Source organism: Planococcus shenhongbingii, from assembly GCF_030413635.1.
Lineage (GTDB): Bacteria > Bacillota > Bacilli > Bacillales_A > Planococcaceae > Planococcus > Planococcus shenhongbingii.
This window is the reverse complement of sequence record NZ_CP129235.1, coordinates 3,512,459-3,570,129: the sequence shown is the minus strand read 5'-3', so window position 1 is coordinate 3,570,129 and position 57,671 is coordinate 3,512,459. Positions and strand designations below refer to the sequence as shown.

General features: G+C 46.6%; 55 protein-coding genes and 2 riboswitches (2 of these 57 running past the window's edge). Of the genes, 29 read left to right on the top strand and 26 right to left on the bottom strand.

The features are described 5' to 3' along the window. The 5 genes from QWY16_RS17300 to QWY16_RS17280 form a co-directional block, all read left to right on the top strand. On the top strand, nt 1-672 hold the 3' portion of the coding sequence (locus QWY16_RS17300; protein WP_300990473.1) for an SDR family NAD(P)-dependent oxidoreductase. It extends 237 nt beyond the left edge of the window; only the last 672 of its 909 coding nucleotides appear in the window; its start codon lies beyond the left edge, outside the window; its stop codon occupies nt 670-672. A gap of 272 nt (nt 673-944) precedes the next feature. Beyond that, on the top strand, nt 945-1,745 hold the full coding sequence (locus tag QWY16_RS17295) for an alpha/beta fold hydrolase (protein WP_300990472.1): 801 nt from the start codon (nt 945-947) through the stop codon (nt 1,743-1,745). 15 nt (nt 1,746-1,760) lie between these two features. After that, entirely contained in the window at nt 1,761-2,702 is a 942-nt protein-coding gene (locus tag QWY16_RS17290) for a GGDEF domain-containing protein (protein ID WP_300990471.1), read from the top strand. A gap of 176 nt (nt 2,703-2,878) precedes the next feature. Further along, complete coding sequence (locus QWY16_RS17285; RefSeq protein ID WP_300990470.1) at nt 2,879-3,724, top strand: alpha/beta fold hydrolase; 846 nt, start codon at nt 2,879-2,881, stop codon at nt 3,722-3,724. Nucleotides 3,725-3,794: 70 nt separating this feature from the next. Beyond that, nucleotides 3,795-4,637, top strand: a complete 843-nt coding sequence (locus tag QWY16_RS17280; RefSeq protein ID WP_300990469.1) for an STAS domain-containing protein — start codon at nt 3,795-3,797, stop codon at nt 4,635-4,637. Between the two features lie 639 nt (nt 4,638-5,276). On the opposite strand, the gene dapA is transcribed toward QWY16_RS17280, so the two are convergent. Next, entirely contained in the window at nt 5,277-6,158 is an 882-nt protein-coding gene (gene dapA, locus QWY16_RS17275) for a 4-hydroxy-tetrahydrodipicolinate synthase (protein WP_300990468.1), read from the bottom strand. A gap of 132 nt (nt 6,159-6,290) precedes the next feature. Next, nucleotides 6,291-6,469: riboswitch (Lysine riboswitch) on the bottom strand. A 107-nt stretch (nt 6,470-6,576) separates the two neighbouring features. Between dapA and QWY16_RS17270 the strand changes: the two genes are divergently transcribed. The 6 genes from QWY16_RS17270 (at nt 6,577) to QWY16_RS17245 (ending at nt 12,822) form a co-directional block, all read left to right on the top strand. After that, entirely contained in the window at nt 6,577-7,179 is a 603-nt protein-coding gene (locus tag QWY16_RS17270) for a class I SAM-dependent methyltransferase (protein ID WP_300993504.1), read from the top strand. Nucleotides 7,180-7,245: 66 nt separating this feature from the next. Continuing rightward, nucleotides 7,246-8,094 (top strand): KPN_02809 family neutral zinc metallopeptidase, encoded by an 849-nt coding sequence (gene ypfJ, locus QWY16_RS17265; protein ID WP_300990467.1) that lies wholly within the window; start codon nt 7,246-7,248, stop codon nt 8,092-8,094. Nucleotides 8,095-8,228: 134 nt separating this feature from the next. Further along, the gene (locus QWY16_RS17260; protein WP_300990466.1) at nt 8,229-9,395 is read left to right on the top strand and encodes a TraB/GumN family protein; all 1,167 of its coding nucleotides are present in this window, start codon (nt 8,229-8,231) and stop codon (nt 9,393-9,395) included. A gap of 179 nt (nt 9,396-9,574) precedes the next feature. Further along, nucleotides 9,575-9,823 carry a hypothetical protein gene (locus tag QWY16_RS17255; RefSeq protein WP_300990465.1) on the top strand — a complete coding sequence of 83 codons (249 nt, stop codon included), beginning with the start codon at nt 9,575-9,577 and terminating at the stop codon, nt 9,821-9,823. Between the two features lie 176 nt (nt 9,824-9,999). Continuing rightward, a complete protein-coding gene (locus tag QWY16_RS17250; protein WP_300990464.1) occupies nt 10,000-11,415 on the top strand; it encodes an MDR family MFS transporter in 1,416 nt (471 codons plus the stop codon). 192 nt (nt 11,416-11,607) lie between these two features. Then, on the top strand, nt 11,608-12,822 hold the full coding sequence (locus QWY16_RS17245) for a NupC/NupG family nucleoside CNT transporter (RefSeq protein WP_300990463.1): 1,215 nt from the start codon (nt 11,608-11,610) through the stop codon (nt 12,820-12,822). A gap of 292 nt (nt 12,823-13,114) precedes the next feature. On the opposite strand, the gene QWY16_RS17240 is transcribed toward QWY16_RS17245, so the two are convergent. Together QWY16_RS17240 and QWY16_RS17235 are read right to left on the bottom strand one after the other, a co-directional pair. Beyond that, entirely contained in the window at nt 13,115-13,354 is a 240-nt protein-coding gene (locus QWY16_RS17240; RefSeq protein ID WP_300990462.1) for a hypothetical protein, read from the bottom strand. A gap of 38 nt (nt 13,355-13,392) precedes the next feature. Continuing rightward, entirely contained in the window at nt 13,393-14,073 is a 681-nt protein-coding gene (locus QWY16_RS17235; protein ID WP_300990461.1) for a nuclease-related domain-containing protein, read from the bottom strand. A gap of 212 nt (nt 14,074-14,285) precedes the next feature. On the opposite strand from QWY16_RS17235, the gene QWY16_RS17230 reads away from it, so the two are divergent. After that, nucleotides 14,286-15,584 carry an NCS2 family permease gene (locus QWY16_RS17230; protein WP_300990460.1) on the top strand — a complete coding sequence of 433 codons (1,299 nt, stop codon included), beginning with the start codon at nt 14,286-14,288 and terminating at the stop codon, nt 15,582-15,584. A 252-nt stretch (nt 15,585-15,836) separates the two neighbouring features. Beyond that, the gene (locus QWY16_RS17225) at nt 15,837-16,022 is read left to right on the top strand and encodes a hypothetical protein (protein WP_300990459.1); all 186 of its coding nucleotides are present in this window, start codon (nt 15,837-15,839) and stop codon (nt 16,020-16,022) included. A gap of 414 nt (nt 16,023-16,436) precedes the next feature. Here QWY16_RS17225 and QWY16_RS17220 read toward each other — a convergent pair whose 3' ends face one another. The 4 genes from QWY16_RS17220 to QWY16_RS17205 all read right to left on the bottom strand — a co-directional run bounded on the left by QWY16_RS17220 (nt 16,437) and on the right by QWY16_RS17205 (nt 21,719). Continuing rightward, complete coding sequence (locus tag QWY16_RS17220) at nt 16,437-17,345, bottom strand: MerR family transcriptional regulator (protein ID WP_300990458.1); 909 nt, start codon at nt 17,343-17,345, stop codon at nt 16,437-16,439. 461 nt (nt 17,346-17,806) lie between these two features. Then, nucleotides 17,807-19,009 carry an MFS transporter gene (locus QWY16_RS17215; protein WP_300990457.1) on the bottom strand — a complete coding sequence of 401 codons (1,203 nt, stop codon included), beginning with the start codon at nt 19,007-19,009 and terminating at the stop codon, nt 17,807-17,809. Between the two features lie 155 nt (nt 19,010-19,164). Beyond that, the gene (locus tag QWY16_RS17210) at nt 19,165-20,397 is read right to left on the bottom strand and encodes an MFS transporter (protein ID WP_300990456.1); all 1,233 of its coding nucleotides are present in this window, start codon (nt 20,395-20,397) and stop codon (nt 19,165-19,167) included. Between the two features lie 89 nt (nt 20,398-20,486). Continuing rightward, on the bottom strand, nt 20,487-21,719 hold the full coding sequence (locus QWY16_RS17205; protein WP_300990455.1) for an MFS transporter: 1,233 nt from the start codon (nt 21,717-21,719) through the stop codon (nt 20,487-20,489). Nucleotides 21,720-22,124: 405 nt separating this feature from the next. Between QWY16_RS17205 and scpC (QWY16_RS17200) the strand changes: the two genes are divergently transcribed. The 3 genes from scpC (QWY16_RS17200) to scpC (QWY16_RS17190) all read left to right on the top strand — a co-directional run bounded on the left by scpC (QWY16_RS17200) (nt 22,125) and on the right by scpC (QWY16_RS17190) (nt 26,019). Next, the gene (scpC, locus tag QWY16_RS17200) at nt 22,125-23,618 is read left to right on the top strand and encodes a succinyl-CoA:acetate CoA-transferase ScpC (RefSeq protein ID WP_300990454.1); all 1,494 of its coding nucleotides are present in this window, start codon (nt 22,125-22,127) and stop codon (nt 23,616-23,618) included. A gap of 118 nt (nt 23,619-23,736) precedes the next feature. Beyond that, complete coding sequence (locus tag QWY16_RS17195) at nt 23,737-24,381, top strand: LytTR family DNA-binding domain-containing protein (protein ID WP_300990453.1); 645 nt, start codon at nt 23,737-23,739, stop codon at nt 24,379-24,381. Between the two features lie 123 nt (nt 24,382-24,504). Next, nucleotides 24,505-26,019, top strand: a complete 1,515-nt coding sequence (gene scpC, locus QWY16_RS17190) for a succinyl-CoA:acetate CoA-transferase ScpC (RefSeq protein WP_300990452.1) — start codon at nt 24,505-24,507, stop codon at nt 26,017-26,019. Between the two features lie 389 nt (nt 26,020-26,408). On the opposite strand, the gene QWY16_RS17185 is transcribed toward scpC (QWY16_RS17190), so the two are convergent. Then, nucleotides 26,409-26,879, bottom strand: coding sequence for a VOC family protein (locus tag QWY16_RS17185; protein WP_300990451.1), 471 nt, complete (start codon nt 26,877-26,879; stop codon nt 26,409-26,411). A 157-nt stretch (nt 26,880-27,036) separates the two neighbouring features. Here QWY16_RS17185 and rlmN point away from each other — a divergent pair, with 157 nt between their 5' ends. Beyond that, on the top strand, nt 27,037-28,107 hold the full coding sequence (rlmN, locus tag QWY16_RS17180; RefSeq protein ID WP_300990450.1) for a dual-specificity RNA methyltransferase RlmN: 1,071 nt from the start codon (nt 27,037-27,039) through the stop codon (nt 28,105-28,107). 297 nt (nt 28,108-28,404) lie between these two features. On the opposite strand, the gene QWY16_RS17175 is transcribed toward rlmN, so the two are convergent. From QWY16_RS17175 to QWY16_RS17165, 3 genes are read right to left on the bottom strand one after another with little or no spacing between them, the layout of a single operon-like run. Next, nucleotides 28,405-29,331: a carbohydrate ABC transporter permease gene (locus QWY16_RS17175; protein WP_300990449.1), complete on the bottom strand. Its 927-nt coding sequence runs from the start codon at nt 29,329-29,331 to the stop codon at nt 28,405-28,407. Then, nucleotides 29,332-30,243, bottom strand: coding sequence for a carbohydrate ABC transporter permease (locus QWY16_RS17170; RefSeq protein ID WP_300990448.1), 912 nt, complete (start codon nt 30,241-30,243; stop codon nt 29,332-29,334). Between the two features lie 16 nt (nt 30,244-30,259). Further along, complete coding sequence (locus QWY16_RS17165) at nt 30,260-31,582, bottom strand: ABC transporter substrate-binding protein (RefSeq protein ID WP_300990447.1); 1,323 nt, start codon at nt 31,580-31,582, stop codon at nt 30,260-30,262. 335 nt (nt 31,583-31,917) lie between these two features. On the opposite strand from QWY16_RS17165, the gene QWY16_RS17160 reads away from it, so the two are divergent. From QWY16_RS17160 to QWY16_RS17130, 7 genes are all read left to right on the top strand, one after another. Then, a complete protein-coding gene (locus tag QWY16_RS17160; RefSeq protein WP_300990446.1) occupies nt 31,918-33,048 on the top strand; it encodes an ABC transporter ATP-binding protein in 1,131 nt (376 codons plus the stop codon). 35 nt (nt 33,049-33,083) lie between these two features. Further along, a riboswitch (TPP riboswitch) is annotated at nt 33,084-33,187 on the top strand. A gap of 153 nt (nt 33,188-33,340) precedes the next feature. Next, complete coding sequence (tenA, locus tag QWY16_RS17155) at nt 33,341-34,024, top strand: thiaminase II (RefSeq protein ID WP_300990445.1); 684 nt, start codon at nt 33,341-33,343, stop codon at nt 34,022-34,024. Nucleotide 34,025: 1 nt separating this feature from the next. Beyond that, complete coding sequence (thiM, locus tag QWY16_RS17150) at nt 34,026-34,814, top strand: hydroxyethylthiazole kinase (RefSeq protein WP_300990444.1); 789 nt, start codon at nt 34,026-34,028, stop codon at nt 34,812-34,814. Beyond that, complete coding sequence (gene thiD / locus QWY16_RS17145) at nt 34,811-35,650, top strand: bifunctional hydroxymethylpyrimidine kinase/phosphomethylpyrimidine kinase (RefSeq protein ID WP_300990443.1); 840 nt, start codon at nt 34,811-34,813, stop codon at nt 35,648-35,650. Before thiM ends, thiD begins: the two co-directional genes overlap by 4 nt. Beyond that, a complete protein-coding gene (gene thiE / locus QWY16_RS17140; protein WP_300990442.1) occupies nt 35,631-36,287 on the top strand; it encodes a thiamine phosphate synthase in 657 nt (218 codons plus the stop codon). The genes thiD and thiE overlap by 20 nt, the downstream gene beginning before the upstream one ends. Next, nucleotides 36,284-36,772, top strand: a complete 489-nt coding sequence (gene thiW / locus QWY16_RS17135) for an energy coupling factor transporter S component ThiW (RefSeq protein WP_300990441.1) — start codon at nt 36,284-36,286, stop codon at nt 36,770-36,772. The genes thiE and thiW overlap by 4 nt, the downstream gene beginning before the upstream one ends. Nucleotides 36,773-36,863: 91 nt before the next feature. After that, entirely contained in the window at nt 36,864-37,649 is a 786-nt protein-coding gene (locus QWY16_RS17130; protein ID WP_300990440.1) for a YkuS family protein, read from the top strand. A 140-nt stretch (nt 37,650-37,789) separates the two neighbouring features. Here the strand turns inward: QWY16_RS17130 and QWY16_RS17125 are convergent, their stop codons facing one another. Both QWY16_RS17125 and QWY16_RS17120 read right to left on the bottom strand, forming a co-directional pair. Continuing rightward, nucleotides 37,790-38,761, bottom strand: coding sequence for a nuclease-related domain-containing protein (locus QWY16_RS17125; protein WP_300990439.1), 972 nt, complete (start codon nt 38,759-38,761; stop codon nt 37,790-37,792). 261 nt (nt 38,762-39,022) lie between these two features. Continuing rightward, nucleotides 39,023-40,300: an MFS transporter gene (locus QWY16_RS17120; RefSeq protein ID WP_300990438.1), complete on the bottom strand. Its 1,278-nt coding sequence runs from the start codon at nt 40,298-40,300 to the stop codon at nt 39,023-39,025. A gap of 249 nt (nt 40,301-40,549) precedes the next feature. Here QWY16_RS17120 and QWY16_RS17115 point away from each other — a divergent pair, with 249 nt between their 5' ends. Continuing rightward, nucleotides 40,550-41,305 carry an exodeoxyribonuclease III gene (locus QWY16_RS17115; RefSeq protein WP_300990437.1) on the top strand — a complete coding sequence of 252 codons (756 nt, stop codon included), beginning with the start codon at nt 40,550-40,552 and terminating at the stop codon, nt 41,303-41,305. Nucleotides 41,306-41,362: 57 nt separating this feature from the next. On the opposite strand, the gene QWY16_RS17110 is transcribed toward QWY16_RS17115, so the two are convergent. Continuing rightward, nucleotides 41,363-42,073, bottom strand: coding sequence for an alanyl-tRNA editing protein (locus QWY16_RS17110; RefSeq protein ID WP_300990436.1), 711 nt, complete (start codon nt 42,071-42,073; stop codon nt 41,363-41,365). 157 nt (nt 42,074-42,230) lie between these two features. Here QWY16_RS17110 and ilvA point away from each other — a divergent pair, with 157 nt between their 5' ends. After that, complete coding sequence (ilvA, locus tag QWY16_RS17105; protein ID WP_300990435.1) at nt 42,231-43,205, top strand: threonine ammonia-lyase; 975 nt, start codon at nt 42,231-42,233, stop codon at nt 43,203-43,205. An 87-nt stretch (nt 43,206-43,292) separates the two neighbouring features. On the opposite strand, the gene QWY16_RS17100 is transcribed toward ilvA, so the two are convergent. Then, nucleotides 43,293-44,480 carry a CDP-glycerol glycerophosphotransferase family protein gene (locus QWY16_RS17100; protein ID WP_300990434.1) on the bottom strand — a complete coding sequence of 396 codons (1,188 nt, stop codon included), beginning with the start codon at nt 44,478-44,480 and terminating at the stop codon, nt 43,293-43,295. 175 nt (nt 44,481-44,655) lie between these two features. On the opposite strand from QWY16_RS17100, the gene QWY16_RS17095 reads away from it, so the two are divergent. After that, entirely contained in the window at nt 44,656-46,272 is a 1,617-nt protein-coding gene (locus QWY16_RS17095) for a catalase (RefSeq protein WP_300990433.1), read from the top strand. A gap of 614 nt (nt 46,273-46,886) precedes the next feature. Here QWY16_RS17095 and QWY16_RS17090 read toward each other — a convergent pair. The 10 genes from QWY16_RS17090 to QWY16_RS17045 all read right to left on the bottom strand — a co-directional run bounded on the left by QWY16_RS17090 (nt 46,887) and on the right by QWY16_RS17045 (nt 54,907). Next, nucleotides 46,887-47,588 carry a P-II family nitrogen regulator gene (locus QWY16_RS17090; protein ID WP_300990432.1) on the bottom strand — a complete coding sequence of 234 codons (702 nt, stop codon included), beginning with the start codon at nt 47,586-47,588 and terminating at the stop codon, nt 46,887-46,889. Then, on the bottom strand, nt 47,572-48,315 hold the full coding sequence (locus tag QWY16_RS17085) for a DUF1538 domain-containing protein (protein WP_300990431.1): 744 nt from the start codon (nt 48,313-48,315) through the stop codon (nt 47,572-47,574). Before QWY16_RS17085 ends, QWY16_RS17090 begins: the two co-directional genes overlap by 17 nt. After that, a complete protein-coding gene (locus QWY16_RS17080; protein ID WP_300990430.1) occupies nt 48,312-49,007 on the bottom strand; it encodes a DUF1538 domain-containing protein in 696 nt (231 codons plus the stop codon). Before QWY16_RS17080 ends, QWY16_RS17085 begins: the two co-directional genes overlap by 4 nt. Nucleotides 49,008-49,118: 111 nt before the next feature. Then, nucleotides 49,119-49,481 carry a Na+/H+ antiporter subunit G gene (locus tag QWY16_RS17075; protein WP_300990429.1) on the bottom strand — a complete coding sequence of 121 codons (363 nt, stop codon included), beginning with the start codon at nt 49,479-49,481 and terminating at the stop codon, nt 49,119-49,121. Further along, nucleotides 49,459-49,743, bottom strand: a complete 285-nt coding sequence (locus QWY16_RS17070; protein WP_300990428.1) for a Na(+)/H(+) antiporter subunit F1 — start codon at nt 49,741-49,743, stop codon at nt 49,459-49,461. Before QWY16_RS17070 ends, QWY16_RS17075 begins: the two co-directional genes overlap by 23 nt. Next, nucleotides 49,740-50,225 (bottom strand): Na+/H+ antiporter subunit E, encoded by a 486-nt coding sequence (locus QWY16_RS17065; protein WP_300990427.1) that lies wholly within the window; start codon nt 50,223-50,225, stop codon nt 49,740-49,742. Before QWY16_RS17065 ends, QWY16_RS17070 begins: the two co-directional genes overlap by 4 nt. 49 nt (nt 50,226-50,274) lie before the next feature. Beyond that, nucleotides 50,275-51,762 carry a Na+/H+ antiporter subunit D gene (locus QWY16_RS17060; RefSeq protein ID WP_300990426.1) on the bottom strand — a complete coding sequence of 496 codons (1,488 nt, stop codon included), beginning with the start codon at nt 51,760-51,762 and terminating at the stop codon, nt 50,275-50,277. Next, nucleotides 51,755-52,093: a Na(+)/H(+) antiporter subunit C gene (locus tag QWY16_RS17055; protein WP_300990425.1), complete on the bottom strand. Its 339-nt coding sequence runs from the start codon at nt 52,091-52,093 to the stop codon at nt 51,755-51,757. The genes QWY16_RS17060 and QWY16_RS17055 overlap by 8 nt, the downstream gene beginning before the upstream one ends. 2 nt (nt 52,094-52,095) lie before the next feature. After that, nucleotides 52,096-52,518, bottom strand: coding sequence for a Na(+)/H(+) antiporter subunit B (locus QWY16_RS17050; protein WP_300990424.1), 423 nt, complete (start codon nt 52,516-52,518; stop codon nt 52,096-52,098). Then, on the bottom strand, nt 52,508-54,907 hold the full coding sequence (locus tag QWY16_RS17045; RefSeq protein WP_300990423.1) for a Na+/H+ antiporter subunit A: 2,400 nt from the start codon (nt 54,905-54,907) through the stop codon (nt 52,508-52,510). The genes QWY16_RS17050 and QWY16_RS17045 overlap by 11 nt, the downstream gene beginning before the upstream one ends. A gap of 313 nt (nt 54,908-55,220) precedes the next feature. Here QWY16_RS17045 and QWY16_RS17040 point away from each other — a divergent pair, with 313 nt between their 5' ends. Both QWY16_RS17040 and QWY16_RS17035 read left to right on the top strand, forming a co-directional pair. Continuing rightward, nucleotides 55,221-55,910 (top strand): universal stress protein, encoded by a 690-nt coding sequence (locus QWY16_RS17040; protein WP_300990422.1) that lies wholly within the window; start codon nt 55,221-55,223, stop codon nt 55,908-55,910. Nucleotides 55,911-55,976: 66 nt separating this feature from the next. Beyond that, complete coding sequence (locus tag QWY16_RS17035) at nt 55,977-56,621, top strand: pentapeptide repeat-containing protein (RefSeq protein ID WP_300990421.1); 645 nt, start codon at nt 55,977-55,979, stop codon at nt 56,619-56,621. Nucleotides 56,622-56,878: 257 nt separating this feature from the next. Here QWY16_RS17035 and QWY16_RS17030 read toward each other — a convergent pair whose 3' ends face one another. Further along, nucleotides 56,879-57,671: the 3' portion of a peptide MFS transporter gene (locus QWY16_RS17030; RefSeq protein WP_300990420.1), read on the bottom strand. The gene runs 704 nt beyond the window's last position; the window shows 793 of its 1,497 coding nt (coding positions 705-1,497); the start codon falls outside the window, past its right edge; the stop codon is at nt 56,879-56,881.

Here is a 57,671-nt window from a genome sequence, read left to right as displayed (position 1 = left end):
GCATTCGGCAAGATTGATGTATGGATCAACAATGCCGGCATCGGCGCCATCGGACCGTTTACCGACATCCCGACGGAAGATTTAAAGCGCGTTATTGAAGTTAATGTCAAAGGCACCATTAACGGCAGCCATTTTGCGCTGCGCCATTTCAAGGAGACCGGGCAGGGCATCCTTATCAACCTCGGTTCGGTTACCAGCGAAATAGCCTTTCCTTATTACACCGGCTACAGCGCCGCGAAACATGCCGTAGCCGGATTGAGTGCTGCATTGAACGAAGAAATGAAACTGGAAGGCTTTGAAAACATCCATGTCTGCAACGTTATGCCATGGGCAACTGATACGCCGTGGTTTATCCATACCGGGAATTATACCGGGCACGCCGCTGAAATGAAGCCGATGGACGATCCTCAGCTGGTCATCGATGCCATCGTCGGCTTGCTCGACAATCCAAAAGAGTCGATGGCGGTCGGTGCCAAATCGAAAGCTTCAGTCTTGTCAAGCCATTTAATGCCAGGAACCACCGAGTCCCTGAATGCCAAATTTGTGCAGAAAGTCATTGAAGATGCACCGCCCATGGAGCCGAATTCCGGTTCTTTATATGAACCGATGAAAGCCGGTACGGAAGTGGAAGGCGGGATACGCGAACGGATGAAGCGGGAAAAACGTTCTTGAAATCAGGCGATGAGTAACACGGCTGGATTTTTGTATCGTAAATTAAACGTGGCAAGAGAATAAAACGTAAACGAGAATGGCTGGAAGTAGATTCGGCCATTTTTGCTTGGATTTTTGTAGAGTTTTTCGTTACTTTCTATCCAATTCATACTTTTTTATCCAGTAAAATAGATATAAATGTTAGCAGTTTCCTTATTTGATTGATATCATTGAGATTAATGCAATGATGGATATGGAATAGATTTTCGGGTTTGCTGGAGGAGTGGATACAGATGTCTGAAGAAATTATCAAACGCAATAATGTCCGGGTGTTCGGACAAGGAAAACAAATGCTGGTGTTCGGCCACGGCTTTGGCTGCGACCAGTATGTCTGGAGTGAAATTGCGCCAGCTTTTGAAGATAAATACCGTGTTGTGCTCTTTGATTACGTGGGATCGGGAAAAAGCGACAAGTCCGCTTATTCGACTGAGCGCTATGGTACGCTGCACGGCTATAAACAGGATTTACTCGATTTATGCGATGCTCTTAACTTGGAAAATATCGTTTTTGTCGGGCATTCGGTCAGCAGCATGATCGGCGCGCTGGCATCCATCGAGCGCCCGGACATGATTGATAAGTTGGTCATGATCGGACCTTCTCCTTATTATCTGAACGAATCGGATTACTACGGCGGTTTTGAGAAGTCCGATATTGATGAACTGCTGGATATGATGGAAGTCAATTATAAAGAATGGGCAAAATACTTGGCGCCTGTAGTGATGCAAAATGAAGACCGCCCGCATTTAGCGGAGGAATTCGAGCAGATCCTGTGTTCCAATGACCCGGTGATTGCACGGAATTTCGCGGAAGTGACGTTTACATCGGATGTCCGTTCTGAACTGTCCAAAGTTACGGTTCCGACGCTGATTCTCCAGCCGCAGTTTGATGCCATTGCACCGCCGGAAGTCGGCCGGTTCGTCCATGAACAAATTAAAGACAGCCAGCTGGTTGTAATGGAAGCGGCAGGGCATAATCCGCACATCAGCCATTCGGAAGAAACGGTGGAACTGATACAGGCATATTTGAACAGCTAGAGAGGGGATTTGGGAATGGAAGAGCAATTGAATTTGGCGCCATTCTGCTATTTGGTAATTGAAGAAAGCTACCGCATTGTCGAGATGAACGTGGCCATGCGGGAATTGATCGGTACAGAACGCCCCATGCCGACACATGTCCACGAATTGCTGACAATCGCTTCCCGTGTCTATTTCCAAACATACTTTATGCCTTCCATTACACTTCACGGGAAAGTCAACGAGATGTTCTTGACGATAAAAGGTGCCGAGGGACCGGTTCCGGTACTGATGAATACGGCTAAAAGGAATGGGCATTTCGAATGCGCGATGATTCCGATGACCGAGCGGGGCGAATACGAAAAAGAACTGCTGCTGGCGAAACGCAATGCGGAAAAGATTCATCAGGAAACGGCTGAAGCCTACGCGAAACTCCAAAGCTTAATGGAAAAGGTAGAGCAAAAACAGCGCGAACTAGAGGAATTGAACACCAGCCTGCAGCAGATGACTACAACCGATCCGCTGACCGGCTTGAAAAACCGCCGGTACCTGGAAGAGATCCTGTCCGAAATGACGGGACAGGCGGAGGCTGGAAGGCCGCTGTCTCTTCTTGTGATTGATATAGATTTTTTCAAACGGATCAACGATACATATGGCCACCAGATGGGGGATGCGGTGCTGCAGGAACTTTCCTGGAAGCTGTTGAGCGAAACTGACGGACAAGGGATTGTCTCCCGTATGGGTGGTGAGGAATTTGTCATCTTATTGCCGGACGCCAGTAAAGACGAGGCTCATAGTTTTGCAGAACAGCTCCGCCGCCAAATTGAGCATGCCGAATGGCTCCATGTCCCGGTGACAGTGAGCATTGGCGTCGCGGTTTTTGAGAATGAAGACAATGCGGATTCTTTGTTCGCGCGTGCAGACGAAGCATTATATATTTCCAAAAATTCAGGCCGTAACCGGGTTACAGTAACGTAAGTGTGTTGCTTTCGGGCAACTTCCTCATAAAGCCTTTTCTGTTCTTTCAGCAGAAAAGGCTTTTCTAATGCCTTCTTCTTTTTAATTCCGCTGAAGTTCGGTAGAATGAAAAGATGACGTAAATAATAATTTTTTAAAGAAAATGATTTTTTTATGTCCAGGAGGTGGAGTAGGAATTGGATTTGAACATCAACAAACGAAACAATGTACGATGCTCTGGACAAGGTGATAAAGTATTGGTGTTTGCCCACGGCTTTGGCTGTGACCAATATGTCTGGGATGATATTGCTCCAGCCTTTGAAACGAAATACCGGGTCGTGCTGTTTGATTACGTAGGATCTGGAAGAAGCGATAAGAAAGCCTATTCGAAAGAACGATATAGTACATTGCATGGCTACAAACAGGATTTGATTGAGCTTTGCGATGCCTTGAATCTTAAAAATGTTGTCTTTATCGGGCATTCGGTCAGCAGCATGATCGGCGCTTTAGCGGCAATCGACCGGCCGGAACTGATAAAAGATTTAATCATGATTGGGCCTTCTGCCCATTATTTGAATGAACCCGGCTATCAAGGCGGTTTTGAACGGGCGGATATTGAAGGAATGCTTAAGATGATGGAAACGGATTACAAAGAATGGGCAAATTATTTAGCGCCGGTAGTCCTGCAGAACGGGGACCGGCCGGAGCTGGCCCAAGAGTTCGAACAGATTTTATGCTCGAATGACCCGGACATTATGCGGCAGTTTGCTGAAGCGACATTTTTGTCTGATGTGCGCAGCGATCTCCAAAAAGTATCAGTGCCTACGTTGATTCTTCAGATGAAGAATGATGCGATCGCTCCTGAGACAGCGGGGGAATTTGTGCATAGCCAGATACCGGAAAGCGAGTATGTGGTCATGAATGCCACGGGTCATAATCCGCATGTCAGCCATGCAGAAGAAACGATTGAGAAAATTCTTGCCTACTTAAGGAAGCCTATGGGAAACAGCAATACCTCTGCAATCGAAAAATTATCGATATAACAGTACCCGAATGCATCTCCGGCGGTTATAATAAATTCAACTAATATGAATGATAGCTATGGAGGTACTGATGGAGAAAGAGATTAGATTTCTCGGTTCGCGCGTGGTTGAAGATAAAAACCTGATTGCCGAGTTAATACAAGAAGAAGCACTCAAAGATGCCAGCAAAGAAGAGCTGGAACAATATAAAGATATACTCGAAGCAGTCCTTCATTTTCGAATGGACTTTATCGGGCTATTGGGGGAATCCCTTCAAAATTCCCTGGACCCTGAAACGGTTTTCAAGGGAATATCGCAATGGGGAGACGTGACCGGGAATTACTTTTTGAAAGAGGGCATGTCGCTTGCAGACGCATTGGGGGAAACGTCCCTTTACCGGAAACATATCGGCAAAGTGATTAAAACCGAAGCTGTGTGTAAGGAAATGCCGCTTGAGATCCTTTTTGAAGCAATGGAATTTTTCCATGCATTGTTGGACCACGCTGCATATTCGTACAGCTCGACTTACATCAATTCTTATCAGAAGAACCTGGCTGCTGCCAGAAAAGAGTTTCTCGAGTTGTCATCGCCGGTTGTTCCCGTGAATGACCAAATTGCAATCCTTCCGATTGTAGGCGCCATTGAAGTGGACCGGGCACAGCATATTTTGGAACAATCGCTGCTTGCGGCTGGACGCTTAAAAGTTTCCACGCTTATTATTGATTTATCGGGCGTAGTAAAAGTCGACACGATGGTAGCAGAACAAATCATTAAATTAACGCAGTCATTGAAGCTTGTCGGCGTACAGGCAGTGTTGACCGGCATCCGGCCGGAAATCGCCCAGACCATGATTCAGTTGGGCATTGATGTCAGCCAGCTGGCACTTGGCGGAAGCTTGAAGCAGGCTTTCAAGAGATTGGCCGAAGCGAAATAAAGTATATAAAAACCCGCTGAAGCCCTGGCTTCAGCGGGTTTTTAGGCTGTCGAGAAACTCTTATTCTCTTTTCTCATTTCGCTCCAGGGCGGACGCTTTTCGCGGGGGGCGGCCTAAGTCTCCTCGCTCGCTGGCGCTCCCTGCGGGGTCTCAGGACTCGCCCTATTCCCGCAGAAGTTGCCGCCTTCCGCTGCATTCAGCTTCCTTTAGTTTTCTTTAATAGTTCTCTAAAACAGCGGCTGTTCGAGAAAGCTCTCTAATGTTTGTGCTTGCTCTCCAGATATGGAGCCAAACAGCGGAGGAAAACATACTGCTCCTGCGCAAGCTTGGTGCTCGCCCGCGGCTAAAACATATGCTCCTGCAGCGCTGTGCGCTTCGTCGCAAAGACTTGGCCTCACAAACCTCGGCCAATGTCTTCGCAGCTGGTTGGCGGAATATCGGTTAAGGGATGATCACCAATACAAGTTTTATCGTCCAACGGAAACTTTTTCCACCTTTTTATTCATTTAGCTTCAAAGCGGCTGCAGTGGTTGGGTTGCTTCAAGCAATATAAAAAAGACCATAGACAGCTCGAATCTTTCGAGTTTGTCTACAGTCTTACTGCTGAAGCCTTGGCTCCAGCAGTTATTCATTGGTGGATTAAGAATTCACAGTACGGGCTGATAAAACCTCTTGCAAGGTTAGGGTTTCTTGCTCGTTCAAAGGAATCATTGGCAAACGGACACCGCCGACTTGGACGCCTGAAAGGTTTAAAGCAGTTTTCACCGGAACCGGATTCGGAGCGGCAAACAAGGCATTCATGACGGGCAGCAATTTGCGGTGTGCCGCTGCAGCCGCTTGGGTATTGCCATTCCGGAAGTTCGAGATCATATTTTTCATGTCATTGCCGATGATATGGGCAGCGACCGATACGATGCCGTTTCCGCCGATTGCAAGAATCGGCAAAGTTAAACTGTCATCACCGCTGTAAAGCGTGAAAGAATCCGGTGTGCGTTCGATAATTTCCGCAGCAGCATCCAAATTGCCGCTCGCTTCTTTGATAGAGACGATATTATCGATTGCTGAAAGACGGACGACTGTATCGACGGATAAATTGACGACGCTGCGCCCTGGAATATTGTAAAGCATGACTGGCAGGCGGGTAGACGCTGCAATCGCTTCAAAATGCTGGAACATGCCTTCTTGCGAAGGTTTGTTGTAATACGGAGTAACGAGCATGATGCCATCGACTCCGATATCTTCCGCTTGCTGAGTTAAGGAAATCGATGCACGCGTATTGTTCGATCCTGTGCCTGCGATGACCGGGATGCGCCCTTTCGTGGTTTCCACTACGAATTTAAACAATTTCACTTTTTCTTCTGATGACAGAGTCGGCGATTCTCCGGTCGTGCCGGCAACGACCAACCCGTCTGAACCGGTTGCGATTAAATGCTCTACTAAGTTTTTAGTTGCAGGAAAGTCGATTTCCCCGTTTGCGTCAAATGGAGTAACCATTGCTGTGATGATTTGGCCGAAATTCATAATACCACCCTTTTCTTGGTTTTTTGTCAAAAATCAGAGGTGATGGACCAGTCGCAGAATTACGAGAAACAAAAAAGCAGCAACGAGGGTCTCGTTGCTGCCGTAGAAACAATGTTTATCCACCGTTTCTTTGCGTCAGATAGCCCTCCATATAGTCGCCTATATGACAGTCCTGCATTTATTAGATGCAGACCCAGCGGAGTCGACTATGAGTGTCTCACCGCTTCGGCAAATCCCCCTTTCCATAAACGTCATCGGAGCTCATACTCCTCGATTTATATACTGATGGTTTTTGCACCTCTATCCTCACTCCATAAAACCTGGAGCAAGAAAATATTGAATTAGCTTCACCATACCAAACTCTTTGCGCGATTGCAAGAGCCGGAATTATTATTTTATTGGAATGGAGTGGATGGCAGTGAACGAACGCCAATACGACGAAATGTTGAATATCCGAACTTCCGAAAACCAGCAAGGCTTCCATGAGTCGCTTCACCACAACCGCTATGAGCCGACGCCTTATGCCTTACTGGAAATCCTTTTTAGCCAGTACAGGCTGTCCCATGAAGACCGGCTCGTTGACTACGGCTGCGGCAAGGGCCGTCTGAATTTTTACGTACACTCTTTATTCGGAGCGGAAACGGTGGGAGTCGAAATGGACGAAACCTTTTACAAGGAAGCACTCGGCAACCGGACGGCTTACGAGAAAAAGCAGAAAAATACTAAAGGGAAAATCGACTTTTGCTGCTGCCTGGCACAACACTATAAAGTTGAAGCAAGAGACAACCGGTTTTATTTTTTTAATCCCTTTTCGGTTCAGATCTTTATGGCAGCCGTCAACAATATTTTGAAATCCGTGGAGCAGGTGCAGCGTCCGGTTGATGTCATTTTGTTTTTCCCTTCGGACGATTATATCGATTATTTGGAGCACCAGACCCTTTTTGAACTGCTGGAAGAGATTTTGCTGCCGGGAGCAAACCGAGATATTCGCGAACGTTTTTTAATCTATCGCCTCGAATAAGTGGGATTAGAGAGCCTGGGAATTGGGGTATAGGCTTAAAAAGCACAATTCGCGAGGAGAGATTTTATGAAATGGAAAGGCAGGCAAGGCAGCAGAAACGTCGAGGACCGGCGGGGTTCATCAGGCGGCAAGATGATAGCGGGAGGCGGAATCGGAGGACTGCTTATCGTCCTGCTGGTGGCATTTCTTGGCGGGGACCCGGGTGTCCTTCTGAACGAACTTGGCACCGGCGCAGGCACACAGTCGAGCGAACCTTATGTCGAAACCGAGCAGGAGCAGGAACTGGCAAATTTCGTGTCGGTTGTGCTGGCGGATACCGAAGCCGTGTGGTCTGAAGTTTTTGCTGAGCAGGGCTTGGAGTATGTCGAGCCGACACTCGTGCTTTTTAATGGCAGCGTTGACTCTGCTTGCGGTACAGCAGGCGCAGCCGTCGGGCCGTTCTATTGTCCGGGTGACCAGAAGCTTTATATTGACTTAAGTTTTTATAATGAGCTGCAGCAGCAATTCCAGGCGCCGGGCGACTTTGCGATGGCTTACGTCATTGCGCATGAAGTCGGACACCATGTGCAGAATCTGCTCGGCATTATGGAGCAGGTCCAGCCGCTCCGCAATCAATTAAGTGAAGAGGATTACAACAAACTGCAGGTAAGGCTCGAATTGCAGGCCGACTATTATGCGGGCGTCTGGGCGCACCATGCCCAAGGGATGGATCTTCTGGAAGAAGGGGATCTGGAAGAAGCATTGACGGCGGCAAGTGCAGTGGGAGACGATACCATCCAGGAACGGGCGCGCGGCTATGTGGTGCCGGAAAGCTTTACGCACGGCACCTCCGAACAGCGCAAGAGCTGGTTCTATAAAGGCTTCGAGGCGGGGACAATCCAAGGCGGCGATACGTTCAATGCGAAAAACCTGTGAAGCTGACAGCAGAAAAAAACAGTCAAATGAAGAGTGTTGCATTGATATTTTTGGCATTGTGATCCATTATTGAAATAGACAGTCTTTTCGTGTGAAAACGGAAAGAAATTAAGTTCTATGAAGGAAGAAAATTTATGCATGAAGATAATATTACACGCATACAACTCGATGGGCGCGAACTGATCCTGATCGGTACGGCACACGTTTCCCGCCAAAGCGCCGAGCAGGTCAAACAAGTCATAGAAGCGGAACGGCCGGACTCGGTATGCATTGAGCTTGATGCCCAGCGCTATCAGTCCGTTACCGAAAACAGCAAGTGGAAAGAAACCGATATTTTTAAAGTGATCAAAGAAAAGAAATCAAGTCTGCTGCTGATGAACCTGGCGATTTCCTCTTTCCAGAACCGCATAGCGGATCAATTCGGCATCAAGCCGGGCCAGGAAATGATTCAAGGAATTGAATCCGCCAAGGAAACAGGGGCTGAACTGGTGCTCGCGGACCGCAATATCCAAGTGACGTTTTCACGGATTTGGAGCAATATCGGTTTTATGGGGAAAGCCCAGCTATTGACTTCTGTCATCTTCAGCATTTTCAGCAAAGAAACGATTTCTGAGGAAGATCTTGAAAAGATGAAATCGCAGGATACATTGAATGCGGTGCTCAACGATTTCACCCAATCATTCCCGAAATTGAAAAAGCCGCTGATCGATGAACGCGACCAGTACTTGGCGCAGAAAATCAAAGATGCACCCGGCAATAAAGTGGTCGCCGTTCTCGGCGCTGCCCATGTGCCGGGCATTACAAAAGAAATTCATAACGAGCATGACTTAAAAGCGCTGTCTGAAGTGCCGCCGAAGTCGAAATGGCCAAAAATTCTTGGCTGGGCACTGCCGATTTTATTGATTGCTTTATTGGCGATTACCTTCTATAACAATCCGCAGGCCGGCATTGATGGCACCATCAGCTGGATTTTGTGGACGGCTTCGCTGGGAGCAATTGGGGCGGCGCTGGCATTCGGCCATCCGCTGGCAATTCTTACAGCATTCGTCGGAGGGCCGGTTGGCGCCTTGCATCCGCTTCTTGCGGCGGGTTGGTTCTCGGGTCTCATGCAGGCTTATATCCGCCGTCCAAATGTCGGCGACTTTGAGACCTTGTCGAAAGATGTGTTTACCATTAAAGGCTTTTGGGACAATAAAGTTACCCGTGTCCTGCTGGTGGTCGTCTTGACGAATCTTGGAACAGCAGCCGGCAATATTATTGGCAGCGCCGATGTCATTCGCCTGTTTTTAAAAAATTTATAGGAAATCCGCTAAGCCGAACGTCTTCCCAGCCGTTCGGCTTTTTTCTTTTTAAAAGGCGTTGAATTAGGAATGAAATGGGTATAGAAAAGTAAATAACTAGAGAAACTTCACTCAGCGGGAAAGTTTTTCAGCCTCTTGAGTGCAGGAGCAGGAAAAATAAGGTTGGGGAGGAACAATGGATGAGTCTCTTTTTAATGGGGATTCTGCTCTGGTCGCTGGTCATTGCCTCTGTCATTTTGTTTGTCTACGGATTATGGAAAAGTTCATGGAAAGCGCTGATGTGGAGCGGAACCGCCATTCTGCTGCCGACAATCCTGATTTTTATGGGAGATGACGGCGTTTGGTTCCGGTTCAGTATTTTAGTGCCGATTGCTATCTTTGCGGCAGCGTATTACATGAAACACAAAACGACGCATCAGCCTTTATAGCCAATGGACCGGAGAAATCCGGTCCGTCTTTTTGGTTAAAGCTTTCTTCTCATAAATTCTCGAACCCTTAAATAAAAAAGTTTTCGCAGCTGAAAAGCTGTACGTTTTTTTGCAGTGTCAAAGGGTATTCAGCAGTACGGATGGATTTTCACTTCAACTTGCGGAGGTGAGGGGCAATGAGAAATGCCCAGCAATCGGTGCTGGATAAAGATTTCCGCAAAGGACCGTTTCTGGCCGTTTTGATGGCCGGTGTTTTTGTAGCGATATTGAATCAAACTTTGCTTGCCACCGCTTTGCCTCACATCATGCGGGATTTGGATATCAATGCAAACGTCGCACAATGGCTGACAACGGTTTTCATGCTCGTGAACGGGGTCATGATACCCATTACGGCATTTTTAATCGGCAAGTTTTCAACGCGCCGCCTGTTTTTGACGGCCATCGGCTTGTTTGCTGCGGGCACCATCATTTGCGCATTTGCTCCAGGTTTTCCGCTTTTGATGGTTGGGCGCATTATCCAGGCTTCTGGAGCAGGGATAATGATGCCATTGACTCAGACCATCCTTTTTATTATTTATCCGGTTGAAAAGCGAGGGCAGGCAATGGGCTTGTTCGGTCTGGTTATTTCCTTTGCGCCGGCGCTCGGCCCGACTTTATCAGGGTGGATCGTGGAGCAATACCCATGGCGTGCACTTTTCTATATCGTCATCCCGATTGCGGTCATTGACTTTGTTCTTGGATATTTTCTCTTGCGCAATGTCACCAAGCAGACTTTCCCGGCCCTCGACATTCCATCCATTATCTTATCGACATTCGGTTTTGGCGGGATTCTGTATGGCTTTTCAAGTGCCGGCAATAACGGGTGGGGCAGCTGGCCGGTCATCTTGTCTATTGCAGTCGGAGTCATTTCGCTGTTCTTCTTTATCCGCCGCCAATTCCAATTGAAGAAGCCGCTGCTTGAATTCCGGGTATTCTCTTATGGCATTTTTACACTTTCAACCATATTGAGCATTATCGTTTTTGTCTCAATGATTGGCAGTGCAACGATTTTGCCGATTTATATGCAGAACATGCATGGCTTTACGGCTTTTGAATCGGGTTTGATGCTGCTGCCGGGAGCAATCGTCATGGGAGCCATGAATCCGGTTACGGGAAAAATATTCGATGCAGTTGGCGGCAAATGGCTGGCGGTCGTTGGATTATTGATTGTCACGGTCTCGACTTTCCAGTTTGCCGTGTTGACGACGACTACTGCTTTTACTTATTTAACCGTGATGCACGCGATTCGGATGTTCGGTGTGTCGATGGTCATGATGCCTGTTATAACTGCCGGACTCAATCAGTTGCCTGAGCGTCTCATTCCTCACGGCACCGCTATGAGCAACACGATGCGCCAAGTATCCGGATCGATCGGCACCGCGCTGCTTGTCACCATCATGACGGGAACAGCACTTGATCCTCAGCAATATGGCGCCGAAGGGCTGGTGCGGGGCGTCAATATTTCTTTTGCGGTAGTGGGAGTTTTAAGCGCTGTTGGTGTAATAATGGCTTTTTTTCTTAAAAAAGCAGAACCGTCTAAGAAAAAAGCTTAAGGGGATTTTCAGCTTGAACTTGTTAGAATTTTCATTGCATTATAACAATATTTCGGATAATAATTTGTCACAGGATAGCCATTTACTTCTTTTTATAGATTTGGTAAGATGTCTGACGACAGTAAAATAATAAATAGACTGCCGTGCTGAAATGTAAGCGTTTCAAGCTGAAAAATCTAATGAGGTGAAGTTGTGAATTTATTGTGGGGCATCTTTGGCGTATTCGTTGTTCTGGGAATCGCCTTTCTTTTATCAAGTGGCAGAAAGTCCATTAAGCCAAGGACTATTATCGGCGGTTTAGCTATCCAATTTGCATTTGCATTTATCGTTCTTGAGTGGGAAGCGGGAAGAGCCGGTCTTTTATGGTTTTCCGGACTCGTACAAAATGTAATTGACTCTGCTGGAGAAGGGATCTCTTTCGTATTCGGTCCAGCTGCTGATGTACAAGGATTTGGGTTTGTATTCGCGTTTCAGGTATTGACGATTATCATTTTCTTCTCATCTTTAATTTCGGTGCTTTACTACCTGGGCATCATGCAGATTGTCATCAAAATAATAGGCGGCGGGTTATCAAAACTTCTTGGCACGAGTAAAGCGGAGTCGATTTCAGCTGCAGCGAATATTTTCGTTGGCCAGACGGAAGCACCGCTTGTTATCCGCCCGTTTATTGCCGGGATGACTAGATCTGAGTTATTTGCTGTAATGACAGGTGGACTGGCGTCAGTAGCCGGTTCGACTTTAGCAGGCTACGCGCTTCTTGGAGTGCCTCTTGAATATTTGTTGGCGGCAAGCTTCATGGCTGCACCAGCCGGGTTGATCATGGCTAAAATAATGATCCCGGAAACAGAGGATGTTACAGAAAGAGACGACATCGTTATGGAAAAAGACCATACATCGGTCAACGTTGTCGACGCTGCTGCACGTGGTGCGGCTGATGGGTTGCAATTGGCTTTGAACGTCGGCGCCATGCTTTTGGCATTCATTGCATTGATCGCCTTGTTGAATGGTATGCTGGGTGGAATCGGCGGATGGTTCGGCGCAGAAGACTTGACTATCCAAGCGATTCTGGGTGTCATCTTCGCACCGCTTGCTTGGGCCATTGGTGTGCCTTGGGCAGAAGCGGTTCAAGCCGGCAGCTTTATCGGACAAAAATTAGTGCTCAATGAATTTGTTGCGTACACTTCTTTTGCCCCGCAAATTCCAGACTTATCGCCTAAGACTGTAATCGTAGTCAGCTTTGCCCTATGTGGTTTTGCTAACTTGAGCTCATTGGCTATTTTGCTTGGCGGACTTGGTGCATTGGCACCGAACCGCCGTCCTGATATCGCGCGTTTAGGTATCCGTGCGGTTGCGGCAGGGATGCTCGCTTCACTGTTAAGTGCGGCAATTGCCGGAATGTTTATGTAAGCATATATTGACTTGAAAGAAAACCTTCGTCTGCGGACGAGGGTTTTCTTTTTTTGTGTTTTTCGTAAACGAAAAACACCTCTTTTTAGAAAGCAATCGCGGAGTCGATTGCTTTTTCCATTTGTGGGTTTGTTTTTGAATGGGAAAGAGTTGGATACACGTTTAAAAGTCGGAGGAAAGGATTGAAATGGAGGCATTTCGCATGCGAAATGCGATGAAAGGATGTGGCGGACTGGTTTATTTGCGTTCAACAAAATTCGACTTAAAAAGCTCTTTGCCAAAGGCAAAAAGCTTAGTCAATTTCCTTCAATTTATACGTACGCATTTTCAATTCGCCTGTTGTCTCCAAATTGAGCTGGCTCAGGAGACGTGATGCCACAAAAGGCGATTCAATCCCGCAAAAATGTCTGAACTTTTGGTTCGTCAGCTTAGTACCTACGAGCGTGAAGTATTCCTGCACCGCGAGAAAATGGGCTGTGCTGTCGCGTTCTCCGCAATGCCGGCATTGCCAGCTCCGCTTAATCCGCTGCATTCCATACGACTGGCACACGCGGCAATACACGCCGGTTTTTAAATCGTCCGCTTGAATAAATACCTATTGCATAATGGGATTTGTTTAAAAGGGGTTTGATTAGAAAGAAGCGTTTTCTTGATTTTCGAAAGTTTATGGCTTGGAGTTTGTGGGGGAGAAGAGCTCCAAATCTTCAAAAGGATTTCGGACATCTGATAGTTTTTGCAAATTGGAGCGTCTGGCGGTTTGGCGATAAACTCACATTTTTTTGCGGTGAACACGATCAAGCCGCGAACCGGCAAGATGATTTTTCGAAGTTTGAACCATGCCGTTAGAAAACGGATGTGTTTGTTCAGCTGGACAAGGGGATCTTCAATCACGGTCTTCGCATCGTTTTCATCAAATCGGTAAAACTCGCCAGTCTTTTCATCAAAATGGATGTTGCCGCTGATGTTTTTCGATTCAATGATAATAGCGCAGCGTTCGGTCAGCAACAGGCCATCCATCTGAACCGGCCAATTATCCATTTTCAAGTTCACGTCCCACAACATAAAGAACGGCTCTTCCAGTTGAAATTCTTTGAATCGGGAAGCGAGCCGCCCTTCGCCTCTTTGTCCCGAAGCAGAACGATGCCACTCGCTTTGGATAAACTTCAATTCGGGATGGTTTGCAGGAAGCCTGCCAAGCAGCCGCTCTAATCCTTCTGTTTTCGTCAGCATGCAGATGGTCATTTTGTCCATATAACACCTCTTTTATTTGGAAAAAAAGAAGTATAGCCTTTAAATTCTCGAGTGATTTAATAAATAACCAGGCAGAACACCTGAATCCTTCTTTATAAAGCTCTATCCCTTGACAGCGCTCGTTTTTTAGCTTAAACTCCTATTTTGGCTCACCTATTTATTTATGGGAAGAGCGGGTTGGGAGAGGGCTAATTTAATAGAAGGTTTTATATATGTCTAATTGGATGGACCGCTTTTTTGGTCTTCAAACAAATGGGACTTCGGTTAAACGGGAACTGTCGGCGGGTGTAATCGGCTTTTTTACAGTCGTTTACATCATTGCGGTCAATTCGCTGATTTTGTCGGAATCGGGCATGCCGCTCGAAGCGGCGATTGTGGCAACGATTGCAGCTTCGGTGTTTGGCTGCCTCGTCATGGGCTTCTGGGGCAACGCGCCGATTTTGCTTGTGCCGGGCATGGGCATCAACGCCTTGTTTTCATACACGCTAGTCCAGTCAATGGGCTTGTCGTGGCCAGAAGCACTGGCTGTGGTCTTTATCTCGGGACTCATTTTCGTGGTGATCGCTTTTACGCGTCTTGCGAAACTGCTCAATGCGGCAGTGCCGTATTCGTTGAAAGAAGCGATTATGGTAGGGCTTGGCTTATTCCTGATGCTGATCGGCCTTGAAAAAGGCGGCATTGTCGAACGTGGTACTTCTTCGATTCTGGCACTCGGTTCACTTGGTGAACCGCATGTGTTGGCGACAGTCTTGACGTTCGTCGTGGCAATTGTGCTGTTTATCCGCAATGTGCCGGGGAATTTCCTGTTTACGATTGTAGCCGGAACGGTCATTGCTTCGTTTTTCGGCTTGATTGATATGAGCGCGATGAGCGGGTCGTCAATCAATGCTTCCGAAGCATTTGCGGTATTTGGTGCGCTGTCGTTCGACGGACTTTTGTCGATGGGCTTCTGGATTGCCGTTTTCTCTTTGACAATGGTGATCGTTTTTGAGAATATCGGAACCGTCCAGGGCCAAGTGTCGTTTGTGGAACGTCCTGAAAAATTCGGACGCGCGTTCCAGGCGACTTCGGTATCATCAATGATGTCCGGCATCTTTGGCACAAGCCCGACTGTAGCAAGTGCTGAAAGTATGGCAGCCATGGCGGCTGGCGGACGGACCGGCTTGACGGCTGTAACGACTGGCTTGCTGTTTGTGGTTTCCGTGTTTTTTATTCCGGTCATCAAACTGATTCCGGACAGCGCCATTGCCCCGATATTGATCATCGTCGGCGGCTTGATGGTGCAGAACATTCGCAATCTGGATATGAAAGACATGAGCGAAAGCTTCCCGGCGCTATTGATTGTGGCATTGATTCCATTTACGTACAGCATTGCGGACGGCATCGCCATCGGCTTTATCCTGTACCCGATTTTGAAAATCGCAATCGGAAAATGGCGCGAAGTGTCGATGACGCTTTATGTCATCGCGGGACTGTTTCTCATGAATTTTGTTTTTCACGTTATAAGCTGATTAATAGTTGGAAACGCATTTGCTTCTGGCAAATGCGTTTTTTTATAGGACGCGGCAGATTTCCTTCAAGCAGCCCAGCGGTGGTATAATAAACAGAAGCGCTGTGGAAACGGAAAGGCATTCAGCTTGTTAAGTGCTTATTAATCTAAATAGGATTTTGCGGCTAATTGATTTCCTGATTATTAAAGTGGGAGTCTAGTGTCAATTTGAATGATATAGATTAAAAAGATTGGAAAGGAGTTGGCAATTCACATGAAATACACCAAATCAAAAATGGAGCAGCTTGTAAGCGAGCATCCCGAATTGAAGAAGCGCATGAAAACGCTGATGAAGGATATGGAACTGGAGAAAAACTTTGCGTTGAAAGCGCTATACCATTCTGAAGTTACAGACAACGGACCGTATCAGAAAGATTATCAGGACTTGGATCTGCAATAACTGCAGGTCTTTTTTAGAAGCTTCAGCCGGCAGCAGGACAGCTGTCGGTTGAAGCTTCTCTTTTTTGTCAAGAAGATTATAAAAAAATTATATAAAACGTTTAAAAATTTTTATAATGGTTATATTAAAACTACATATAATCTATACAAGAAGGTGCGAAAATGTGACTGGGTTAAAAGCTGCAGCATTGTTAGCGGAGAGTACAGTGGCTTGAATTGCTTGCGGGCTTAAGCTGTCATCTATTTATGTGCATTCTTCGGTACTAAAGACAGACCATGATTTTAAAAGCAATCGTCAGGCATTGGGGCTTATTCCTGCTGCCTTTTTGTGCAATCCGGCTTGTTCGGCCAGCAGAAAGTTTTGCCTCACTGGGAAACTTTTTGGCCTTAAAGCAGGTTCATATAAAAAATCCCTTTAAGCTTTGCTTAAAGGGATTTCTTTTTGCTCATCCAGCCATTGCTGCCAGGATTCATAGGACTCGCCGAGATACCAGGCCTGGCCTTGGTGAAGCTGTTTTTCGACTCCTTGTCCGCCAATGAGGAAGCGCAAGCGAGGATTCTCTTGTGACAATTTTTCAATGTAATGGTCCACCGCTTGCCGCAGATCGGAATCCGAAATCGACATGCAGACGATTTCGGTTTGCTGCTGGCTTGCCGCTTCTGCTAAGCCTTCCAGCGGGGTGTCTTGTCCGAAATACATAACCGGAAAACCATTTTCCCGAAGGAACAGCGTGAACAGCAGCAAGCCCAGTTGATGGTGTTCGCCGCTCGGGCACAACGCCATGACTTTCGGCAGTTCAGCTGAAGTCGGGAAGACCCGGAAAAAATGGGCAAAGCGCTGGTGGACAATATGGCTGATCATATGTTCATGAGCAACCGTCAGCGAGCCGTTTTTCCATTCGTCTCCAATGCGGATCATCAGCGGTACGATAAGCGAGAAAAAAACGGTCCGATAATGGAATAAGGAAAAGTTCAAGTCGAGCAGATAATTGAACCGTTCGGTATCCATTTCCGAAGCGGCTAAATAAAGCTCCTGAATTTGCTTGCTGAACGGTTCAGCATCCAGTGAAGTTTCAGGAATTACAGCTTTTTCGGCAGGCTTCCTTTTTGAAGCATGGAGTTGTTTTACAGCTTCGCTGATTTTAATGCCTCGGTCTTGCACTTGTATTTTAAGCCATTTTAAATCTTCCAGGTTCTGATCCGAATATAGCCTGTGTCCGGATTCAGTACGTGCAGGTGTTATGGCATTATACCGGGTTTCCCAGGAACGGATGGTCACTTTTGGCATATCTAAAAGTTTGGCAGCTGCTTTAATATTATACATAGCATTACCCCCGTCTTTTTGGTTTTATTGTATAATAATTATACAACTTTTTAGAGCATTCAGTAAAGCTGGAGCCTCTTTTTTGGGAGGTTCCAGTTTTTCCAGGCTGTCGAGAAACGCTTGGGCTTTTCTTCCATTTCGCTCCAGGACGGACGCTTTTCGCTGCATTCAGCTTCCTCTTACCACTTCTACAGGCTCTCTAAAAGTGTGATTGTTTTGGAAAGCTCTCCAATATTTGTCCCTGCTCTCCAGATATGGAGCCAACCAGCAGAGACGCCTGCGGGATAGCGAGACAGCCGAGACCCTGCAGGAGCGTAAGCGACGAAGCGGCTTGGCGCTCGCCCGCGGCAAGCGCAGCTGGTTGGCGGAATATCGGTTAAGTGATGAAAACTAAAATGACTTTCAACTTTCTCAACAAGCATAAAAAAACTGGAACCTGTTGAAAAGGTTCCAGTTTTTCTTTAATAAATAGCCGGAGTTGCTTTGGCGGCGCGTGAACGCTGCCAGCTGACTGTGATAAACATGGTGATCATCAGCATGATGAGCCCGAGAATGAACGGATATACAATGTTGATATCGTAGAGCGCTCCTGCTAGAAGCGGACCGATAACATTGCCGATGCTCATGTAGGCGTTGTTCATCCCCATTGCGAAACCGACTTCTCCATCCGCCATTTTGGAAATCAGCGTATTGAGCACGGGACGCAAAATGGATGTGGCCATAAAGATGATCAGCGATACGGTAAAGAACATCGCGTAACTGCCTGCGAACAGCGACAGCAGAAAGCCGGCGGCCGCGACGCCGATAAAGGCGATCAATACAGCCACTTCGCCGTAGCGGCGGACGATGCGGTCTACGATGAATAATTGGACAATGACACTGACTACGCCTGTTGCAGTAATCATAAAGGCGATGTCTTTGGCAGTCGACTGGAACTGGTTGTCGAGATAAAGGCCGACGACCGATTCATACGCCAGCAAGCCGAAGCTCATGACCAAGGTGATAATCAGCGGAATAAAATAGGGCATTGTCACCGAGCGGCCGATTTTTTTGAACATCGATTCCTCGTCGGTCAATGTAGCTGCTAAAGCCGGATCTGCTTCGACGGCGTCGTTTTCTTTCAATAGCACGATAGAAAACACCACCGCGACAAGCGAAACGAGTGCGGATACAAGAAACGGCAGCTTTATGCTGTAATCTGCCAGGAATCCACCAATTCCTGGTCCGACAACAATGCCGAGTGACATCGCTGCAGAGACCAGGCTGTTTCCTTTTGCCCGCTGGTCATAGGTGGTGATGTCGGCGATATAAGCGAAGATGGCAGGCACCAGCATCGCAGCCCCGATTCCGCCGATCACGCGCGACAAGTACAGAATCCAAATGGAGTCGGACACATAGAACACAAACATTGATAGTGTGAGGCCGGCAAGCCCGTAGATGATCATTTTCCGGCGGCCATACTGGTCTGCCCATTTTCCGGCAAGCGGCGAAAACAGAAATTGCGCAGCGGCGAATATAGCGATCATCAACCCTGCCGCCATGCCGCCTTGATTGATCGATTCAAGGTAGGAAGGAAGAATCGGAATGATGATACCGAAGCTTCCGATGGCAATAAACATATTGATCATTAAGATATAAATTTTCTTTCTTTGGTCCGCAGACATGGGTGATACCCTCTTTTCATCTATATACTGGTACGGAGTTTTTTGCTCAGCTTACCTATACTATTTGAGCAGCCAGTTTTTGTCAATACAACGAAACCGGCTTTGATAAATTTTATTTCGGCAGTTGAAATTTTTCTTCAAAAAAACTGAACCTCTTAAACAAGAGGTTCAGTTTCAAGTTCTTCATTGCGCATAAGTGCGATGGTTTTGGCGGCACGGGAACTGCGCCATGCCACTGCTATTGAAAGTGTGACGATCAATAAGCCAAGCCCGAGGATGAACGGGTAGTTGATATTCACATCAAACAACAAACCTGCCGAGAGCGGCCCGAGTACATTCCCGAGGCTCATATAGGAAGTGTTCATGCCCATCGCAAAGCCGACTTCACCTTGCGCCATTTTGGAAATCAGGATATTGAGCACCGGTCGAAGAATTGCCATCGCCAGGAAAATGACGAGCGATACGCCGAAGAACGCAGCGTAGCTTCCGGCAACAAGCGACAGTAGGAAACCGGCAGTGGCAAGGCCAAGAAACGAGATCAACACCGGCACTTCGCCGAAGCGGCGGATCAGACGGTCGACGGCAAACACTTGGACGATTACGCTGACAAGCCCGGTAGCAGTGATCATCATGGCGATGTCTTTGGAAGTTGAACCGAATTCATTTGTTAAATACATGCCGATGACCGATTCATAAGCGACCAGTCCGAAACTCATGACAAATGTGATGATCAATGGAATGAAGTACGGCATTTTGACCGAACGGCCGATTTGCTGGAGCATCGACTCGTCATTTGCGAATTCCTCTGCCTGCTTTGTGCTGTCGGCAGTCGGCTTGATTTCTTTCAGTAACACAAGGGAGAACAAGACGGCGGTGAACGTCACAATCGCTGATACAAGGAAAGGCAATTTCAAGTCGACTTCCGCTAAGAAGCCGCCGATTCCGGGTCCGATGACCAGTCCAAGCGACATCGAGGCGGTGACCAGGCCGGTGCCTTTCGCCCGCTGCGCTGCTGTCGTGATGCCCGCTACATAAGTAAAGATGCCGGGGACGAGAAAGGCATCGCCGATTCCGCCGACGATGCGTGAAGCATAAAGAATCCAGATTGAATCGGTTGCATAAAACATCAGCATGGAAATCGTCAGCAGCGACAATCCCAGGATAATGACTTTGCGCGGCCCGTAAACATCGGCCCATTTCCCGCCAAGCGGGGAAAACAGAAGCTGTGCACCGGCGAAGATAGCGATCATCAATCCGGCAGCAGTTCCGCCTTGGTTGATTGATACGAGATAAGCCGGCAGGATCGGGACGATAATTCCAAAACTGGCGATGGCAATAAACATATTCACCATTAAAATGGTGATTTTTTTGCGTTGTTCAGAAGACATTACAGTAAAGCCTCATTTCTATAAAGTAAATTTCATTCCGCAAAAGCAGGGCGTCAGAAACGGTAAAGTTAAATTAGAAAGCTGAATCCTTAAACGGCGGATTCAGCTTCAAGTGGAAGAGCTGCATCTGGCAAAGCCGCTTTTTTGCTGCGTGAAAAATGCCAGACGACAGTAATCGAAATGGTCACGGCAAGCATGCTCAAACCGAGGATGAAAGGGAAAACCAGGTTGATGTCGTATAGCATCCCTGCAGAAACCGGGCCGATAACATTTCCGATTCCCATAAAGGAAGTGCTGAGCCCCATAGCAAAGCCCACTTCGCCTTTGGCCAGTTTCGAGATCAGGATATTGAGCACCGGGCGAAGAATCGACATCGCCATGAAAATGATCAATGTCACGACAAAGAACATGGCATAAGTTCCGGCAACAAGCGCCAATAAGAAACCAGCTGATGCGACAATCAGAAAAGCGATCAGGACCGGCACTTCGCCGAAGCGGCGAATCAGCCGTTCAACAGCAAAAAGCTGCGTCAAAACACTCACACCTTGGATAGCGATGCACATGACGGCAATATCCTGCACGCTGGCATTGAATTCATCATTGAGGACTAAGCCGAAAATTGATTCATAAGCGATCAATCCGAAACTCATGACAAACGTGATGACCAGCGGAACAAAATAAGGCATCTTGGCAGAACGGGCGAGTTTCTTGGACAGCGACTCTTCGTCGCCAAGATTTCGCACATTCGCTTGCTCGGTTCGTGCCGGGTCGCTTTCTTTTAAGAACGCAATGGCAAACAGTACGGCACCAAGCGAGATGAAAGCGGACATCAGAAACGGCGCCTTTATGCTGAAATCAGACATGAACAACATGATGGCCGGCCCGGCGACAAGCCCCATGGACATCGACGCCGTCACAAGTCCGGTGCCTTTAGCGCGCTGCTCTGGCGTCGTGATGTCTGCCGTATAGGCAAATACAGCCGGCAGCAAAAACGCGTCGCCAATGCCGCTGATTACACGGGAAGCGTATAACATCCACAAAGTATCAGTCGAATAAAATAAAAAACCGCCGACAGTAATCATCACCAAACCGATGATAATCATCTTGCGGCGGCCAAATTGATCGGTCCATTTGCCGCCAAGCGGAGCAAACAGAAGCTGTGCACCGGCGAAAATGGCGATAATCATTCCTGATGCCATTCCGCCTTGATTGATCGATTCCAGATAAGCGGGAATCACCGGACCGGTAATTCCGAAACTCGTTATAGTAATAAATATTGTAATCATTAAAATACTGATTTTTTTCCGTTGAGTTGAAGACATTAAAAGTGCCTCGTTCCAGTTTAAGTTATTGTACAAACGTTACTTGTTTGACAACTTTCATATATTATGATGATTAACCCGTAAAGTCAATGTGTTTTTAACATAAATTTACCATAGTTCCAAAGTAATTTGTTATTTCTTAATATAAATATTCTCATAATTTTTAAATCTTGAAGCAGAGGGGTTTACGCTAGTTCTAAGATAATAATTATTTGAAAATTACTTTATCCAAATGCAAATAAACCGCTTACAATACAGAAAACGATTGGTTGATTTGTTACAGCGATGTGAATAAAAAGATTAATATAGTTGAAACAGAGAGCGGGGGGTTAATGGCGGCCTGGCGAGGTAAGGTATAATTATAGGTAAGCAAGGAAAACAATCAAGCCACGAAAGGTGACAGTGATGGAACAAACCATTGAACGGATTAAATCGACTCAATTGCAAGAACGGGTTATTGATGCGGATGTTGCAGCTTCTTGGATTCAGGACGGAATGACACTCGGACTCAGCGGATTTACACGGGCCGGGGATGCCAAAGCGGTTCCTCTGGCGTTGATTAAACGAGCCGAAACTGAAAGTTTTAAAGTGAATGTTTTTACCGGCGCTTCTTTAGGCTCGGATATCGATAAATTGTTCGCAGAAGCGGGCATCGTCAACAAACGCTTGCCGTTTCAGGCAGATCCCGTGATGCGCAGAAAAATTAATGAAGGTGAAATGCTGTTTGTCGACCACCATTTGTCCCAGACTGCGGAATGGATTAAAGCCGGCGTCATCGAACCGATCGATTTTGCCATTATTGAAGCATTGTCGATAACGGAAGACGGATTGATCATTCCGACGACGTCAGTCGGCAACTCAGCCCTTTTTGTACAGTATGCGAAAAACGTTATCGTAGAAATCAATACGGCCCAGCCGGTATTGTTTGAAGGGATTCATGATATCTACGATACCGGCAAACAAGGGGAGCGGCCTCCGATTCCACTGACACATGCGGATGACCGCATCGGAGTGCCCGGTATACCAGTAGATATGGGAAAAATTCGGGGGATCGTGTATACAGACCAAAAGGATTCTCCTTCCACAATTATGCCATCAGATGAAGAAACAGAGATTATGGCTGGCCACCTGATTGAATTCCTGCGCTCGGAAGTTCGCGCAGGCCGCTTGACAGAAAAACTGGCACCGCTGCAGTCGGGCATCGGCTCGGTTGCAAACTCGGTCCTGCAAGGTTTGATCGACTCGGAATTCGAAGATTTGGAAGTCTACTCGGAAGTGCTGCAGGACGCGGTATTTGATTTGATCGATGCGGGGAAAGTAAGAGTGGCTTCAAGTTCTTCCATTACCTTATCGCAGCAGAAAATGGAGCAAGTTTACAGTAACTTTGAAAAGTACCGCGATAAAATCATCTTGCGGCCGCAGGAGATTTCCAACCATCCGGAAGTTATCCGTCGACTCGGTTTGATCTCCATTAACACGGCATTGGAATTTGATATCTACGGCAACGTCAACTCAACACATGTGTCGGGGACGAAAATGATGAATGGCATTGGCGGTTCCGGTGACTTTGCCCGCAACGCGCGCCTTTCCATTTTTGTGACGAAATCGATTGCCAAAGGCGGTAAGATTTCCAGTGTGGTGCCGTTTGCTACGCATATTGACCATACTGAACACGATGTCGACATCGTAGTGACGGAGCAGGGTTATGCGGATTTGCGTGGACTTGCTCCCCGTGAACGCGCTGCATTGATCATCGAGAATTGTGTGCATCCAATGTACAAAGAACAAATGCGCGCTTATTACGCAGAAGCGCTGACACGCGGAGGCCAGACGCCGCATGTGCTGGAAAAAGCTTTTTCCTGGCATGCCAAATTGGCTCAGACCGGCACGATGCTTTAAAATATGTCTGAAAATCGAACAGCCGCCCTGTTATGGGGCGGCTGTTTTCGTTTGGAGTGGGAAGCTGCTCTTGGAGTAGGCTATAATTTATAGAAGGAAAGAAAACAGGAGGTCCGTTATGGATAAGTTTACATCTGGTTCGCTGCTTGATGTCATCGGAGAATTATTTTCAGATGAAATCTCGATTGCGGTATCCAATACGAAAGAATACATCTATTACCGGCCGAGCAAGCGGATTGATTTGAAAATCCAGGAAGGCGATCCCGTAAAGGAAGGGACGATAGCCTACAAGGCGCTGGCGACCCGGCAGAAAGCCTCTGAATTTATTGATAAGGAGATTTTTGGCGTACCGTATCACGGCATGGCGGTGCCGTTTGAACAAGGCGGGGAAGTGCAGGGCTGCGTAATGGCGATTTACCCGGCGTTTACGGAAGGCAAGTCAGTGGTGACGGTGAAAAGTGCCGATGGCTGGAAGCCGATTCCTTTCAGCGATGTAAAATTCCTGGAAGTGAAAGACCGCAAAACCCATGTGCATGCAGAGGGCTTTTCAGGCACCAATAAAAACTCGCTTCAGGAATTCGAGTATTTGCTGCCGCGTGATTTGTTCATCCGCTGCCACCGGTCATTTATCGTAAATGTCCATCATATAGAAGAGATTTATCCGGATACCCACTCCACTTTTTTGCTGTCAATGAACAACGGAGCCCGCATCCCGGTCAGCCAGTCGTACTCAAGCTATTTTCGGAAATTGCTCGGATTTTAAAAAATGCTGCTTCAGGCATGGAATTTGCTGCTTTAGCCAACAACTCCTTAATCCATTCCATATAACTCAAAACTCTCTCTAAGTACGATAGAATTATCTAAAAAGTTAGAGAGAGTGATAAGTATGGAAAAGCAATTTGATCGGATTAAAGCCACTCAGCTGCAAGACCGTGTGGTGTCACCGGAAGAAGCAGCTTCATGGATCAGCGACGGCATGACTTTGGGACTTAGCGGGTTTACACGTGCTGGAGACGTGAAAGCGGTTCCTTTCGCATTAGTGAAACGTGCAGAGACAGAAGAATTTAAAGTGAACGTCTTTACAGGAGCTTCTTTAGGGTCCGACATCGACCGATTGTTCGCAGAAGCGGGCATCGTGAACAAACGCTTGCCGTTCCAGGCAGAACCGGCAATGCGCAAAAAAATCAACAATGGCGAAATGCTGTTTGTCGATCATCATTTATCGCATACGGCAGAATGGATTCGCGCTAACGTAATTGAAGCTATTGACTTTGCAATCGTGGAAGCGCTTTCGATAACCGAAGATGGCATGATCATCCCGACGACGTCTGTCGGCAACTCGGCGATCTTCGCAAAACATGCGAAAAACATTATCGTGGAAATCAATATGGCCCAGCCCGAACTATTCGAAGGAGTTCATGATATTTACGATACAGGCAAGCAAGGAGAACGCATGCCGATTCCATTGACAAAAACGGATGACCGTATTGGCGTACCTGGCATTCCTGTGGATTTGGAAAAAATCCGCGGCATCGTGTTTACCGAGCAAAAAGATTCGCCTTCCACAATCGTACCGCCGGATGCGGAAACGAAAATCATGGCGGATCACTTGCTGGAATTCCTGCGTTCGGAAATCCGGGCAGGCCGTTTGACCGAAGAATTAGCGCCGTTGCAGTCCGGCATTGGGTCGGTTGCGAACGCAGTTTTGCATGGCATGGTCGATTCCGAATTTGAAAATCTGGAAGTTTACTCGGAAGTGCTGCAGGACGCCGTATTCGATTTGATGGATGCAGGCAAAGTCAATTTTGCTTCATGCTGCTCAATCACGTTATCGGAGCTGAAAATGGAGCAGGTTTACAGTGATTTTGAGAAGTACCGAGATAAAATCATCATGCGGCCGCAGGAAATTTCCAACCATCCGGAAATCATTCGCCGCCTCGGGTTGATTTCGATCAATACGGCATTGGAATTCGATATTTACGGAAACGTCAACTCGACGCATGTGTCCGGAACGAAAATGATGAACGGCATCGGAGGCTCTGGAGATTTCGCGCGCAATGCACGCCTCGCCGTCTTTGTTACAAAGTCGATTGCCAAAGAAGGAAAAATTTCAAGCATTGTTCCTTTCGTCACTCATGTAGATCACACTGAGCACGATGTGGATGTTGTGGTAACAGAGCAGGGTTATGCGGATCTGCGTGGGCTTGCCCCTCGTGAACGAGCAAGCTTGATCATCGAGAATTGCATGCACCCGATGTACAAAGAACAAATGCGTGCCTATTACGCAGAAGCGTTGACACGCGGAGGGCAGACACCGCATGTGCTGGAAAAGGCTTTCTCTTGGCACGCTGATTTGGCGCAGCAAGGCACGATGCTTCAGAAAAAAGAGCAATTGGTGTAAAACCATAGAAAACCAGCCGATCCGGATTTGCGGAAAGGCTGGTTTTTTGAATTGATGGGAAAGTATAAACACTTTAGGTTACATAACAATGATAAAATGCGAATTTTCATAGCCAGATTTCAGTTTCGGGTGCTTGCGCTTTTCTAGATGTCCAGACTCCAGCGCCAAGATTCTAGGGACATAAGCCAACCCGGTGTCTAGTTCAGTGCCTAGCTCTTCGGGACATAAGCCAACCCAGCTGTGTGGCAAAAAGCGCCACTTCGCCGGTCTGTCTTATGCCTGTCAGAGCTGGACAGGCACTTCTGCTTTTCGAAACTGTGCGGCTGAAAACATGCCGCTTCGCAGGTTTGTCTTAGGCCCGTCGAATCTACACAGGTGCTTGCGCTTTTCTATTTTCCGCTGTACATTTCAGATGTGTTGCGGGTATACAATTCAATGATATTGCCGAACGGATCCTCGGTGTAGACCAGATAATGAGGTTTGTCTTTTGAAGTTTTCCATATTTTGCTGCGCTGTTTGCCGCCATGCTGAACGATTCGTTCGATAGTCTCGATCAGGTTATCGACAATCAGGCAAATATGGAAAAATCCCTTGTGAGGAAACGCTGTTTCGCCTTTAAATTGGGGCTCCTGAAACTCGAATAGTTCAATGCCGATTCCGCCGAGGGACATCAAGTGCACATTGCGCATTTTTTTTACTTCAGGCCCTTGCAAATCCTGTGTCATATTGTCCGGTTCATCGCTTTCTGCATCAAACTCAAACGGCCCGGCCAATATGTAAAAACCGAAGACTTTGCCGTACCAGTCCACCGCTTTGTCCAGGTCGGAGACCGCCAGCCCGACATGTGTGATTTCGCCCATATAATCGCCTCCTTCATATACAGCTTTACCCATAACCGCTCTATTTAATCCGGAATTAAAAACAGATTTTTCTGTATAAACAAAAATAGTTGTTGTCAAAGAGGATTTTTAGTAATATAATAAGCAATTGTGAAATTCCGAAATGAGGGTACTAATAATGAAAAATTCCATCTATGGATTGACGATAGATCAATTAAAAGAATGGTTTTTAGAAAATGGACAGAAGAAGTACCGTGCTGAACAAGTATGGGACTGGTTATATATTAAACGCGTTACTGAATTTTCCCAGATGAATAACCTGAGCAAAGAAGTTATTGGGTTGCTGGAAGATAATTTTGCAATCCGTACACTTACAGAAGCGGTCAAGCAGGAATCTGCTGACGGTACGATCAAATTCCTTTTCCGTCTTCAGGATGGCAATTTGATTGAGACCGTATTAATGCGCTTTAAATACGGAAACTCCGTCTGTGTCACTACACAGGTCGGCTGTAACATCGGCTGCAGTTTCTGCGCAAGCGGACTTTTGAAAAAGAGCCGCGATTTAAACGCGGGCGAAATCGTTGAGCAGATCATGCAAGTGCAGGCCCATTTTGATGCACAGCAAAAAGACGAGCGTGTCAGCCATATCGTGGTCATGGGAATCGGCGAACCGTTCGATAACTACACGAATTTGATGGACTTCCTGACAGTCGTCAATTCACAAAAAGGATTGGCAATCGGAGCTCGCCATATTACTGTTTCAACCAGCGGCATCGTACCGAAAATCTACGATTACGCGGATGAAGGCCTGCAAGTCAACTTGGCAATTTCCATTCATGCTCCAACGAACGAATTGCGTTCACGCATTATGAAAATCAACAAAGCCTATCCGATCGAGAAATTGATGGCGGCAATCGATTATTATTTGGAAAAATCCAACCGCCGCATCACGTTCGAATATATTTTATTGCGCGACGTCAACGACCATGTTGAAGAAGCAAATCTATTGGCGAAACTGCTTGAAGACAAGCGCCACTTGTCTTACGTCAACTTGATTCCATACAACTCGGTCAGCGAACATGACCAGTATCAGCAAAGCACGCCGGAAGCGATCAGCGCTTTCTACGACGCTTTGAAGAAAAAAGGCATCAACTGCGGCGTCCGCCACGAGCAAGGCGCCGATATCGACGCAGCTTGCGGCCAATTGCGAAGCAAACAAATCAAAAAAGAAAAAACAGCGGCTCTTTAATTCGGAGCGGGCTGTTAGAAAGGGCATCCTGCAAAAGGATGCCTTTTTTTGTGTCGAATTTTGTTGAACGCAAATAGCAGCAGCCCGAACGCAAATAAAAGATTTTAAACGCAAATAAACCCTCCGCGAACGCAAAAAAAAATTTCTAAGCGCAAATAAACCAGCACTTTCAGCAGTTCGCTAGCGAAAAGCCTTTGATTAAGATAACCAAAGCAAGTTACGAAGAAAATGCGGCAAACTTTTGCCTCAAAAAACAAAAACACGCTCTGCGAAGTTTCGCAGAGCGTGTTTCTTTCTTTATTTTCCTCCAGACTGGAGATTGATGCCTTGGATGAAGTATTTCTGGAAAATGAAGAAAATTAGGATGACTGGCAGCAGCACAAGCAGCGAGCCGGCCATCAAATAGTTCCATTGTGTGCTGAGCTGCCCTTTGAAGACCTGCAAGCCGATTTGAAGCGTATACAGCTTCTCGTCGTTCAAATACAGCAGCGGTCCAAGGAAATCGTTCCAAGCGCCGTTAAACGAGAAGATGGCGACCGTGGCAATCGCTGGCTTGGTAAGCGGCAGCCCGATTTTCCACCAGATGTAGAAATGGTTGGCGCCTTCCATTTTCGCAGCTTCGATTAACTCGGTCGGAATCGTCATGTAAAACTGGCGCAGCAGGAAAATGTTGAACGCACTGCCGAAAAATGAAGGCACAATCAGCGGGTAATAAGTGTTGACCCATCCAAGATTCGCAAACAGAACGTATTGCGGAATCAAAGTGACAAATCCCGGAATCATCATGGTCGCCAAGACAATCGCAAACAGGATATTTTTCCCGCGGAACGGGATTTTAGCAAAACCGTAAGCGATAAATGAATTGGACAATACATTTCCGATAACCACGATGATCGTGATGGTCAGCGTGTTGATGGTATAGCGGGTGAAAGGCGCCGCTTCCCACGTCTTAATGTAGTTTGAGAACAGCCAGTTCTCCGGCCAAAACGATGGCGGGAAACTCATGACTTCCGCCATTGTTTTAAGGGACGTCGCGAACATCCACCAGAGAGGGGAAAGGATTAGCAGGCTCCCGATTGCCAGCAAAATAAAGTTAAAGACAACCAGAAAAGTTTTGCGGTTTCCTCTGTGCTCAAAAAAGCTGGGATTTTCATTCGCCTTATCAAGGGTCTTCAAATCATCCGCACTATCCAAATAATCAAGATTATCCGTTGTTTTGGCCATCTACTTCTCCTCCCCTTCGTAATGCACCCAGCGGGGAGCGAGTTTCAGATTGATCATAGTCATGATGAATACAATAACGAACAGAATCCAGGACATTGCCATCGCGTACCCCATATTGAAGTTGGTGAATGCTTGCTTCCACATGTATAGATTATAGAACAGCAATGAGTTGGCCGGTCCGCCTTCGCCGTTATTGGACATGACATAGGCTTCCTGGAAAATCTGGAATCCGCCAATCAGGCTTGTCACAACGTCAAAGAAAATAACTGGCGTAATCATAGGGAGCGTAATATGGAAAAACTTTTTCCATGTATTGGCTCCGTCAATTTCAGCCGCTTCGTAGAGTGATTTGGAGACACCCTGCATACTGGCTAAATAGAGGAGCATGGATCCGCCGACACTCCATAATTTCATGAATATGAGGGACGGTTTGGTCCAGTCGGGATCAAACAGCCAGTTGGGTCCATCAATGCCAAACCAGCTTAAAACCAGATTGACCATTCCGGTTCCCGGATCAAGCAGCTGCATCCAAAGCATATAAACGCCGACACCTGACAGGACAGCCGGCAAATAGTAAAGTGTCCGGAAATAGCGGATGCCTGGAATGTCCTGGTTCAGGAGAGCCGACAGGAAAATGGCTCCGATCGTTGTCAGTGGCACAGAAAAGATGACAAAATACAAGGTGTTCCAAAGTGAGGTCCAAAAAAGACTGTCCTCTGTTAAGAGACCTTTGTAGTTTTCTCCGCCGACAAAGTCCATCTGAGATGTAATATTATAATTTGTGAAACTTGCCACAAAGGAAAATACCAAAGGCCCCGCAGTGAAAGCCAGAAATCCGATAATCCACGGCAATACAAAAATATAGCCATAAATGCTTTCCTTGCGCCTCATGGTCATTCTTTTCTTCCCCAAATCGGCTCCTCCTTGCTTACTGGTTTTTCTTGATCAGATTTTCAACATCGGTCTGGGATTTTTCCAACGCTTCTTTAGCCGTCATGGAACCGAGGAAGAATTCATCCATATTCGGGTTGATCAAACTGCTGAAATCAGGTGCGATTACCGGCACTGGAGTCAATAAAGTTTGCTCCATATTTTCTACTGCCATTTCGTAAACCATCGTTCCGTCTTCCGTAAATTCATCAGATTTTGCTGCTGCTTCAGCCGCTTCGATATTGGCGATGTTGTCAAAGTTTTTCACTGCCCAATACTCCTGTGCCTCAACATCCGTTAAATATTTAATGAATTCCCATGCTGCTTCAGCGTTTTTCGATCCTTCAGGGATTTCAGCGACAAATCCGCCGCCCCAGCTTGTGTTGCCATTGCCTTCTTCATATTCTGGCAGTTCCACCACACCGAAATTCAAATCAGGTGCATAATCGCGGATTTGAGTATAGAACGTCGGAGCCTGGGCAATCATGGCAAGGTCTCCGTTGAAGAAAGGGTGTCCTTGCTGGCTGTCAATCTGTGCTTGGTAAGAGTTGACTACATCTTCGCCGTATCTGTCTTTCCAAGTTTTAAGCCAGTTTAATACTTCTTCATTTTTAGGTGTATCGATTTCGAAATTGTTCTGATCGTCGAAATAGCTCTGTCCGTTAGCGTTTAAGAGCCATACGTCATAGCCGATGCCCCATAATGGATAGAAACCGACACGGTCATAGTCTTGTCCGGCTTTTTTATCCAATTTCTTCGCGTATTCTTCCAGTTCTGCCCATGTTGTTGGCGGCTTTTCGGGATCCAGTCCCACTTCTTTGAAGGCGTCTTTGTTATAGAAAAGTACGCGTGTATCAGTATTGAAAGGAATGCCGTATGAATCACCTTCATAAAGAGTAGCGTCCCAAAGCTCAGGATAGAAGCGTTTTGAAATATCATCCTTTTCCAGGAACTGTGACAAGTTCATCGCTTGCTTGTTCTGTCCGCGAAGAGCGGTGGCATTGATATCATTGATTACGACATCAGGCGGATCTCCAGCTGCAATAGCCGCAAGTTCTTTTGTCCAGATGTCACCGAATGGCAGATACGTGTGTTTCACTTCAATCTCGTCTTGAGATTCGTTAAAGTCGGTGATGATTTGTTCAATAATCGGACGGCGGATTTCAGATCCCCAGAATGTCCAGAAATCGACGACGGTTTTGCCATCTTCATTTACCGCTGCTTCTTCATTGCTGCTGTTGCTCGTCTGGAATCCCGAACAGCCGCTGAGAAACAGGGCTAACGCAGCAATCAACATAATAAAAACTTTCAATTTGTTCATCCAGTTTCACTCCTCTTTTTTTATGGTATAAATGAATGCGAAAATATCTTCGACAGTCGAAGTAAAATACCCGAATTCGCCTGAATTTCATCAGAATCGGGCCTGTTTCTCTGTAAAAGAGTAGAACAAAATATTCCAGCTTCTCTTGTCTAGTAGAAGTATATAACAACTTCTCCTTCTTTTCAAAGTGTAATCAAAATATACTGACAATGGGTATTTTTGCCGAGTTTAAGCGCTAAATGGACTGGGTATGGCTCTACTAATTTGTGGTTTCAATTTGTAATATACAGAAAACTGTTTATAATTAAGAGTAAAAAAGAATGGGGAGAGGCATAATGGCAGAAATTCTGATTAATAATTTAGGGAAAACCTATGACAATGGTGCTACCGCCGTAACCGATTTTAACCTTCACATAAAAAACGAAGAATTTATTGTCTTTGTCGGTCCCTCAGGCTGCGGAAAATCCACCACTCTGCGAATGATTGCGGGACTTGAAGAGATAACAGATGGTGAATTTTTCATCGATGGCAAACGGATGAATGATGTCCAGCCGAAAGAACGGGATATTGCAATGGTGTTTCAGAACTATGCTTTATATCCCCATATGACGGTATATGAAAACATGGCGTTCGGATTAAAGCTGCGCAAATTTAAAAAAGATGAAATCAAAAGACGGGTAAATGAAGCTGCGGCTATTCTTGGCCTGGAAGAATACCTGGACCGGAAACCGAAAGCGCTGTCAGGCGGCCAGCGCCAGCGGGTTGCGCTTGGGCGGGCGATTGTCCGCGACGCCAAAGTATTCCTGATGGATGAGCCTTTATCCAACTTGGATGCGAAATTGCGTGTCCAGATGCGCGCTGAAATAGCAAAACTCCATCACCGCTTGAAAACAACGACCATTTACGTGACGCACGACCAGACAGAAGCAATGACAATGGCTACACGGATTGTCATCATGAAGAGCGGCGTCATCCAGCAGGTCGGCAGCCCGAAAGAAGTGTATGACTTCCCGGCCAACCGTTTTGTCGGCGGATTTATCGGCTCGCCTGCGATGAACTTTTTTGATGGCAAATTAGAAAAAGGTGCTTTTGTCATGGGAGACCGGATCATCGACATTCCTTCAGAAACTTTGAGCATGCTGAAAAGCCAGGGCTATGACGGTTCACCGATTACGCTTGGCATTCGTCCTGAACATATCCATGTCAACAGTGAAGATCTGACAGGCATCAAACACAGCGACATCGACGCAGTCATCACCGTTTCGGAGCTGACGGGTGCTGAAACGATTATTTATGCTGTATACGGCGACCAGGAATTCATTGCCCGAGTGGATGCCAATACAACGATTGAGCCGGGACACACTGCACGTCTTGCGTTTGATATGTCGCGTGTTCATTTCTTTGATCCGGCAAGCGGGGAACGCGTGAAACCTGAAAAGTCAGAAAAACCGGTTGCGGTTTCCTGAATCTGTGTTAAAGTGATTTTGACAACTTGAATATTAAACACCACTAGGGGAGCCGGATATCGGCTGAGACGAGCATAAGCTCGGACCCTTTGAACCTGATCTGGATCATACCAGCGGAGGGAAGTGGCGGAACGCATGCTATTTCCTTTTTAACTGCATACGCCGCTTTCCTTTACTGGAAAGCGGCGTTTTTTATTTGTCGAACAATAGTGGAAGTGCCGGTTCAGCTCTGACTTATGTCCCGAAGAGCTAGGCACTGGAGTCTGGACACCATTAAAAAGGAGATGGAGAAATGACATTTTGTAAAGAAGTACGTATTGAATGCAATGATTTATGGCAGGCAAGTTTTGAACATCCGTTTGTAAAAGGGATTGCCGATGGCACGCTGCCGCTGGATATATTCCGGCATTACGTTATGCAGGATGCTTATTACTTGTCTCATTTCGCCAAAGTCCAGGCAATTGGAGCAGTAAAAGCCACCGATTTGGAGACCACAAAACGCTTCGCTTTTCATTCGGAACATACATGTGCTGCCGAGTTGGCTTTGCACGAGTCGTTTATGGAGCTGCTTGGCGTCACGGAAGGTGATTGGGAAGAATTTGAGCCTTCACCGAGCGCCTATGCTTACGTCTCTCATATGTACCGCGCGTCTGAAGGTGATTTGGCGGATGTCGTGGCCTCGATTCTGCCTTGTTACTGGCTTTACTTTGAAATCGGTGAGCGGCTGAAAAATGCTGAACCCAATCATCCAATTTATGACCGGTGGATTGCTACTTACGGTTCGGAGGAGTTCGGCGCTTTGGTTAAAGAGCAGATGGAGCGGATGAATCAGCTTGCAGAAGGCTTGCCGGAAAAACGCCGCACCGAACTAAAAGAGCGTTTCCGCCGCAGCAGCTATTTCGAATGGAATTTCTGGGAACAGGCATGGGTGCGGGAATCGTGGACAGTCAAAACATATGAACAGGCAGGTGTTTAATATGCTGGGAAAACTGCGTTCAGAAAAACCGATCATCCATTGCATTACCAATCATGTTGTGTCGAATTTCCAGGCTAATGGGCTGCTTGCGCTCGGCGCCTCGCCCATCATGGGAGAAGCGCCGGAAGAAGCTGCCGAGCTGGCTGCTTTGGCGGATGCCGTGTCGCTCAATATCGGAACATTGAATAGCCAGAGCCTGAACAGCATGCTGATTGCCGGGAAAAAGGCCAACGCGCTGGGAGTGCCGGTCGTGTTGGACCCGGTCGGAGTGGGGGCAACAGCGTTCCGGGCAGCTGCGGCCAATAAAATCCTCACTGAAGTGAATGTCGCGGTTCTGCGCTGCAATGCCGGTGAACTAGCGGCTATTGCTGGAGCCGACTGGCAGGCTAAAGGAGTCGATGCCGGCGAAGGCGAAGCGGATATTCATGAACTGGCCCGGAATACAGCGAAGAGATTGAAATTGATTGTTGCGGTATCCGGGGAACTGGATATTATCACTGATGGAAAACGGCTGGCTGAAATACCGTTCGGCCATAGGGTCATGGCTTCCGTCACGGGAACCGGCTGCTTGCTCAGCAGCGTCGTGGCGGCGTTTCTCACAGTGCATCCAGAAGACAGCTTTGAAGCGGCGGCAGCAGCCATGCGCTATTATGCCATCGCCGGTGAACAGGCAAGCGCGCACTCGGAGCTTCCAGGGGATTTCCAAACCGCTTTCTTAAATCAAATGAATGCCATGGGACAAAATGATATTGACGATGTAATCCGTCAAAAGGAAGGTGTGCCACGATGATTCCACAAGTATTGACCATTGCCGGCTCTGATTCTGGAGGAGGGGCGGGCATCCAGGCCGATATTAAGACATTTCAGGAACTCGGGGTTTATTCGACATCAGTGGTTACTGCGGTGACTGCCCAGAATACACTTGGCGTTTCGGAGATTTATCCGATGACGCCTGGGGCTTTGAAGGCGCAGCTTTCTGCAGTGGGCCTGGATTTCAATATCAGTGCACTGAAAACGGGCATGCTGTTTGATGCGGATATCATTGGAGAGACGGCATCCGGCATTCGCCAGTTCGGCTGGAAAAACGTCGTGGTAGATCCGGTGATGATCGCCAAAGGAGGAGCAAGTCTTCTACAGCAGGCAGCGGTTGAAGCCTTAAAAGAGCATTTACTGCCGCTGGCGCTCATTGTAACGCCGAATATCCCAGAAGCGGAAATGATTAGCGGCATGGATGTTGAAGATGCAGTTTCGCGGCGGCAAGCGGCAGCAAAGATTTTGTCATTTGGCGCTGATTCCGTCGTAATTAAGGGCGGCCACGGCACAGATCCCCATATGGCGGAAGACTTTTATCTGAATCAAAATGGGGAAGAACTTCTTTTCCGTTCCCTTCGAATTTCTACAGCCCAAACGCATGGAACCGGCTGCACATTTGCGGCCGCTTTGACAGCGGGATTGGCAAAAGGGGAGTCACTGGAGGAAGCGGTTTACACAGCGAAACAATTTATCCAGGCTGCTCTCAGTGAAGAACTTCACATTGGTGCCGGACACGGACCGACCAATCATGCGGCTTATCAGAAGAGCCAGCGCCAAAAAGGAGGCGTCCATCATGTCGAAGTTGTTCGATAAACCTTCAATCTATTTCATTATGGGAACGCAAAATACAGCCGGCCGCGAACCGCTGATGGTTTTGGAACAGGCACTGGCTGGAGGAATCAATCATTTCCAGTTGAGGGAAAAAGGATCGGGCGCACTCACGGGAGATGCGTTAATGAAATTTGCGGTTGAATGCAAATGGCTCTGTCGCCAGTACGGCGTGCCGTTTATCGTGAATGACCACATAGAACTTGCACAGGCGATTGATGCGGATGGAATCCATGTCGGCCAGCAAGATGCGGCAGCAACTGCGGTCCGCCGCATAATGGGGGCGGATAAAATCCTTGGGGTATCAGTGCATTCATTGACAGAAGCCAAGAACGCCATAGACAGCGGTGCCGACTATGTGGGAATGGGGCCGGTCTTTAATAGCCAAACAAAAGAGGATGCCAAAAGCCCGGCAGGAGTATCCGGCATCGCAGCGGTGAAAAAGCTGCATCCGGAACTTCCGGTAATCGGAATCGGAGGCATCACTCCGGACAATGCGGCACACGTATGGTCGGCGGGAGCTGACGGAGTGGCAGTGATTTCCTCAATTGCCCAAGCGGAAAATATCGCCTCGCAAGTTATTCGCTTTAAAACCAATTTAAAGGCAGGTGCCGGAAAATGAAAACCCGCAAAATGATGCTGATCGCCATGTTCGTTGCCCTGTGTGTTGCCGGTTCCGCATTCGTTTCTTTTCCTGCCGGCATTGCGCGCGCCTACCCAATCCAGCATGCGATCAATGTGATTGCAGCGGTGCTGCTCGGTCCAGGTCCGGCATTGTTGATAGCGTTTCTAACAGCGATTGTCCGGATATTGATAGGGACCGGGTCATTGCTGGCTTTTCCTGGAGGCATGTTTGGCGCGCTGGTTGCCGGGCTGATGTATGCGAAATTCGGGAAAATATGGCTCGCAGCCATAGGAGAAATAATCGGCACAGGCATCATCGCTTCATTTGTGGCAGTGCCTTATGCTCATGTTTTAATGGGCACTGACCTTGCCGCGTTCTTCTTTTTGCCGCCATTTTTGGTCTCCAGTTTATCTGGCGCCTTACTGGGAGCAGTGATTGCCAGGAAATTGGAGAAAGAAAAAAGAATATTACAAACACATTAAAAATATTTCATTCTCAAGTCGGCGTTTATTGTGGGTCAAAGTAGGGGAAATAAGTACATAAACACAATTTGAAAAGGGAGTGGACAAGAATATGGTGAAAATTGCAGTAGAAGAACCGTTTACATCCGTAAAAGACGCACTTGAAAAAAGAGGCTATGAAGCTGAAATGCTGGATGACAAAACAGAATCGATGGATTATGACTGTGTAGTGGTCAGAGACAAAGAAGATTTAGCGGATTTTCACATGAATGTCCCTCTCGTTGAAGCAAAAGGGCGCACGCTGGAAGAAATCGTGGATGAAGTAGAAGAACGTTTGGTTCGAAGCGGCAAAATTCCTGCTCCAGCCCCAAGCGGCGGAATTACCAGCAGCTCATTCATTAAAGGTGCCGCAACAGGCGCAATCGTCGGCGCAGCTGCAGGGCTTTTACTGACTCCGAAGAGCGGTAAAGAAATGCAGGCAGTGGTTAAAGAAAAAACTTCCGGCACGAAAGAAAAACTTGGCGGCGTAACCGAAAAAGCAAAAGACACATTAGGCCAGGTAAAAGAAAAAACCAGCGGCACAGTGGACCAGGTAAAGGAAAAAACCAGTGGCACAGTAGATAGTTTGAAAGCGAAACGCCAAGAGATGCAGGAAAGCAAAGAGCTGAAAAAGCAGGAAAAAGCAGTAAAGCAAGAAGCGAAAGCTGAAGAAAAAGCACAAAAAGAGCATGAAAAAGCTGAAAAACAAGCTGAAAAAGAAATGAAAAAAGCTGAAAAAGAAGCAGCTCAAGATAAAGGCTCTATTGAAGTCGTGGAATTGGGCGAAGCGGATGTTATTACAAATGCATCCGGTGGAGCAACAGTTGTTTCCAAAGAGACGAATAAGAGCAATAAATAAGAAGTTAAAAGCCAGACAGCCGTTATCCGACGGCTGTCTGGCTTTTTTATTGGGTATAATTTCTTTTATGAGCGACTTCAAGGTGAATATGAGCAACTTTTACCAGTTTTCGAGCAACTTCGGGTCATATTCGAGCAACTTCATACCAAATACGAGCAACGGGCTTCTATAATGTAATTTGCCCCTTTATATGCGCCTTGTTTCTTCAAGTCCATCCCGCCCAAAAGCCTTTTGGCCAAATGGCGATCCTCAATCTGCAAAAACTTCCGGCAAATCTTATTTGTCATCGGTTCCCCCGTCAACTGATGCCAATCCTTGATGCTCTGGATATGGGCATTCTTGTCAATTTCACCGCAATTTGGACAATGCCAGGTGCCGTATTTCCTTTTCATGCCGATCCGGTCGCATGCGGCGCACCAGACGCCTCGGATCATGGCTTGAATCGGGTAAGCGGGTTTGGAACAGATGGGTTTTGGAACATAGTAAGAATGAGCAGCAAGAATTTCATTTGCCAGCTCGGTCATTTCAATAAAATCTAAAATTTCTTTTTCACTTTTGATTTTATTAAGAAACATTGGAAGCTGATGGGAAAAGAGGACGGTATGGGTAGCAGGGACATTTTCAGGGATTTGTTTTAGGTAGGAGAGCACGAGAACGGAGCGGAGAGGCAAATGAACGCCTGAAGCGCGAAGCCATTCTTCGAGCAGCCACTCGTTGGTGTCGATTTGCTCGATGGGGCTTTTGCGCCCGATAATGGTGCCGTCTTCTTTGGTTTGGATGAGCTGCAATGGCGATTGTTCGAAACGGAGGCGCCCCGACATGTTCTTGACTTCGAACACATAAATGCACCAAGGGGTAATCATCAAGGAATCCAATTGGAAAGGCAGCAACGATTTTAAAGAGACATTGTGCAGAAAAATATGAGGGAACGGCAATCGGCTGGCGGCTACGTAATCGTCAAAGCGCTGTTCACCGCCAATTCCGGCGGAGTCGTTGTAAAAATCCTCTTTTACTTCTTTGTACAAAGCATGAGTCCTTGGCAGCCGCCGGAGCAGCACTTCAAGCCGCTCCCTTTCGAGCGACGTCCCTCTCGTTTTCAGTATCAAAGCCATTCCTCCATTTTTTAAGTAAAACCATAGCACGCGAGATGCCGTCTAGCTATACTTCTTCCTATAATAAATATTTAAAACCGCCTGGAGCGGCAAATATGGGATTTGAAAGATACGAATTTACTTTATGCCCAAGTGATCTTAAAATATGCCCAACTCAATGGAGTTTATGCCCAACTTTCACCAAGTTATGCCCAACTCCAGCCCCAATATGCCCAACCAACAAAAAAGCCGACCTGGCAACCGCCGGATCAGCTTTCTTAATTATTCAGGAGCTACTTCGTCTACTGGAGCATGCGGCACCGGTTCAGGAACCCGAGACAAGATGATGAGGCCGATGACGAACAAGATGACGAGGCTGAAAACCCCCATGCTCGAATTCCCTGTCACTTGGGAAGTCACGGCCACAAGGAGCGGCCCCAGAATAGCGGCGAATTTGCCGAAGATATTGTAGAACCCGAAAAATTCGTTGGAGTTTTCTTTTGGCACGAGCTTGCCAAAATACGACCGGCTGAGTGCCTGGATGCCGCCTTGGCTGGTGGCGACCAGCATGGCCAGAATCCAGAAATCGACAATGGTCTCCAAAAAGAATGCGTAAATGCAGACAATGATGTACACGCAGATACCGACATACAGCATTTTTTTGCCAGTGAATCGTTCAGACAAGCGGCCGTATAAAATGGCAAAAGGTGCGGCCACCACTTGAGTGGCGAATAACACAATCAGCAGGCTGGTTGATGACAGTCCGAGATCCGTTCCGTAAGCCGTGGACATCGAAATGATGGTGCCGACACCGTCAATATAGAAAAAATAAGCCAATAAAAACAAGAACAGCGCACGGTACTGGCGAATTTCTCTTATCGTTTTACTTAAGCGCTTGAAGCTTTGTGAAACAGGGTTCGGTTCTTTCTCGATAAAATAGCGCTGGCGGACATTGCGGAACAGCGGAATCGAGAACGATACCCACCAAAGGGCCGTAATCAAAAATGCGATGCGGCTCGCGTTGATGGTGGAAATGGGCAACACGCCATTGCTTGCCAGCAGAATAATGGCAATCGCCAGGATGAACGGGATTGTCGACCCGATATAACCGAGGCCATATCCGAATGCGGAAACATTGTTCATCCGTTTTTCCGTCGTCACATCGACGATAAAAGCATCGTAAAAGACGTTCGCACCGGTAGCACCAAGAGCCGCAAAGGTAAAGCATACCAATAGCATCAGCCAATTATCGCTCGGAACAAAAGCCAGCATCGCCGTTGAAATAGTGCCAAGCAAGAAGAATGCGGTAAAAAATTTGCGTTTCATGCCTTCGTAATCGGCAAGCGTCCCTAAAATAGGGCCGATCAACGCCAGAATAAATGTGAAAATGGCGATGGTATATCCCAGGTAAGCGGTGGAATCAGACAAACTGACACCGGCTTCAGTCGCCGCATTTTTATAATACAGCGGAAAAACAGCTGTTGTGATGATGATTGAATAGGCGGAGCTTCCCCAGTCATAAAATGCCCAGCTTTTCTCTTCTTTCGTGAATTTTTTCATGTCTCTATCCCCTTAAGCGCCATATAAATTCATTGTACAAGAAGACCGGAAAAAATGATGCTGTATTTTTAAAATTCACTGAAATTTTACATAATTTTTTAGGGATGGCAATAAAGTGAAAGTGGGCTTTTTTATCCCCGAATCCATCCAGTGCTTTTTTGCCGATTCTAGTGGAACAGACCGCTCTGTTTGAGCAGAACCGGATTTTCAAGTAGACTGAAGCTATCAGATAGAAAGTAGGGACAGGTTTTGAAGCTTATCTCATGGAATGTCAACGGCTTGCGGGCCGTTATGAAAAAAGGGTTTATGGAATTTTTTGCAGCCGTGGATGCAGATGTGTTTTGCCTCCAGGAAATAAAACTGCAGGAAGGCCAGATTGAAATAGATCTTCCGGGTTATCATGCCTATTGGAATTATGCGCATAAAAAAGGGTATTCCGGTACAGCAATTTTTACGAAAAAAGAGCCGCTGTCTGTTCAGTACGGGCTGGGGATCGAGGAGCATGATACGGAAGGGCGCCTCATCACATTGGAATACGAAACGCATTTCGTGGTGACGGTTTACACACCGAATTCCCAGCATGGACTGCTGCGCCTCGATTACCGGCTGCTTTGGGAAGAAGCATTGCTGTCCTATATAAAAGGTCTGGATCAGCAAAAGCCCGTCATCTTATGCGGCGACTTGAATGTGGCCCATCAGGAAATCGATTTGAAAAATCCGAAAGCGAATTTAAAGAATTCAGGGTTTACACCGGAAGAACGAGGCAAAATGACACAGTTTTTGAACAGCGGTTTTGTCGACACGTTCCGTCATTTTTATCCGGAACAGACTGGCAGTTATTCCTGGTGGTCGTACCGGTCAAACTGCCGGGAGAAAAATATTGGATGGCGCATTGATTACTTCATTGCGTCCCGGACACTGGCTTCTAAACTGGCGGATGCGAAAATCCATTCAGGTATTTGGGGCTCCGATCATTGCCCGGTTGAATTAACGCTCCATATATAACCTGAAAAAATCAAAAGCAAGCTCTCACGATAGGTGAGGGCTTGCTTTATTTGCGCTTTAAATCACATGCACTTCAAGGCGTGTAATGCCTTTTCCTTTGTTTTTCGTTTTATCCAGCACAAATTGGCCGACACTCCCGGTTTCATTGACGTGGGTGCCGCCGCAGGCCTGCTCGTCGATGTCCCCGATTTTGACCAGGCGGATATCCTTTACCGATTCGGGAATCAAATTGACGATCGTCTTAATCATGCCTGAGATGTTTTCCGCTTCTTCCCGCGGTACGGTCCGGACGGTCACTTTATGATTTCGTGCAAGTTCTTCGTTGGCCTTGGCAATCAGCGCATCAAGCTCTTCACTGCTGAGGTCAGTGATGCCCGTCAGGTCGATTCGGGCTTTATCCGGATAAATTTGGTTGCCGGTGCAAAGGGAGTTCTGCTGTTGATGAAAAACGGCAGAAATTACATGCAGCAAAGTGTGGTGCTTCATCAGACTCTCTCGGCGTTCCCAGTCAACTGTCGCCGTCACTGTCCCCAAAACCAGTTTTTCCGGAGTGCTGACATAATGGAAGATTTCTCTGCCTTCTTTTTTAACCTTCGTTACTTGGACTTCCTGTCCGTTTTGGATCAATATACCGCTATCCGCCTCCTGGCCGCCGCCTCCTGGATAGAAAATAGTCCGGTTCAAAGCCACTTTGTTTCCATCGATTGAAGTTATTTCAGCCCCACATGTTTTCAAATAGCTGTCTTCCAAGAACAATTCTTTAGTCATCCTATCCACCCTTTACTTAAAGACTGATTTAATGAGTTCGGATTATCCGCCTTCTTTTTCTAAACATTAAAGCCACTATATCATAAAAATATTGAATTGAATGAAAGTTTTGACATAGAATGAAGGCAGAAACCTTAAACCAGAAGGGAGTTCTCTCATGTACGTCACATTGCAGCAAATCCATCAAGCAAAAGCAAATCTGGCAGGAGTGATTGTCCCGACTCCGTTGCAGGAGAGCCGTACGTTTTCTGAACTGACCGGAAACGGCGTTTACTTGAAAACTGAAAATCTCCAAAAAACCGGATCTTTTAAAATCCGAGGCGCCTACAATAAAATCGTTAATCTGACCGAACAGGAAAAGGAAAATGGCATCGTCGCATTTTCTGCGGGAAATCATGGTGCAGGAACAGCTTATGCAGCGCAGCGGCTTGGCATAAGCGCTACAGTAGTCATGCCGACAAATCCGGTGGCGAGCAAAAAGAATGCCATCATGCAATACGGAGCCAAAGCCATTGAATACGGCACCACATCGATTGATATGTATGAAAAAGCGCTCGAACTTCATCGTGCAGAAGGGCGGACGATGATTCATCCATTCGAAGATCCGTATGTGATTGCCGGGCAAGGGACGATTGGGCTGGAGATTTTGCAAGATTTGCCCGAAACGGAAGCCGTGATTGTGCCGGTTAGCGGAGGCGGATTGATTTCCGGGGTGGCTGCAGCTTTAAAGGAAATCAAACCGACGCTGAAAGTAATCGGTGTGAATACGGAAGGCGCTATGGCGATGTACATGTCTTTGCAGCACGGGAAGCCGATGGAAGTAGAGAAAGTGGAAACGATTGCAGACGGGTTGATGGCGAAAAAACCAGGAGACCTGACATTCGCGCATACGCAGCGCTATGTTGATGATTTGGTGCTGGTTTCGGAAGAGGCAATCGCTAATTGCGTAGCGTTTATGGCAGAGCGGACAAAACTGGTTGTAGAGCCATCCGGTGCTGCCGCAATGGCAGCCATGCTGAGCGGAAATATAAAGCTGAAAGGGAAAAAAACAGTTGTTATGGTCAGCGGCGGAAATATCAGCTTTGAGTTGTACCAATCACTGATCCAGCAGTATAACGAAAAAAATTATTGAAACTGGAACGGCGTAGATACGAATAGCGCATTTGAAATAAAAGCACCCGCCCAAAAATGATTTTGGGCGGGTGCTTTTTCAAAGCGATTAAACCCCTAGCACTTTTTCAGCCAGGCGTTTGCAATTCTGGTGGTCGTAATAATCAATGTATTGGGTGGCTTTCGGATGCCAGTCATTTGTTGTGATGTTTTCTTCAACAATTTTCTTCAAGTAAAAATACACTTCTTCGACGGTATCTGCTTTATAGCCGTACAGGTCCGTTTCGAGGCTGAGATAAGTGCCGCGTTTTTCCAGGTACTCTTCCCGGTCGAACATATTGAAAATGATGGGTTTATTCAAATAGAGAAAATCCCATGACACACTGGTGATATCTGTCAGCAGCATGTCGTTTTCTTCAATCGCCCGCGTAATGGACGGGTTGGTTGAAGAAAGAAATTCAATGCCGCTTTTCGGATCTGCCAGCCCGGTAAAATGCTTTTTAAATTTCTTCATAAATGGATGGAGGGTAATCTGCATCGTCATATCGTTTCGGATGATCAATTCACGGATTCCAGGATGGCTGATCAAGCCGATTGTATTGAGGAAATAAGCGCTTTCGACGAACTCCTCCTCGCTCAAGTCAAACAGCCATTCCCGCCAGGTCATCATCATCAGGATTTTTTTCACTTTCTTGACCGGCTTATTCTCCGCATAGCGGTCAAAACGAGGCAATCCAGTAATGATCAATTTATGTTCTGGAATCTTCCATTCTTTCAGTTTCAACTCTTTTTCATATTCAGAAGCACAGTTAAAGTAATTTGTCCGTTTCAGCAAAGGTACGTCTTCTTTTTGGATCAGAATTTTTTTGAAGCCTTCAATGCCATGGCTGACATGGGTGATGATGGTTTTTCGGTTGAGGAATAAAAACTTATCAACAGAAGGGGCGATGTCATACATTAATGAATGCCCGTGGAAAGTATAATCTGCTTTAAAAAAGAGAAGATAGTTGCGGAAACTGCCAAGCGGCACAGCATTCGGGATGCTGCCATCTTTTGCATAGGAAGTCTTCGGATCATACATCCAGTATGCGGTTACCTGATCTCGGTGGTTATTGACCAGGTAGGCGTGGAAAACAGCAGCGTTATCCTCGTATTTCTCGCCGAGATTTCCTCCGACCAGTGCGATTTTTTTATGTTCTTTTTTAAAAGAGAAGATAGAAACCAAAAAAGCGGCAGTTACTTTCAAAAACACTTTTAACGGGTCCAGTTTCCCTTTTTCTTTCAATGTTACACTCATTCCAAGCCCTGCTTTCTCTATATAGTCCTTCTTCAAGTTTTTCACATTCTTCCGGTTTTGTCCATCTGGAAAAATAGACTAAAGATTCTCTTTGTTTATAGAAGGTTAAAGATGTTTAATTATTTGGAAAATGGGAAGAGTAAAGGGTGATAGACTATTGTGAAGGAGGATATTCATGACTGGAAAAAATGAAGACTTCAAAAACAAAATGGGAACAGGCGAAAGCGAAGAAACGCTGACGACCCGCCAAGGGCATCCGGTAAAAGACAACCAGAATTTACGGACGGTTGGTAACCGCGGGCCAGCAACTTTGGAAAACTACCATTTTATTGAAAAGATTTCGCATTTCGACCGTGAAGAAATTCCTGAACGGATTGTTCATGCACGCGGCGCTGGTGCATTTGGATATTTTGAAACTTACGGAAAAGTCGGCGACGAGCCGGTAGAAAAATTTACACGCGCGAAAGTCTTTTCAGGCGCCGGTAAACAGACACCGCTTCTGGCACGCTTCTCGACAGTTGCGGGCTCAAGGCATTCTCCGGAAACCGCACGCGATCCGCGCGGATTTGCGATTAAAATGTATACGGAAGACGGAAACTGGGATTTAGTAGGGAACAACCTTAAAATCTTCTTTATCCGTGATGCGATGAAATTTCCGGATATGATCCATGCATTTAAAAACGACCCGGTATCAAATGTGCCGGATCCGCAGCGCATGTTCGACTTTGTTGCCCGCAGTCCGGAAGCGACGCATATGATTACGTTCTTGTTCTCACCATGGGGCATCCCGGCAACGTATCGCCATATGCAAGGATCTGGCGTAAACACTTATAAATGGGTAAACGATAAAGGCGAAGCAGTTCTCGTCAAATACCACTGGGAGCCAAAACAGGGCATCCGCAACTTGACGCAGGCAGAAGCCAATGAAATCCAAGCGGAAAACGTTGGGCATGCTACACAGGATTTATTTGAATCGATTGAACGCGGAGACTATCCGGAATGGGAGTTATTCGTTCAGATTATGAGCGATGATGAGCATCCGGAACTTGATTTCGATCCATTGGATAATACAAAACTATGGCCGCAGGACAAGTTCCCATTCCTTCCTGTCGGAAAAATGGTATTGAACCGCAACCCGGAGAACTACCATGCTGAAATTGAACAGGCCGCATTCGGTACAGGGGTTCTTGTAGACGGCCTTGACTTCTCAGACGACAAGATGCTGCAAGGTCGCACGTTCTCGTATTCCGATACGCAGCGCTACCGTGTAGGGGCTAACTATTTGCAGCTGCCGGTCAACGCACCGAAAAAACGTGTAGCGACGAACCAGTACGGCGGTATGATGGATCGTCCAGCAGAACATGTGCCGAACCCGTCTATCAATTACGAGCCATCTGTTCTTGGCGGCGTGAAGGAAGCAGAAAAGGTCGCACCGCCTCATGAACCGGCATATAATAATGCCAAAGTGGTCAGCGAGCCGATTGACCGTACCAATAATTATGGCCAGGCCGGAGAGACTTACCGCAGCTTTGAAGATTGGGAACGCGAAGAGCTGATCAACAACTTGGGAGATGCATTATCTGCTTGTGATCCAAGAATCCAGGAAGAAATGATCTACCACTTCACACAGGCGGATGAAGACTATGGCCGCCGTGTCCGTGAAAACATGGAGCAGAAGATTAAAGCGAATGAAGAAATGAAAGATAGCGATCCTAAAGTATACGGCAAGCCTGCTGCCAATAAAGTGGCGCAAGGTGCTGCTGCAAAAGGACATGAAGCTGGACCATATTGATAAAACCCGGAATGCCGGCAAGCTGAACAAGCTTGCCGGCATTTTTTTATAGTCTAGAATTTCAAGGCATTTCGAAATATATTATTTTCTTGAAATGCGTTAGCTCATTCATCCGTTCCCTTAATAAATAAAGAAAATTTTTGCATTCACGGAAACAGAAATAAAAGAAGGGCTGGAATTGAAAGATTTCAGCACTTCTTCAGCTTTTTGAGAAAGATAAAACTTGTATTGGTGATCATCCCTTAACCGATATTCCGCCAACCAGCTGCGCTTGCCGCGGGCGAGCGCCAAGCCGCTTCGTCGCTTACGCTCCTGCAGGGTCTCGGCTGTCTCGCTTTCCCGCAGGCGTCTCCGCTGGTTGGCTCCATATCTGGAGAGCGAGAACAAAGAATAGAGAGCTTTCTGAAACAATCACCGGTTTTAGAGAATCACAAAAGGTGATAAAACAAAGTTGAATGCAGCGGAAGGCGGCGACTTCTGCGGGAATAGGGCGAGTCCTGAGACCCCGCAGGGAGCGCCAGCGAGCGAGGAGGCTCAGGCCGCCCCCCCGCGAAAAGCGTCCGCCCTGGAGCGAAATGAAAAAAGAAAATAAGAGTTTCTCGACAGCACTTCTTTTACGTATTATGCCGATTCAAAGAAGAATGGTTGACGCCGAATACTTTTTCCACATCAATCAAAAAAGCGATGCCTCTGCCGGGAGCGTAAAGGTCGATGGCATCTTCAATGCTTTGGATAACGGCATCCGTATAGCTTTCAGGAACTAGGGTCAGAACAATATCTTTCTCCGGATCAATCGTGAAATTCATAAACTTCTTCTGTTCATTGACCCCCGTGCCTCTGCCGGTCAGGATAGTGCCGCCTTCTGCTCCAGCTTTTGCTGCGGCCGCGACCACTTTCTCTGAATCGCCGCTGTTCACAATAATAACAATCAATTGGAATTGTTCGGAGATCGGTTTCACAGCTCGTTCCCCTTTCTTGGGTTTAACGTAATTTATCCGATTGGATAGATGCCGAACACCTAGCAGTTTACTCAAATGGACTGTGAATCCAAGGCCATGACCTGGAATTCCTAATTTTCCAGCCCGGGAGACAGCGTCAGCGACGGCATCTTCAAGACTGCCGTCAATGGCAATGAGCACGACATCTTTTTCATGCGTAGCGGGCAAGCCGAAAAAAGTCGGTTTCTCGTTGCGGCCAATTCCTTCCGCATAAAGAATCGTGGCACCATCCGCCCCCGCTTTTTTAGCTTCCGCGATGACCGCTCTCGAATGACCGCGTTTTACAATGGCTATCATTAATCTATGATTCAGATTCATCGTTTTCAGCCCCACCTTTTCTTGTGAAAATCAGCCCCAGTATAAGCACTGCGAGAATAGGAGTCAGTGCTACTAATGCGATAAGGCCAAAACCGTCAGCCAGCGGGTCACGTCCTGCTGTAGCAGAGGCTACCCCGACAGCCATTGCGGAAATGAAAGTTACAGTCATCGGGCCTGTAGAAACGCCTCCCGAATCGAACGCTATAGCAATAAAGATGGCTCTCGAATAAAAGGTCAAAATAAAGGCAAGCAAATAACCAGGGATGATGAAGTACCAAAGCGAAATCCCGAAAAGGATCCGGAACATGGATAACGCCACCGAAATTCCCACACCTGTGGAGACGGTGTACAGCATTAATTTTGCAGAAATATAACCACCTGTCACACGGTCCACTTCGTCAATCATAATGCTGACGGCAGGTTCCGCAAAAGTGGCGACAAACCCAAGTGCAAAACCGATCGGGATGATGATCCATGGAAAAGACATTTCCCCAAACGTTTCTCCCATCATTTGCCCGATTGGAAAAAAACCGACATGGACTCCTTGAAGAAAAAAAGCCAATCCTAAAAATGTTAAAACAAAGCCAAGTAGTATTTGAAATACCCGTTGCCTGGGCAATTTAAGCATGAAAACCTGGAACAAAGCAAAGAAGATAAACAAGGGGATGAGCGCAACACCGACTTCGCGGAGGATATCCAAAAAACCGTCAAACACATGAATGTTCATTGGAACAACACCCCTAAAAGCATAATGGCCAGGATGGGGCCAATAGAAGCAAGGCCGATTAAACCGAAACCTTCACTGGAATCAGCGGTTGGGGAACGCAGCACGGAAGCCACCCCGACGCCAAGAGCCAATATGAAAGGTACAGCCATTGGACCTGTAGTAACGCCTCCGGCATCAAAAGAAATCGATACAAAATCTTCGGGGACAAATATGGATAAGATGAAGACCAATGCATAGCCGCCAATCAGCATATAGTGGATGGGAATACTGAAGATTGTACGGACCATTGCGGCGGCAACGAAAATGGCTAATCCAAGAGCGACGGCCATTACCAGTATGCCCGAGCTGATTTCTCCGCCGGAAACTTGGTCAATCTGTTTGGCGAGCACCCGGACATCCGGTTCCGCTATTGTTACCGCCAAACCGAGAAGGAATCCGGTTCCGATGATCAGCCAGGATTTTTTGGTCTGGGGCAGCCGTTTGCCGATCAATTCGCCAACCGGTAACAGCCCTGCGGTTACTCCCAAAAGAAACAGGAAAAATCCAATGCTGACAAAAGCAACGCCGACTAGAAACTGGAGCAGGGCTTCAAGGGGAAGGCGCATCAACGTCACCTGGAGGATAATGACTACGATTGTAACAGGCAAGATAGCAGCGGCAACTTCTTTGAAAGTATCTTTGATGTTTTCCATCTCCAAACTCCTTCAACCGCTTTTTTCCTGCTATTCCCTTTGCATTTTTAACATAAACCTGACAATAAAAAAGGTGACAGAAAATTTAAATAATTTTCTGTCACCTTTTGATTAATCTTGCTCTTTTTTATGAATAACCTCTTTTAATGCATCTTCGGTAGAAATATCAGCAAGCTTTACATTAGAGCGGTAAGCGGCTCGTGTGATCAAATGGCCTGAAACAGGCGCTGTTAAGAACACGAAAGAGATTCCAAGGAAAAGCCGGACGCTGATAAAGTTTTCCGTAGCCCAAAAATAGATGAAAGTGCCGCTTAAGGATAATAGAACCGCGAGCGTCGAACTTTTAGTGGCGGCATGTGAACGCGTATAGACATCAGGCAAGCGAAGGATACCGAAAGCACTGATAACTGCCATAATGGAGCCGAGTAAAATGAGAATAACTCCTGCCCATTCAATAATCTCTCTTATGCTCAACGATATCCCCCCTTTCAACAAATCGGGCAAAGGCAATTGTACTGATAAAAGCCAGAATACCGACAATCAAAATTACTTCAAGATACGCGTGAGTGTTGAGCACTACTGAAAATACAGCAACTCCTGAAATAAGGTTAACGCCAATCATATCAAGTGCGACGACACGGTCCGGCATTGAAGGGCCTCTGATGATGCGGTAAAGAGCCAGAAGAATGGCCAGGCAGAATAGGGACAAGGAAATAGTTAATATTATATTGATCATCCTCTTGTCACCTCCATGATTGCTTTTTCGAAAACCTTTATAGAACGCAGCAAGGTATCTCTTGACTCTTCAACATCCATTGCATGGATGTAAAAAACTTTTCCGTCCGGTGATACTTCCATGACCACAGAGCCCGGAGTCAAGGTTAATAAAAGAGCAAGAGTCGTCAGCTCATAAGGCCCTTGCATGCTATGTTCGTAAGTAAAAATCCCGGGCTTAATATTGAGCCGGGGGCTCAGAATTTGTTTGATGATCAGCAAGCTGGATTGAGCCAGCTCTGAAATGAAAATAAACAGCAATCTAATGGTGGAATAAATTCTCAGCAAATAAAACTTGGTGCCGAAAAAACGGTGCATCATGAACAAGATACCGATACCGATCAAGTAACCGCCAATGAAAGTGGATAAGTAAAAGGCATCTTCGTCCATCAGCAAGGTCCAAAGAAGTGCAATCATTATATTTATCAGGAATTGGGCGGGCATCAGCTAACATTCCTTTCTTCGCTGCCGTTTATGAGCAGTTTATAAAGATTCATGGCTGGGCACCTTCCAGTACCGCATCAATGTAAATATCAGGATTCAATAAAGTTTCCGCCGCATCTGTGACGTAAACAGAAAGCCCTTCCGTTCCGACGCCGATGGCGATAGTGAGGAGCACAAGCAGCAAACAAGGAACCAGGAAACGGTTGTTCAATGGCACTTGATCTTCCTTGCTGATGATGGTTTCTCCCCAGAAACTATTTTTAAAGATGCGGAGCAGTGAATACAGCACGAATAAGCTTGACAGCAATGACAATGTTAAAAGCATATAAGCTCCGCTTTCAATAGCTCCTTCCGATATAAGAACTTTTCCGATAAACCCGCTGAGAGGCGGAACTCCTGCCAGCGACAGCATGGTGATAAAGAATGACCAGCCGAGCAGGGGATAGTTCTTCATCAACCCGCTCATTTTGTTAAGCTGAGCGGTGCCCGTAAGTGCTATCACTGTTCCAACTACCAGGAAGAGCAGAGCTTTTGCGACCATATCGTGGATTAAATAGTAAATCGCTCCTTCTATGGCATTCGGCGTAGAAACCGCAAGGCCAACAAGGATAAAGCCGACAGCAATGACGACATTGTAGGCGGCGATTTTGCGGATATCATTATGGGCTACAGCGCCCAGGCTTCCGCCGATCAGTGTTAAGGCAGCCATGACACTGATGATGGTATGAGTGATTTCGGGCTGTTGGTTGAAAATCAAAGAAAATACCCGGAATAGGGCATAAATCCCGACTTTCGTCAGCAAGGCCCCAAAAAGAGCGGAAGTTACCGCAGGAGGTGTGCTGTAGGAACCTGGCAGCCAATAATACAGCAGCAAGCCGGCTTTTAGACTGAAAACGATCATGAAGACGATGCTGATTGTCGTAAGAAGCGGCCCTTGTCCGGCTTCAGCTACACGGACAGAAAGGTGGGCCATATTCAATGTTCCAACAGCTCCGTATAAATAAGCTAGGCCCACTAAAAAGAACCAGGAAGAAACAATATTGATGACAACATACTTAATGGCTTCACGAAGCTGCCTTTTCGAGCCGCCGAGCGTCAATAGAACATAAGATGAGAGCAGCATTACTTCAAAACAAACGAATAAATTGAACAAGTCGCCGGTCAAAAAAGATCCATTTACTCCGGCGACCAAAAACAGCACGGAAGGGTAATAATACATCGACTGCAGGAGCTTGCCAGTAGAGAACAAGGCATACATCAAGCAGATGAGCGCTACAATACTAGTGGTCAGCACCAGCAAAAGAGAAAACGAATCGGCGACAAACGAAATGCCGAAAGGCGGCGCCCAGCCGCCAAAATCGAGCCGCTGGATTCCTTCATGCTGGACTTTTTCCAAAAGATAAAAGGCGATTCCAGCTGTCAGAGCCATGGTAGCGATGCTGAACCAGGCTTGTGTCCTTCCGAAATAGCGCAGGAAAATCAATAAAATTCCAACCATAATGGGAATTAAAACTGGAAGCAATATAATATTATTCATCGTTTACACCTCTCATTTCATTTAGGTCATCTGTGCCAAGTTCTTGATAAGCACGATATGCCAAAACAAGAATGAAAGCTGTAACAGCAAAACTGATGACAATGGCTGTCAAAATCAACGCCTGCGGCAATGCATCAACATAGCTTTCCGCCTCTTCGCCAAGCAGTGGAACAGTGCCTTCTTTTAAACCGCCCATCGTAAGAATCAGCAAATGCACAGCATGCGACAAAATAGCAGTTCCGAGGATGACGCGAATCAAGCTTTTAGCCAATAATAAGTAGATGGCCACTGATGTGAGAACGCCAACCAACAATATGATTATAGTTTCCATCGCTACTCATCCTCACTTATACTTGTAATAATATTTACGACTACCCCGATTACCGTCAGAGCCACTCCGGTTTCAAAAATTGTCACTGTAGCCAATTCAGTTTTGCCGAAAATCGGAAGATTAAAATAGCCGAATGACTGGCTCATGAAAGGCTGCCCGAAAAACATGGGAACTGTGCTGCTCGAGAAAGCCAGCAAAACGCCGATGGCCGATATTTTTTTGAAATCGAATGGGATGGCTTTGTTGACGGTATCCGAGTCAAATGTTAAAAACATCAGCACGAAAGCCGTAGCCAGAACTAAACCGCCGATAAATCCTCCACCTGGCTGATTATGGCCAGATAAGAAAAGGTAGACGCCGAATGTTAATATGATCAGCACGCCGGCTTGAGAAACCGTTTTTAAAATCACGTCGTTAATCTTCATTTTTTCGTGTCTCCTTTCCGCCTTTTATCCGGATTAACGTATAGACGCCAAGGCCGGCAATGAAAAGGACAAGCGATTCCAGCATGGTATCAAAGCCGCGGAAATCTCCTAAAATAGCGTTAACGATATTTTTCCCGCCAGCCAGTTCATAGGAATCTTCGTAATAACCGGAAATGGATTCAAATAATTTGCCGGAGCGTACAGACAAAGCGATCAATGTTACAGTCGCCCCTCCGGCGACAGCGATCATCGCGTTTCTGATTTTAACGTTTCTCGGAGAATTTTCAGGTTTCCATTCCGGCAGGAAGTAAAAGCACAACAGGAATAATGCCGTCGTTACGGTTTCGATAACAAGCTGTGTCAAAGCCAAGTCTGGAGCCCGGAATAAAACAAAGAAAATGGCGATGGAGTATCCGAGCACTCCGTTCAGCAACACTGAAGTCAAGCGGGATTTTGCGAACAAAATGCCCACAGCTGCAACTGCCATAACGATGGTCAGGATAAGCTCATAACTTGGAATGGCTGCATCAGTTGAAAAGTCGAATGAAAATGCGCCTGTCAGGAACAATGTTCCTCCAGCAACCAAGATGAAAAAGCTGAAAATATAAGCAAAATAATGGGGCAGGTAGCCCGTCATATATCTATTTGTCAGCAAGCTGGAGTTGTCTTCAACCGACTCCAGCAGTTTATTGTAAAAGACATTGAAGGTCCAATCCTCCGGCAATAGCGCATAGATCTTTTTCCAGTGGCGCAGGAATATAAAGAGAAGCGAGCCGGCAACGACGATGCCAATTGTCATCCAGAGTTCAGTGTTAAAGCCGTGCCATGCAGTGATATGGGGCGCGGCGCCGGTTATGCCAGGCAATACGCCATTGAGTGCAGGGCGCAGCAAGTGATCTCCTAGCAAGTTAGGGAAAAAGAACAATCCGACAATCAATAAAGATAAAATAGCTGGTGGAATCAGCATGCCAATCGAAGGCTCCGCCGGTCTTTTGTCCAACTTTTCCGGCTTATGCTTGCCGAAGAATGTTTTAAAGACAATGATCATGCAATACACGAAAGTTAAAGCGCTGGCAGTCCAGGCCACTACCGGAATAATCCATCCCCAGGTATCTGCAGAAAAAATGGGAAGGCTGACGGCATTGAGAGAAGCAGTGAAGAACATTTCCTTACTCAAGAACCCGTTGAATAATGGCAAACCGGCCATTGAAAAACTTCCGATGACTGCGAAAGTGAAGGTGATTGGCAAAAACGCCATCAAACCGCCGAGCCGGCGGATATCCCGTGTTCCAACCTGGTGATCCACAATTCCTACGACCATGAAAAGAGCACCTTTAAAAGTCGAGTGGTTGACTAAATGGAACAAAGCGGCAAAAGATGCCAGGCCGTACAAAGCGCCTTCGTTTCCATCTCCGAAATGGATGGCTGCAGATCCCATGCCGAACAGGCTCATGATCAAACCGAGCTGGCTGACCGTAGAGTAGGCAAGCAGGGCTTTTAAATCTGTTTGGCGAACTGCGCAGAAAGAACCCCAGAATAATGTGATTAAACCAACCAGTGTAACCGTCCAGAACCAGGCAGAAGTGCCGCCGAATATTGGGGTAAAACGTGCAACCAGATAAATTCCGGCTTTTACCATAGTGGCGGAGTGCAGATAAGCACTAACGGGTGTTGGAGCTTCCATTGCATCCGGAAGCCAAATGTGGAAAGGAAATTGCGCAGATTTTGTGAATGCTCCCAGCAGTACCAGGAACATGGCAGGATAAAACAGGGCATGGTCTGAATATTGCCCAATTGTTGACACGATTTCACGGACGCTGAATGTGCCAGTCATCGTATGCAGCATCAAAAATCCGGCAAGCATCCCGAAGCCGCCGAAAACCGTGATCAATAACGACTTCTGTGCCCCGTAGCGTGAATTTTTCCGATGGAACCAGAAAGCAATCAATAGGAATGAAGAAATGCTTGTTAGTTCCCAGAAAACATACAAAACCAATAAATTATCTGACAGCACAACGCCGAGCATTGCACCCATGAACAAGAGCAAATAAGCATAGAAATGCGGCAATGAATCCGCTGGAGACAAATAATAGATGGAATAGAGAATTACGAGCGTTCCCATACCCGTAATCAGCAAAGCGAGAATCAGGCTAAGCCCGTCTAAATAGATGGTAAAATTGATGCCAAGAGACGGAATCCAATTCAACGTTGCAGTTACAGTATCTCCCGCGGAAATAACCGGAATTTGCATCGCGAAAATTACAAACAGCACAAATGGTATCACCAAAACAAGCCAACCGATGTCCACCGGCCCAAGGCGCCTATGTATAAAAGGAATAAGAGCGGCAGCTAAAAATGGAACTAAAATTGCTAAAATCAATAAATGCACAGCAAGACCTCCTGAATCAGAATAGAAAAATATAAAAAGGGAATAACATAATAGATAGAATAATTGCAATCCGGTGCGGCAAAAAAAGCTAAAAGCTCAATAAATCAGAGCATAAACATATACATTAAATTATACAGTAAAAAAGGGTTGCTTTCACTTGTGAAGTCGGCTATGGTCTAAATTAAGCAATTCAAATCATACAGCAAGCAACTATAGAAAGTCTCATTTCCTTGATTTTTACTGGAATCCGCAGTATAATTTCATAGTTTTGAGATGACGGCTTATGAATAACAATCCCTGGAGGGGTAATACAATGAAAAAAATTAGAGGTCGGATGGATGAAAGCATATTGGTTTGTGTATTTTACGGGCCGAATGGTGAGCGCCTGATCAACCGAGGCAATAAACTCGCGAACATGCTGGATTGCCCCCTGTATATCTTGACAGTGGATGCACTTCCATTTGATGAGTTTGACGCGGAAAAATCTGCTTATGTCGAGCGCTGGAAAGAAATGGCCGAAGAATATGGAGCAGAGGAATTCATTATCCGTGATAATGAAAGACGCCCCTCGGCAAAAGTCATTGCGGAAGTGGCTCATGAGTTAAACATCACGCAGATCATTGTCGGTCAAACGGCAAGAAGCCGCTGGGAAGAAATCACAAAAGGTTCCTTCATGAACACGCTGTTGCGTGAAATCCCATTTGTCGATTTCCATGTCGTTTCAGTAGATCGCAGCATCAAAGGGGAAGACCATGAAGAATTTGAAAAAGGCGTTCGTTGTTATTTAGTGAGAGACGGAGAGACCTATAAAATCAATTTTTCACAAACGAAAGAATGCCAATACGAGGGAATCTTCTTTAAAGACATCGGGACAGATTTCAATAACGGGATTTTCAAATTCATGCATAACAATAAATTGTACCAAGTGGAAGTGACAGACGACCGCATTACTCAGCCAACAGTTGTCAGCTCATGTCTGGGCAAAGAATTAGTAAGTAAATAATAGATTTGTGCAATAGCGGCTGCTTTTTAAAAAAGCAGCCGTTTACTTGTATTAAGGGAGAAATGAATGATGAAAAAGACGAATCGGGCAGCACCGTCAATTTCGAAACAGCTGGAAATCCAGCCGTTCCTTTCGGCAGTCGATGATACTTACATCAGCAAGTGCAAGATTGTGCAGGAAACCATTGATTATGGGAGAGATGAGGCTCTGCACATCGATCAAGTGGTTTTTGAAAATGTGAATTTCTTAGAAGTGGTATGGCCGCGCAGCGAGTTTGTCGATGTGCTGTTTCTTAATTGTGATTTGTCGAATGCAGATTTCAGCCGCGCGGTTTTTCATCGGACTGAATTCCATGATTCGAAATTAGTCGGCACTAACTTTGCCGAAGCCGGAATCCGGCATACACTGTTTAAAGATTGTGTGCTCAATTATGCAACATTCGGCTTTTCGCTTTGCAATACGGCGCGCTTTGAAAATTCATCATTGCGCTATGCTGATTTTTATGAGGCGGAACTGAAAAATATAGAATTCTGCAAATGCGATATGAACGATGCGAATTTTGTAGAAACTAGTTTAAAAGGCGTCGATCTAAGCAGCAATTCGTTCGAGACCATCCAAGTGACGACAGAAAAACTGGCAGGCTGCCAAGTATCAACCGAACAGGCACTGGCATTTGCGAGGCAGATGGGGCTTGTGATTAAAGAAGGATGATATATATATATAGAAAGAAAAAAGGCCCGGAAGTAGTTTGCTTCCGGGCCTTTCTATTTTTCATTGTGTTCTAGCTTCAGCACTTAGCTCCTCCAGCGCTTGTCGGAGCTGAGCAGGTGCTTCCGCTTTTCGTAGGTGTCTAGCTGCAGCGGACAGATTCTCGGGTCATAAGCCAACCCAGCTGTGCGGCAAAGAGCGCCACTTCGCTGGTCTGTCTTATGCCGGTCGAATCTGAACGGCCGCTTCCGCTTTTCATGTTACCTTACGCCTCTCATATAGCGCTGGATCGTTGGAGCGAAAAGGAACAGGATAATACTCAGGACGATGGATGCTCCACCAATAAGTCCGAAGTACATCATTTCGTTTTCAACTGTATAGAATTTCACGAGCTGTGCGTTGATTGCTTGTGCAGCTGCGTTTGACAAGAACCATAAACTCATGGTTTGTGCAGAGAATGCGGCAGGAGCCAGTTTGGTCGTAGCTGATAAGCCGACCGGCGATAAGCACAATTCACCCAATACAACGATGAGATAGCTGAGAACCAGCCATAATGGATTTACCAATGTTTCTGTACCGCCAAAATAAGCAGGCAGCAGAATTACAAGGAACGAAATCCCGGCAAATAACAGGCCAAGAGAGAATTTTTGCGGAACGGATGGCTGGCGGCTGCCTAAGCGTACCCATAACCATGCAAAAACCGGAGCTAAAGTAATGATAAAGAGTGGGTTCAAGGACTGGAACCAGGCAGGGGAAATGGTGATTCCCGCAAATTCCAGGTCAGTCCGTGTGTCTGCATATGCTGCCAAGATGGTAGAACCTTGTTCCTGGATTGCCCAGAACATGACAGATGCAATAAACAAAGGAATATACGCTAAAATGCGTGAACGTTCCACTTCGGTCGTTTTTTTGCTTCGGTACATGACGACGAAGTAAGCTGTCGGGATCAACAAACCGAAGATGCCGACAGTGGCGATAAAGCTGTTGAACGTCAAGAATCCATATTCAAGTCCGAAGTAAACAACTGCGGCGATGATTATAGCTGCAATCGTG

Bases quoted from the DNA above. Each gene is read 5' to 3' on its own strand.
- QWY16_RS17185 (WP_300990451.1), bottom strand. From the start codon at position 26,879: ATGGGCGAAATCACACATGTCGGGCTGGCGGTCTCCGACCTGGACAAA.
- QWY16_RS17230 (WP_300990460.1), top strand. From the start codon at position 14,286: ATGTCTAATTGGATGGACCGCTTTTTTGGTCTTCAAACAAATGGGACT.
- QWY16_RS17035 (WP_300990421.1), top strand. From the start codon at position 55,977: ATGATGAAAAAGACGAATCGGGCAGCACCGTCAATTTCGAAACAGCTG.
- QWY16_RS17220 (WP_300990458.1), bottom strand. From the start codon at position 17,345: ATGTATAATATTAAAGCAGCTGCCAAACTTTTAGATATGCCAAAAGTG.
- QWY16_RS17090 (WP_300990432.1), bottom strand. From the start codon at position 47,588: ATGAATCTGAATCATAGATTAATGATAGCCATTGTAAAACGCGGTCAT.
- QWY16_RS17225 (WP_300990459.1), top strand. From the start codon at position 15,837: ATGAAATACACCAAATCAAAAATGGAGCAGCTTGTAAGCGAGCATCCC.
- QWY16_RS17290 (WP_300990471.1), top strand. From the start codon at position 1,761: ATGGAAGAGCAATTGAATTTGGCGCCATTCTGCTATTTGGTAATTGAA.
- thiD (WP_300990443.1), top strand. From the start codon at position 34,811: ATGATTCCACAAGTATTGACCATTGCCGGCTCTGATTCTGGAGGAGGG.
- QWY16_RS17070 (WP_300990428.1), bottom strand. From the start codon at position 49,743: ATGATCAATATAATATTAACTATTTCCTTGTCCCTATTCTGCCTGGCC.
- scpC (WP_300990452.1), top strand. From the start codon at position 24,505: ATGGAAAAGCAATTTGATCGGATTAAAGCCACTCAGCTGCAAGACCGT.
- QWY16_RS17255 (WP_300990465.1), top strand. From the start codon at position 9,575: ATGAGTCTCTTTTTAATGGGGATTCTGCTCTGGTCGCTGGTCATTGCC.
- QWY16_RS17295 (WP_300990472.1), top strand. From the start codon at position 945: ATGTCTGAAGAAATTATCAAACGCAATAATGTCCGGGTGTTCGGACAA.
- tenA (WP_300990445.1), top strand. From the start codon at position 33,341: ATGACATTTTGTAAAGAAGTACGTATTGAATGCAATGATTTATGGCAG.
- QWY16_RS17125 (WP_300990439.1), bottom strand. From the start codon at position 38,761: ATGGCTTTGATACTGAAAACGAGAGGGACGTCGCTCGAAAGGGAGCGG.
- QWY16_RS17205 (WP_300990455.1), bottom strand. From the start codon at position 21,719: ATGTCTTCAACTCAACGGAAAAAAATCAGTATTTTAATGATTACAATA.
- QWY16_RS17040 (WP_300990422.1), top strand. From the start codon at position 55,221: ATGAAAAAAATTAGAGGTCGGATGGATGAAAGCATATTGGTTTGTGTA.
- QWY16_RS17165 (WP_300990447.1), bottom strand. From the start codon at position 31,582: ATGAACAAATTGAAAGTTTTTATTATGTTGATTGCTGCGTTAGCCCTG.
- QWY16_RS17260 (WP_300990466.1), top strand. From the start codon at position 8,229: ATGCATGAAGATAATATTACACGCATACAACTCGATGGGCGCGAACTG.
- ilvA (WP_300990435.1), top strand. From the start codon at position 42,231: ATGTACGTCACATTGCAGCAAATCCATCAAGCAAAAGCAAATCTGGCA.
- QWY16_RS17250 (WP_300990464.1), top strand. From the start codon at position 10,000: ATGAGAAATGCCCAGCAATCGGTGCTGGATAAAGATTTCCGCAAAGGA.
- QWY16_RS17080 (WP_300990430.1), bottom strand. From the start codon at position 49,007: ATGGAAAACATCAAAGATACTTTCAAAGAAGTTGCCGCTGCTATCTTG.
- QWY16_RS17235 (WP_300990461.1), bottom strand. From the start codon at position 14,073: ATGGACAAAATGACCATCTGCATGCTGACGAAAACAGAAGGATTAGAG.
- QWY16_RS17130 (WP_300990440.1), top strand. From the start codon at position 36,864: ATGGTGAAAATTGCAGTAGAAGAACCGTTTACATCCGTAAAAGACGCA.
- scpC (WP_300990454.1), top strand. From the start codon at position 22,125: ATGGAACAAACCATTGAACGGATTAAATCGACTCAATTGCAAGAACGG.
- QWY16_RS17110 (WP_300990436.1), bottom strand. From the start codon at position 42,073: ATGACTAAAGAATTGTTCTTGGAAGACAGCTATTTGAAAACATGTGGG.
- QWY16_RS17120 (WP_300990438.1), bottom strand. From the start codon at position 40,300: ATGAAAAAATTCACGAAAGAAGAGAAAAGCTGGGCATTTTATGACTGG.
- rlmN (WP_300990450.1), top strand. From the start codon at position 27,037: ATGAAAAATTCCATCTATGGATTGACGATAGATCAATTAAAAGAATGG.
- QWY16_RS17055 (WP_300990425.1), bottom strand. From the start codon at position 52,093: ATGGAAACTATAATCATATTGTTGGTTGGCGTTCTCACATCAGTGGCC.
- thiM (WP_300990444.1), top strand. From the start codon at position 34,026: ATGCTGGGAAAACTGCGTTCAGAAAAACCGATCATCCATTGCATTACC.
- QWY16_RS17280 (WP_300990469.1), top strand. From the start codon at position 3,795: ATGGAGAAAGAGATTAGATTTCTCGGTTCGCGCGTGGTTGAAGATAAA.
- QWY16_RS17175 (WP_300990449.1), bottom strand. From the start codon at position 29,331: ATGGCCAAAACAACGGATAATCTTGATTATTTGGATAGTGCGGATGAT.
- QWY16_RS17240 (WP_300990462.1), bottom strand. From the start codon at position 13,354: ATGCAGCGGATTAAGCGGAGCTGGCAATGCCGGCATTGCGGAGAACGC.
- QWY16_RS17210 (WP_300990456.1), bottom strand. From the start codon at position 20,397: ATGTCTTCTGAACAACGCAAAAAAATCACCATTTTAATGGTGAATATG.
- dapA (WP_300990468.1), bottom strand. From the start codon at position 6,158: ATGAATTTCGGCCAAATCATCACAGCAATGGTTACTCCATTTGACGCA.
- QWY16_RS17060 (WP_300990426.1), bottom strand. From the start codon at position 51,762: ATGAATAATATTATATTGCTTCCAGTTTTAATTCCCATTATGGTTGGA.
- QWY16_RS17085 (WP_300990431.1), bottom strand. From the start codon at position 48,315: ATGAACATTCATGTGTTTGACGGTTTTTTGGATATCCTCCGCGAAGTC.
- QWY16_RS17095 (WP_300990433.1), top strand. From the start codon at position 44,656: ATGACTGGAAAAAATGAAGACTTCAAAAACAAAATGGGAACAGGCGAA.
- QWY16_RS17195 (WP_300990453.1), top strand. From the start codon at position 23,737: ATGGATAAGTTTACATCTGGTTCGCTGCTTGATGTCATCGGAGAATTA.
- QWY16_RS17160 (WP_300990446.1), top strand. From the start codon at position 31,918: ATGGCAGAAATTCTGATTAATAATTTAGGGAAAACCTATGACAATGGT.
- QWY16_RS17050 (WP_300990424.1), bottom strand. From the start codon at position 52,518: ATGAAGATTAACGACGTGATTTTAAAAACGGTTTCTCAAGCCGGCGTG.
- ypfJ (WP_300990467.1), top strand. From the start codon at position 7,246: ATGAAATGGAAAGGCAGGCAAGGCAGCAGAAACGTCGAGGACCGGCGG.
- QWY16_RS17100 (WP_300990434.1), bottom strand. From the start codon at position 44,480: ATGAGTGTAACATTGAAAGAAAAAGGGAAACTGGACCCGTTAAAAGTG.
- QWY16_RS17065 (WP_300990427.1), bottom strand. From the start codon at position 50,225: ATGCCCGCCCAATTCCTGATAAATATAATGATTGCACTTCTTTGGACC.
- QWY16_RS17215 (WP_300990457.1), bottom strand. From the start codon at position 19,009: ATGTCTGCGGACCAAAGAAAGAAAATTTATATCTTAATGATCAATATG.
- thiW (WP_300990441.1), top strand. From the start codon at position 36,284: ATGAAAACCCGCAAAATGATGCTGATCGCCATGTTCGTTGCCCTGTGT.
- thiE (WP_300990442.1), top strand. From the start codon at position 35,631: ATGTCGAAGTTGTTCGATAAACCTTCAATCTATTTCATTATGGGAACG.